Raw genomic sequence first — 56886 nt, 5'->3', positions numbered from 1 at the left:
ACGCCGACCTGGGCGCCCGCTTCCTGGAGATGGCCGACCGGGTGCGGTACCCGATCGGCGGGCTGTCGCGCGAGCAGGTGACGGAGATCCGGCGGATCAAGGCGCGGGTCGACAGCGAGCGGCTGCCGCGCGGCGCGGACCCGGCGACGCACACCAAGCTCGGTCGCGGCGGCCTCGCCGACGTGGAGTGGACCGTCCAACTGCTGCAACTGCGGCACGGGCACGACGTCGAGGCGCTGCGCACCACGCGTACCCTCCAAGCTCTTTCTGCCGCCGCCGACTCCGGCCTGCTGGAGTACGGCGACGCCACGGCCCTCGACGCCGGGTGGCGGATGGCGTCCCGGGTACGCAACGCGCTGACCCTCGTACGTGGACGGCCGGTCGACCAGTTGCCGCGCCACGGGGTCGACCTCGCCGGCGTGGTCGCGGTCCTGAACGATTCGGCAGTCGACGACCCGCAGGAGTTCCTCGACGAGTACCTGCGGACGGCGCGGCGGGCCCGCCAGGCGGTCGAACGGGTCTTCGATGCGGGTTAGGGCCGCCGTTACGGTCGCCGGCGTGGTCGCGTTGGTCCTGTCGATTCTGTACCTGCTCGCGCCGCCGATGGGCACCGACCTGTCGGCCCAGGTGGCCCGCGCCGGGTTCTTCGCCCGCCACGGCGCGGTGCCGATCGACTTCGGCTGGTACGGCGGGCAGAGCCAGTTCGGCTACAGCCTGCTCACTGCGCCGCTCGGTGCCGCTCTCGGTGTACGCGTGCTGGGCGCGCTCGCGGCCGTCGTCTCGGCGGTGGCCTTCGCGTACCTGCTCATCCGCTGGCACGCGCCCCGCCCGCTGCTCGGCGCCGTCCTCGGTGCGCTGGTCCTGGTGGCCAATCTGGTCAGTGGCCGGACGACCTTTGCGGTGGGTACGGCGTTCGGTCTGCTCGCCCTGTGCAGCGTCTCGGCGGCGCGCCCGGCTCGGATTGTCCGCCTGGTCGCGGCGGCGGTGCTGGCGGCGCTCGCCACCTGGGCGAGCCCGGTCGCCGGCCTGTTCGTCGGGCTGGCCGGTGGGGCGCTGCTGCTGGCACGGCTCAACCGTCGTCATGACGGCCGCTGGGGTATTGACGGCAACGTGGCGGAGAGCCTCGTGCTGTGCCTGGCGCCCGCGGTCGCGCTCCTGCCGATGGCGGTGCTGTTCGGCAACGGCGGCGTGCAGCCGTTCACCGCCGAGTCGATGCGCATCAACGTCGCGTTGACGGCGGTGGCGTTCCTGATGGTGCCGGCGCGGCACCGGACGCTCCGCTTCGGCGCGGTACTCACGGTCATCCTGCTGCTGGCGGCCTTCTACCTGCCGAGCCCCGTCGGATCGAACGCCTTGCGGCTGCCGATGCTGTTCGCGCTGCCGGTGGTGGCCGCCTTCGCCACGCTGAGGCGGCGGTGGCTCGCCGCCGCTCTGGTCGCGCTGGTCTGGTGGCAGTCCCCGGTCGTCATCGGGGACCTGGCCCGGGCGGGTTCGGCGCCGGCGCGTGCGGCGTTCTACCGTCCGCTGCTCGACGAGTTGGCCCGGCGGGGTCCGGTCGGGCGTATCGAGGTGGTGCCGCTGCGGGACCACTGGGAGGCCGCGTACGTCGCACCGCTGGTGCCGGTGGCCCGCGGCTGGGAGCGCCAGTCCGACGTCGAACGCAACCCGCTGTTCTACCGGGGCGCGCTCGACCCCGACGAGTACGGGCAGTGGTTGCGGCGCAACGCGGTCAGCTACGTGGCGCTGGCGCCCGACAGTGAGCCGGACACGTTCGGCCGCCAGGAAGCCGCCCTGGTGGCCACGGCGCCGCCCTATCTGCGCGAAGTGTGGCGGGATCGGGACTGGCGGCTGTACGCCGTGGACGGCGCGACGCCGCTGGTCGACTCGCCGGGGCGGCTGGTGGAGGCGTCGTCGGCGGGCGTGACGCTGACCACGGACGCCCCCGGTGACGTGCTCGTACGGGTGCGGTGGTCGCGCTGGCTGACCGTCGACGGTTCGGGTGCCTGTGTGTCCCCGGCCGCGGACGGATGGACGACGGTACGCGCCCCGGCAGCGGGCAGCTACCGCCTCTCCAGTGACCTGCGGCCGGGGCCGGTGTGCCAGCGAGTTTCATCGGGCTGACGTTCGGGAAAGAGAGCCGGGTCCAACCATCTTTGGGGAGGCCTGGATGTCGACCGACGCCATCGTGATTCTGAAGGAAGACCACAAGAAGATCCGCAAGCTGTTCCGGGACTTCGAGCAGTGCAGCAAGGGTGCTCGGGCCACGAGGGGAAAGATCGTCGATCAGATCCTCGAGGAGCTGACGATCCACACGTACCTCGAGAACGAGGTCATGTACCCGGCGGTCCGCAACCTGATGCCGGACCTGGAAGACGACGTGCTGGAGTCCTACGAGGAGCACCATGTCGCGGACCTGCTCTGCATGGAGCTCGCCGCGATGAGCCCCGAGGACGAGCACTTCGACGCGAAGACCACCGTCCTTATCGAGAACGTCACGCACCACATCGAGGAGGAGGAGCAGGAGTGGTTCCCGAAGGTCCGCGAGGGTGTGGGGCGTAAGGAGCTTCAGATGATCGGCGAGGCGATGATCGCCAAGCGCGACGAGGCGCCGCGCAAGCCGACGCAGCCGAGCGCGTTGAAGAAGGCCATCGACGCGGTGATCGCCTGATCCTGCTTGCCGTGATCCTGAAGGCTTTTCCGCGCTCTGACCCGGAAAAGTCTTCAGGATCATCGGTGTTCAGGGGCGCAGGGTCAGCGTGTGCTTCGCCTCGCGCTCGATGCTCGCGCGCTGCCAGCGCATCGGCAGCGTCCCGCCGGTACGCCACAGCTCGAACTGGTCGTCGTAGTGGGTGCTGAACGCGTGCCCCGACTGCCCCATCAGCTGCACCCAGCGGGATTCGTCCAGGTTGGACAGGTCGACGACCATCCGCATCGACGGCACCCAGTCGACCTCGTACCCCTCGCGGGCGTCCCAGCCGGTCGCGTTGACGATCGAACCGCCACCCGACGCCGCGGCCGGACCGACGTTGAACAGCCACTCGACCGGCGCGATCCCCGACGTGCCGAAGGACTGGTTGCGGACCGTGATCTGATGCAGCGCACCCCAGCGCCACCCGCTCGGATCGTCGCCGAGCCGGCCGGCCAGCTCATCACTCGCGTCGCGCATCGCGCTCGCGACGACCTCGTCCCGGGTCGTCGGCTTTCCGCCGGTCTTCCACCACGGCGACGCCGGATCAGTGATCAGCGTGCGGACCACCTCGAACCAGCGGTCCTCACCGTCGGGCCGGCGATCGGCCGGCAGTTCGTCGAAGAGCCGCGCCAACAGATTCCGCCAGACCGCGTTGTAGTACGCCGCGGCCGCCGAACTCCGGGCCTGCGCGCTGCCCGGCGTGCCGTCCGCGGGCTGCTGGAAGTCCCAGCCGCGCAGTAGGGCCCGTGCCTTCGCCGTCGCACCGGTCACCTTCGCGTCCAACAGCAGCGGTACGAGCGTGGGCGCCATCCCGTTGCGGCTGTCGACCTGCATGCGGGCGACGTCGGCGACGCTGATCTTCCCGGCGGCCGAGTCGAGCATCTCCTTGATGCGCTCGGCCCGGTACCCGTACGTCCAGTCGTTGGTCAGGAAGTGCGGGTACGACGGCCCGATGACGGCCTGGTTGGCGGTCACCACGTAGCCGGCCGCCGGGTTGTAGGCGCTGGGGAGTTCGTCGAACGGGAGGAAGCTCTTCCAGTCGTAGGACGAGTCCCAGCCGGGTGCGGGCCAGCGGCCGTCGCCCTTGCCGCGCACCGGGATCCGGCCCGGCGCCTGGTACCCGATGTTGCCGTCCACGTCGGCGTAGATCAGATTCTGCGCCGGCACCTCGAACTGCGCCGCCGCCTTCCGGAAGTCCGACCAGTTGCGGGCCGCGTTGAGCGTGAAGATCGCCTCCGCGGTGCGGCCCGGATCCAGCGCCGTCCAGCGCAGCGCGACGGCGTAACCGGGGCTCTGCTTCGTCGCTGTGTCGGACCGCGCACCCGAACCGGTGACCGGCGCTGCGGCGCCGATGCCGCGCAGTTCGGCGGAGGCGTCGGACAGCAGCGGGCCGTCCTTGCCCGTACGGATGGTGACCGTCACCGGCTTGCCGCCGGCCACCTTGATCGTTTCCTGGCGCTTGTCCAGGTCGCGCCATTGGCCGTCGACGAGGTACCGGTCACCGTCGACCTTCTCCAGGTACAGATCGGTGACGTCGGGGCCGAGGTTGGTGAAGCCCCACGCGACGCGGTCATTGTGGCCGATGACCACGCCGGGCAGGCCGGAGAAGCTGAATCCCTCGACGTTCAGGCCGCAGTCGCAGTGCAGCCCGATCTGGAACCAGATGGCGGGCATGCTGGGGCCGAGGTGCGGGTCGTTGGCGAGGATCGGCTTGCCGGTGGCGGTACGCGAGCCGGCGATCACCCAGGAGTTGGAGCCGATACCGGCGCCGTTCGTGCCGAGCAACGCCGGAAGGTTCTTGAGGTCGCGGCCGAGCGGCGTCAGCACGGCCGCGAGTGGGGCCTCGCTGAGCGCAGTGCCGCCGCCGGCGCCGGCGGCGGCACTGCTCGCCCCGGTCGCCGTGAACGTCCCGGCCGTGACGGACCCACCGGAGACGATCGGCGCGTTCCGGTCGAAGGGGTACGCCGGGTACAACTGCTCCACCTGCGTCCGGGAGAGCCCGGCACCGAGCAGCGCCGCCCGCTCGATCTCCTGGCCCATGTTGCCGCGTAGGTCCCACGCCATGGCCTTCAGCCAGGCCAGGCTGTCGATCGGGCTCCACTGTTCGATGCGGTACCCGCTGTTCTGCAGGCCCAGGACCGCGTACTCCAGGCTCGCCTGGCTGCCCTGGTGGTCGCGCAGCCAGGCGTTGACCCCGTCCGCGTACGCCGCGAGGTACCGGCGGGTGTCGGCCGACAGCAGGTTCCACTCCTGCTCCGCGACCCGTCGCCAGCCCATGGTGCGCAGGTAGCTGTCGGTCTGGACCTGGTCGGCACCGAACAGCTCGGCCAGCCGGCCGGCGGTGACGTGCCGGCGGAAGTCCATCTCCCAGAACCGCTCCTGCGCGTGGACGTAGCCCTGCGCGCGGTACAGGTCGTCGGCCGTGTGCGCGTACACCTGCGGGATGCCGTGGGCGTCGCGGTACACCGTGACCGGGCCGGACAGCCCGGTCAGCCGGGCCACGCCGTCGTACTGGGCAAAGGACCGGCGTACGGTCCACACGCCGACGCCGGCGAGCACCAGGGCGACGGCGAGCAGCCCGATCAGCGTCCCGACGAGTACGCGTAGCCAGCGGGGTCGTCGACGCGAAACATGTGCATCGTTCACATCGACGACTTTAGAGGTAAGGATGGTCGCGAGGTACCAGTCGTGGACCGCGCCCTATCCGCTGATGGACGAGCGAGTACCGGTACGCCCTGCTGCGCCGGGAGTGGCCCCGGCGCTGAAACGAAAAACCGGGCCCGCCGCGGTGGCGGGCCCGGTTTTCCAGGGTTGTCTCAGCAGTCGAAGTACATCGCGAACTCGTGCGGGGTCGGGCGCAGGCGCACCGGGTCCACCTCGTTCGTGCGCTTCCAGTCCACCCAGGTCGAGATCAGGTCGGACGTGAACACGCCGCCCTCGAGCAGGTAGTCGTGGTCGGCCTCGAGCCGGTCGAGCACCGCGTCGAGCGAGCCCGGCACCTGCTGCACGTTGGCGAACTCGTCCGGCGGCAGGTCGTACAGGTCCTTGTCGATCGGCTCCGGCGGCTCGATCTTGTTCTTGATGCCGTCCAGACCGGCCATCAGCATGGCCGAGAACGCCAGGTACGGGTTGGCCGACGGGTCCGGCACCCGGTACTCCACGCGCTTGGCCTTGGCGTTGGTCCCGGTCACCGGGATCCGGGTGCAGGCGGAGCGGTTGCGCTGCGAGTACACGAGGTTGACCGGCGCCTCGTAGCCGGGCACCAGCCGGCGGAACGAGTTGACCGACGGGTTGGTGAACGCCAGCAGCGACGGCGAGTGGTGCAGCAGGCCGCCGATGTACCAGCGAGCCATGTCCGACAGGCCGGCGTAGCCGGTCTCGTCGTAGAACAGCGGCTCGCCGCCCAGCCACAGGCTCTGGTGGGTGTGCATGCCGGAGCCGTTGTCACCGAACAGCGGCTTGGGCATGAACGTCACGGTCTTGCCGGCGGCCCAGGCCTCGTTCTTGATGATGTACTTGAACAGCTGCATCTGGTCCGCGGCCTGCAGCAGCGTCCCGAACCTGTAGTTGATCTCGCACTGGCCGCCGGTGCCGACCTCGTGGTGCGAGCGCTCGACGGTGAAGCCGGCGCCGATCAGCCGGCGGACCATCTGGTCGCGCAGGTCGGCGAGGTGGTCGACCGGCGGGACCGGGAAGTAGCCGCCCTTGAGGGCCGTCTTGTAACCGCGGTTGCCGCCCGGCTCCTCGCGTCCCGTGTTCCAGGAGCCCTCGATGGCGTCGATGTGGTAGAACGACTCGTTCACGGAGTTCGTCGCGTACCGGATCGAGTCGAAGACGTAGAACTCCGCCTCGGCACCGAAGTACGCCGTGTCGGCGATGCCGCTCGCGGCGAGGTACGCCTCGGCCTTCTTGGCGACGTTACGCGGGTCGCGGCTGTAGGCCTCGCGGGTGAACGGGTCGTGCACGAAGAAGTTCAGCGCGAGGGTCTTCTCGATCCGGAACGGGTCGATGAAGGCCGTGGTCACGTCGGGCAGGAGCATCATGTCCGACTCGTGGATCTCCTGGAATCCCCGGATCGACGAACCGTCGAAGGCCAGGCCCTCGGTGAAGATGCTGTCGTCGACCGACTCGACCGGCAGGTTGAAGTGCTGCATCACACCTGGCAGGTCGCAGAAGCGCACGTCGATGAAGCGGACGCTCTCATCCTTGAGATACCGCAGGAGTTCCTCGGAATTGGCGAACACACGTCCTCCAGACTCTTGTGTTTCTCGCGAAGCTAGTCGAGACGGTAGGGGGGCGGGATTGCTCTTGGATGTCTCGACTGTTTCCGTCATGTTTCCGCGTACGATCCGCGCTGTTGGCCACGTCACGTCTGCGGTTGTACGCGTCACGGCGGTGACGGGGTGCCGAGCGCGACCGCCGCCAGGGGCCGAATAGGGTGGTGCCCCGTGGCGGAACAGCAGAAACCGGAAGAGTCGGCGACCGTGACCGACAGTAACGCGCCTGTGGCGACTTGGCCCATTGCGGATCTCCGCCGCCGGTTCGGGGCGCTCATGATCGACTGGCTGTTGTGCCTGCTCGTCGCCCGGCTCCTGGGCCCGTTCCCGAACAACTGGGCGCCGTTCGTGCTGATCGTCGAGTACGCGTTCTTCATCGGCCTGTTCGGCCAGACGCCGGGCATGCGGCTGACGAAGGTTGCCGCCGTGTCCGTGACGGACGGGCGGCCCATCGGGATCCCACGTGCCTTCCTGCGCGGGGTGCTCCTGGCGGTGCTGGTGCCGGCGCTGATCATGGATCGTCAGCGGCGCGGCTGGCACGACCGGGCCGCCGGCTCGATCGTGATCGCGACGAAGCCGTCGGCCGCGGCCTGAATCCGGCTCGACACGGCCTCAGCCAGGAATATTTGGATCAGCGGCCCCGCATCGCCCGGAAGGCGCCCTTCGGCGGCCGCATGTTCTTGGGGACCTGGCCCTTGGGCATCTGCGGCCGGGCCTTCAGCGCCTTCAGCCGCTTGTCCAGGGCGTTGACGTCCTTGCCGTTGAGCGTGCGAGGCATTCGCATGAGGGTGTTGCGCAGCTTGGTCAGCGGCATCAGGCCCTCGTCGTCGCCGATGATGAAGTCACGCATCTCGGCGCTGCCGATCACCTTCGCCAGGCGCCGCTTCTCCTGGCCCAGCAGCTGACGCACCCGCTGCGGGTTGCCCTCGCCGATCAGGATGATGCCGGGGCGGCCGATCACCAGGTGCACCATGTCGAACTGGCCCGTGTACTGCACCGCCTGGGTCACCCGCCAGTCGCCGCGCATGTTCTCGATCAGGGCGGCGGCGGCGCCGGGCTGGCCCTCCATCTCGGTCATCATCGCCGCGTTGGAGCGCAGGTTGAGCACGATCATCACGGCGAGCACGGCGATGACGAAGCCGAGCGGGAGCCAGGTCCAGCCCGCGCCCAGGGCCACCGCGATACCGGCGACCGCGAGCGGCACGATCAGCGCGATCAGGACAAGAGGTACGAAAAGCTTGTCCCGTTTCGCGGTGAACGAGAACACCATGCCGATCTGCTTGAGCCGATCGCGGAACTTAACTTTCTGGGGGGCGGTGGCCATGGGCCTGAGTCTAGTGTGCCCGGTCACCGGGCCTTTCCCGGTGCCGCGTCACCGCCCGACCGCACGCCTGATCGCACGACTGATCGCGGAGACCTTTCCGTACGGAGGGCGGAAAAGTCTCCAGGATCATGAGAGGAAGGCGCTTCGAGCGTCGATCGCCTGCTGGTAGAGCCGCCCCGCGCGGTACGACGAGCGGACCAGCGGGCCGGACATGACGCCGGCGAAGCCGATCGACTCGGCCTCCTCGCGCAGCTCGACGAACTCCTCGGGCTTCACCCAGCGCTCCACCGGGTGGTGGCGGGGCGTCGGACGCAGGTACTGCGTGATCGTGATCAGCTCGCAGCCGGCCTCGTGCAGGTCCCGTAGCGCCTGCGACACCTCGTCGCGCTCCTCGCCCAGGCCGAGGATCAGGTTGGACTTGGTGACCAGCCCGGCCGCGCGGGCCTGCCGGATGACGTCGAGGGAGCGCTCGTAGCGGAACGCCGGCCGGATCCGCTTGAAGATCCGCGGTACGGTCTCGACGTTGTGCGCGAGTACCTCGGGCCCCGAGCCGAACACCTCGGCCAGCTGCTCCGGCTCGGCGTTGAAGTCGGGGACGAGCAACTCGACGCCGCACCCGGGCACGAGCCCGTGGATCTGGCGGACGGTCTCCGCGTACAGCCACGCGCCACCGTCGGGCAGGTCGTCACGCGCGACGCCGGTGATCGTGGCGTACCGCAGGCCCATGGTCTTGACCGACTCGGCCACCCGTCGGGGCTCGTCGGCGTCGAACTCGGCCGGCTTGCCGGTGTCGATCTGGCAGAAGTCGCAGCGGCGGGTGCACTGGTCACCGCCGATGAGGAAGGTCGCTTCGCGGTCTTCCCAGCATTCGTAGATGTTGGGGCAGCCGGCCTCCTGGCAGACCGTGTGCAGCCCCTCGCGGCTGACCAGCCCGCGCAGCTGGGTGTACTCCGGACCCATCTTGGCTTTGACCTTGATCCACGGCGGCTTGCGCTCGATGGGGGTCTCGGCGTTGCGGGCCTCGATGCGGAGCATCCGGCGGCCCTCGGGCTGGACAATCGTCACCCGGTCAGCGTACGCCGACGGGCACTCTCAACGACGGGAGCGCGACGAGCGTCACGAATTGACCGATCGCTTTGGAGCGCGGCCCCGGTACGACTGTGACCAAGGTGACGGCTCACGCCATGATCGTCGGCAGGTGCCTCTCGACGATGGGGAGCACCTCGGCGATCGTCACGTCGCGGCCCAGCTCGGCGGAGAGCGACGTGACGCCGGCGTCGCGGATGCCGCAGGGCACGAAGTTGTCGAACGCGCTCATGTCGCAGTCGCAGTTGATGGAGAAGCCGTGCATGGTCGCGCCGCGGGCGACCCGGATGCCGATCGCGGCGACCTTGCGGTCCGGGCCCCGGTCGTCGGCCGGCACCCAGACGCCGCTGCGGCCCTCGACCCGCGTCGTCTTCAGGCCCAGCTCGGTGCAGACGTCAATGATCATCTGCTCGACGCGGCGCACGTACGCCACGACGTCGACCGGGTCCGGCAGCTTGACGATCGGGTACCCGACGAGCTGGCCGGGGCCGTGCCAGGTGATCTTGCCGCCCCGGTCGACGTCGACGACCGGGGTGCCGTCCATCGGCCGGTCCCACGCCTCGGTGCGCTTGCCGGCGGTGTACACGCTCGGGTGCTCCAGCAGCAGCACCGTGTCCGGCTCGGTGCCCGCCACCACCGCGTCGTGCAGGCGGCGCTGCTCGTCCCAGGCGGTTACGTAGTCGATGAGGCCGGCATGCACCGTACGCACGGTGCCAAGGTTCGCACTGGTCACGTCGATGAGCGTAGCGCTCCCGGCTCGCTACTCGCGTGTATCCATGTGAGCCCCGGTGTCATCCGGGGTACCGGGTCGCCGGTACCCTCTCGGCAATCTGACAGTGCGTGCCACTTTGTGATCACGGGGAGGCGGAGCGGTCATGACGGTCGGCAATCAGGGTGGGACTCCGACGGCGGTGCGGCGACGGCTGCGCTGGCTGCTGCCGGCGCTCGGCATTATCGCGTTTTTGCTGGTCGGAGGCCCGCTCGGCAGCCTCGCCGGCAAGGTCGCCGAGGTGCAGAAGAACGACAGCGCCGAGTACCTGCCGGCCAGCTCCGAGGCCACGAAGGTGCAGGAGCTGGCGAAACGGTTCGTCGGCCGGGAGAGTCTGCCGGCGATCATCGTCTACAGCCGGCCGTCCGGCCTCACCCCCGCCGATCGGCAGAAGATCGCGGCCGATGTACGGGCGATCAGCGATCGCCTCGGCGACAAGCTGGCCGGGCCGCCGCTCGGGCCGATCCCGTCGGCCGACCGGCAGGCGTCCCAGGTCGTCGTGCAGTTCGCCGGCTCGGACCCGCAGAAGCTCAAGGCCGACATCAAATGGATCCGCGACCGGGCCGGCGACACCCCCGGGCTGCGCGGGCACGTCGGCGGACCGGCCGGCATCCTGGCCGACCTGATGAAGGTGTTCGACGCGATCAACGGCATGCTGCTGCTCGCCACGGCCGGAATCGTGCTCTTCATCCTCGTCGTGGTGTACCGCAGCCCGATCCTGCCGCTCGCGGTGCTCGGCGTCGTGGGCGTGTCCCTGGGCATGTCCAACGGACTGGTGTACCTGCTGGCAAAAAATGACATTCTGACCGTGTCGGGGCAGACGCAGGCGATCCTCGACGTCCTGGTCATCGGCGCCGGAACCGACTACGCGCTGCTGATGGTCTCCCGGTTCCGTGAGGAACTGCGCCGGCACTCCTCCCGCTACGACGCGATCCGCACGGCCTGGCGCGCCTCGGTCGAGCCGATCGTCGCGAGCGCAGCCACCGTCATCCTCGGCCTGCTGTGCATGCTCGTCTCCGACCTCAAGTCCAACCAGGGGCTGGGCCCGGTCGCCGCGATCGGCATCGCCTGCGCCCTGGTCTGCATGCTCTTCCTGCTGCCGGCCGTCCTCGCACTGTGCGGACGGGTCGCGTTCTGGCCGTTCCTGCCGCGCTTCGGCTCCCGCCCGGTCGAGGAGCACGGCGTCTGGGCGCGGATCGCCCGGCTGGTCGGCGCGCGCCCCCGCCTCGTGTGGGTGGCGACGGCGCTGATCCTCGGCCTCTTCGCAGTCGGCCTGTTCCGGCTGGAGACCAACGGCATCCCGCAGACCGAGCAGTTCATCGGCAACCCCGACTCCAAGGTGGCCCAGACCGACATCGGCCGGCACTTCCCCGCCGGGGCCGGCAGCCCCGCCATCGTGGTCGCGCGCGCCGACAAGCTGCCGGAGGTGGTGAGCGCGGCGCAGGGCGTACCGGGCGTGGCGCAGGCGGTCCCGTACGCCCCGGTTCCCCCGCCGGCGGCGACCCCGCCGATCGCCACCCCGCTGCCGAAGATCGTGGACGGACTGGTCCGGGTCGACGTCACCCTGGCCGTACCCGCGGACTCGCCGCAGGCAGACGACGTCATCCGGGCGCTGCGGGCGAAACTGCACGCGCTGCCCGGCGCGGACGCGCAGGTCGGCGGGTTCACTGCGATCAACCTGGACGTGCAGACCACGGCGCAGCGCGACCGGAAGGTGATCATCCCGCTCGTCCTGGCGGTGGTGTTCGTCGTGCTCATGCTGCTGCTGCGGGCCGTCGTCGCCCCGCTGCTGCTGATCGTGACGGTGATCCTGTCGTTCTTCGCCACGCTCGGCGTCTCCGGCGTCGTGTTCCGCGACCTGTGGGGCTTCGCCGGGGCGGACTCGTCGTTCCCGCTGTTCGCGTTCGTGTTCCTGGTCGCGCTCGGGGTGGACTACAACATCTTCCTGATGACCCGGGTACGCGAGGAGGTCGGCCGGCGCGGCCACCGCACCGGCACGCTCGCCGGCCTGTCCGTGACCGGTGGCGTCATCACCTCGGCGGGCGTGGTGCTCGCGGCGACGTTCGCGGCGCTGTCGGTACTGCCCCTCGTGTTCGTCGCCGAGATCGCGTTCACCGTGGCGTTCGGCGTGCTGCTCGACACCCTGGTGGTGCGGTCCCTGCTGGTGCCGGCGCTCACGGTCGACGCCGGCCGGGTGGTCTGGTGGCCCGGAAAGCTGCGCCGGCAGGCGGACCCGGAGGGCGCCGGGGAGCGGCAACCCGAACTGGTGCCTTAGCGGACCTGCCAGAGCCAGACGTCGTCCACCCGGGTCGGCTCGCCGAACAGCTCGGTCAGTAGCTCCAGGAGCAGGCCGTGCCGGCGGTTCCAACGGTTGCCGTACCCGCCGTCGGGCAGCACGATCACGTTGCCGCCCCAGTACTGCAGGTCGGAACGCGCCTCGGCCTGCATGACCGGGCTGATCGCCAACGGCCGGTCACCCCTCAGCGCGGCCTCCGACAGCATCGTCTGCATCCACCGCGGCGGCGGCCCGATGCGGCCCCGGCCGTTCGAGTCCGGCCCGAGGAAGAAGCCGGCCGGGACGCGGAACGTCTCGCCGTCGCCGCCCGCCAGCACCGCCGCCTGCCAGCGCTGACCGTCGGGGAGCCAGTCTGACGGCAGCGGCGCCGGGATCAGCGTCTCGCCCGGCCGCACGTACTCCCGCCAGTGCCCGGAGCTGATGAAGTGCGGCACCGGTGACCGGTCCATGGTCAGCAGCGGCGCCGGCACGACCGGCAGGAGGCCCATCGCTACCGCGGCGGCGACCAGGCGGCGGTGCTTGAGCCGCGGCAGCCGGTCGAGGCTCAGGGCGAGCAGCACGCCGGCGATCGCGGTGACGATGAGCGCGAACCGTCCGGGGAGCGCCGAGTCGAACAGCGGCGCATGCTGCAGCAGCTTGTACGGCAGCGGGACGCCGGTGCGGTGGTGATTGAACTTGAGCACCGGGCCCAGCGACAGCACCGCGAACAGCAGCGCGCTGGCGACGAGGGCCCGGGCCAGGGCGCGCCGGGCGGCGCCACGGGTCAGGCGCAGCGCCAGCACGGCCGCCCCGATCAGCAGCAACAGCCCGGGTACGCCGAAGAAGCTGTTCTCCTCGGTCGGGTTGGGGGCCAGCCGCCCGGCCAGCCCGAGCACCCCGGCGAGCGACCGGCGCGGGAACGCCCCGTACGCCATCAGGTCCTCGCTGTGGGTGACCTGGTTGAACCCGGTCCCGTGGTAGCTGCCGGGGCCGGCGAACATCATCCAGATCGGGTACGCCAGGAGCACGCCCGCGGTGACCGCCGTGGTGGCGAGCCCCTTGGCGAAGGCGACGATGTGCTCACGCGGCTCGCGGTAGCCGGCGACCAGCAGGAAGCCCAGCAGTACGCCGCAGGCCAGCGCGGCGAAGAACAGCGTCTCCGCGCCCAGCGAGAACTGCACCGCGACCAGCACACCGAGGATCAACCCGTTGCGTACGGCGCGTCCGGGCCGGCGCAGTTCCAGCACGCGCCAGATGATCAGCGGTACGAGGTACCCCGAGGCGAAGTTGACGTGCGCGTTGGCGTGCGAGACGAGCCCCGGCGCGAAGCCGCAGAACAGCCCGCCGACGATCGCGGCGGCCGGGGTGCGCACGAGCTTGCGCGACAGCAGCAGGTACCACGCGACCGGGGTGGCGGCGACGCCGAACGTCAGCGCGACGGTGAACGTGACCGACGGGCCCAACAGCAGCGTCACCGGGGCGAGCACCCACCCCAGTACGGTCACCGCGGTGTTGACGGCGAGGTTGACGCCGCCGGGCGCGTTGAGCAGGTCGGTCCAGAGCGGGTTGTGGCCGCCCCGCAGCGTGTCCGCCGCGTAGGCGAGCAGCCACTCGAAGAGCGCCTGGTCGCTGGCGTTGATGGTGATGGCCCGGCGGTCGGGGTGGACCCACAGACCGCCAAGGAGCCAGGCGGCGCCGACCAAAGCCAGCGCCACCATGAGCGCGTCGGCGCGTCGGCGGCTACGTCGATCAGCTACCGGCTTGTCGCGGGTCCCCGCCTGTGCGGTGCCGTCGATCGTCCCGGCGCTCTGCTGCGTCACTGACACTCGGGGCAGCGTATCAACGCTTCCCGTGCGAGCCGTGGTTGCGCCCGTCAATCGGCATGGTCGACCGCCCAACGCAGCGCGGACGTCACGTCGCGGTACCGGAAGTCGAAGCCGGCCTTCGTCAGTACGCCGGGGAGTACCCGTTGACTCGCGAGGGCCTCGTCGGCGAACTCGCCGAGCGCGACCCGCAGCGCGAGGGGCGGTACGGGTACGAGCGCCGGCCGGCGCAGTTGGCGGGCCAGCGCGCGGGTGAACGCGGCGTTGGTCACCGGATTCGGGCCGGTGAGGTTGACCGGCCCGGCCACCTCTGGCCGGTTCAGGAGGAACCGCACCGCGGCCAGCCAGTCCGGCAGCGAGATCCACGGCAGGTACTGGTCGCCGCTGCCCAGCTTGCCGCCGGCGCCCAGCCGGAAGATCGGCACGAGCGGCTTCAGGAGGCCGCCGTCGCTGTCGAGGGGCAGTCCGGTACGCAGATGCACCACCCGTACGCCGGCGGCCTCCGCCGGGGCTGTGGCGGCCTCCCAGTCGCGGCAGAGGTCGGCCAGGAAACCCGTGCCGGCCGGGGCCCGCTCGTCGATCGCCCGGTCGCCGGTGTCGCCGTAGAACCCGACGGCCGAGGAGTTGAGGAGGGCCGTCGAGCCGCCGGTGGCGGCGATGGCCCGGGCGAGGGTCGCCGTGGTGTCGATCCGGCTGTCGTGCAGTTCACGCTTGTACGCCGGGGTCCAGCGCTTGCCGCCGACGTTCGCGCCGGCGAGGTTGACGACGACGTCGGCTTCGGTGATCGCGGCTTCGTCGACGCGCCCCCGACCGGGGTCCCAGCGCGTCTCGTCGCCGGCCCGCGGTTCACGGCGTACCAGCCGGCGGACCTTGTGGCCGTCCTCGTGCAGGAAACGGACCAGCCGGCTGCCGAGGAACCCGGAAGAACCCGCGATGAGGATCCGCATGACGTCTCCTCTCAGTTCATGGAAAGGGTCCGGGCACCATAGGTGCCCGGACCCTCCGTGATCATGCTGGCGTCACGCCAGGCCGAGCTCCGACTCGAAGTTGCCGCCCTCGAGCCGCTCCTTGATCGTCGTCAGGAACCGGGCCGCGTCGGCGCCGTCGACCTGACGGTGGTCGTAGGAGAGCGCCAGGTAGACCATCGAGCGCGGCACGATGACCTCGCCCAGCTCCGGGTCGGTGACGACGACGGCCCGCTTGACGACGGAGCCGGTGCCGAGGATGCCGACCTGCGGCTGGTTGATGATCGGCGTGTCGAACAGCGCGCCCCGGCTGCCGGTGTTGGTCAGCGTGAACGTGCCTGCGGACAGGTCGTCCGGGGTGAGCTTGTTGGTACGGGCGCGTTCGGCCAGGTCGGCGATGCGCTTGGCCAGCCCGGCCAGGTTGAGGTCACCGGCGTCGTGGATCACCGGAACCATCAGGCCCTTCTCGGTGTCCACCGCGATGCCCAGGTGCTCGCCGTCGTGGTACGTGACGGTGCCCGCCTCCAGGTCGATCGAGGCGTTCACGTTGGGGTGGACCCGCAGTGCCTCGACCGCCGCGAGCGCGAAGAACGGAAGGAACGACAGCTTCACGCCGTGCGTCTGCTCGAACTGCGCCTTCGCCTGCTGGCGCAGCTTGGCGATCCGGGTGACGTCGACCTCGACGACGGTCGTGAGCTGGGCGGAGATCTGCAGCGACTCGACCATCCGCTGCGCCGTGATCTTCCGGATCCGGGTCAGCTTCTCGGTGCGGCCACGCAGCGGGCTCGGCTGCGGCTTCACGTACGGGGCCGACGGCGCCGCGGTCCGAGCCGGTGCCGCCGCCGGAGCGGGCTTGGCCGCCGCCCGCTGGCGCTCGGCGGCGTCGAGCACGTCCTGCTTGCGGATGCGCCCGCCGACACCGGTGCCGGTCAGGCTCGACAGGTCCACGCCGTGCTCGCTGGCGAGGCGGCGGACCAGCGGGGTCACGTACCCAGCGAAGTCGTCGACCGCCTGCGCGGTGCCGGCCTGCGGGCCGGTCCCGTTGCCGCTCGCCTGGGCGGGCGCCGCCGCGGGGGCCGCCGCCGCTGCCGGGGCCGGCTGCTGGGCCGGCTGCTGGGCCGGAGCGGTCTGCTGCGCCGGGGCAGCCTGCGCGCCACCGGCCGCGCCGATGACCGCCAGTTCGGCACCGACCGCCACGGTCTCGTCCTCGGGCACCTTGATCTCGAGCAGCGTGCCGCTCGCCGGCGCCGGGATCTCCGTGTCGACCTTGTCGGTCGAGACCTCCAGCAGCGGCTCGTCCGCCTCGACGGTGTCGCCGACGGACTTGAGCCAGCGGGTGACGGTGCCCTCGGTGACCGACTCGCCGAGCGCCGGCATGGTCACGGAGGTCGTCGGCCCGCCGGCTGCGCCGTTGGGCGACTGCCCACCGCTGGCCTGCGGCTGGCTCGCTGCGGCGCGGCTCGCGTCGGGGGCCGGCGCCTCGGGCTCCGACTCCTCGGCCGCGGTCGTGGTCGGCTGGACCGGCTCGGGCCGCGTCTCGGCCTGTCCGGTGCCGGCCGGCGCGCTGTCGCCGACCGACTCGCCGTCGCCGGCGATGATCGCCAGCTCGCTACCGACCTCGGCGGTCTCGTCCTCGCGGACCACGATCCGAGCGAGAACGCCGGCCGCGGGGGCGGGGATCTCGGTGTCCACCTTGTCGGTGGAGACCTCGAGCAGGGGCTCGTCGGCCTCCACCCGGTCACCCTCCTGCTTCAACCAGCGGGTAATGGTGCCCTCGGTGACGCTTTCGCCGAGCCGCGGCATGGTGACCGATACCGGCATTTCACAAACTCCTCATGTGTAGCTGGTGTCGCCAGCTTTTCACGTCGTCAATAGCTACTGGGTGGTAAGGGTTCTTGATCACCCGTGGACGTGCAGCGGCTTGCCCGCGAGCGCCAGGTGGGCCTCGCCGAGCGCCTCGCTCTGGCTCGGGTGCGAGTGGATGAGCTGGGCGACCTCCGCGGGGAACGCCTCCCAGTTGTAGATCAGCTGCGCCTCGCCGATCAGCTCGCTCACCCGGCTGCCGACCAGGTGCAGGCCGACGACCGGCCCCTCGGGGGCCCGGACGAGCTTCACGAAGCCCGCGGTCTTGAGGATCTGGCTCTTGCCGTTGCCGGCCAGGTCGTAGGTGACCGTCTCCACCTTGTCGCCGTACTTCTCGCGCGCCTTGGCCTCGCTCAGGCCCATCGACGCGACCTCCGGCTCGGTGTAGGTCACCCGCGGGATGCCGCTCTCGTCGATGACCGGCGGGTTCTGGCCCGCGATCTCCTCGGCGACGAAGATGCCCTGCTGGAAGCCGCGGTGGGCCAGCTGGAGACCGGGGACGATGTCGCCCACGGCGTACACGTTCGGCAGGTTGGTGCGCAGGCGCTCGTCGGTGAGCACGAAGCCGCGGTCCATCCGGACGCCCTGCTCCTCGTACCCGATGTTGGCCGTGACCGGCCCGCGGCCGACGGCGACCAGCAGCAGCTCGGCCTCGATCGTCTCGCCGCCCTGGATCGTGACCTTGATGCCGGAATCGGTCTTCTCGACCTTCTCGAACGGCTTGCCGACCTTGAAGGCGATGCCGCGCTTGCGGAAGGCCCGCTCCAGCGCCTTCGAGCTCTGCTCGTCCTCGGCCGCGACGAGCCGGGGCAGCGCCTCGACGATCGTGACGTCGACGCCGAAGGACTTCCATGCGCTCGCGAACTCGCAGCCGATCACTCCGCCGCCCAGGATCACGGCCGAGGCGGGCACGTGGTCGAGCGTCAGGGCGTGCTCGGAGGTGATGACCCGCTCGCCGTCGATCTCCAGCCCCGGAAGGGACTTCGAGTACGAGCCGGTGGCGAGGACGATGTTGCGGCCGACGTAGCGCTGGCCGTTGACCTCGACGGCGTTGGGCGCGACCAGCCGGCCCGCGCCCTCCACGTACGTGATCTTGCGGGACTTGATCAGCCCCTGCAGGCCCTTGTAGAGCCGGCTGATGACGCCGTCCTTGTAGGAGTTGACGGCCTTCATGTCGATGCCGTTGAACGTGGCCTGCACGCCGAACTGCTCCGCCTCGCGGGTGGCGTCGGCGACCTCACCCGCGTGCAGCAGAGCCTTGGTGGGGATGCAGCCGCGGTGCAGGCAGGTACCGCCGACCTTGTCCTTCTCGATGAGCACGACGGACAGGTCGAGCTCCGCGGCGCGCAGCGCGGTGGCGTAACCACCGCTGCCGCCCCCGAGGATTACTACGTCGTAACCGGCGTTCGGGTCGCTCACGTGTTGTCTCCCTGGCGGTGCACGGCCGGTCACGGGCGGCCGGCGCTATTCATAATCCTCGGACATCTTGTCACTGTCTGAAGGGATCTGGGGAATGAGGTGCCCTACGACACGCTGATCCGGCGTACCCTTTGCGCACACTCGGCCTGACGCGGAGCGCGCCAAACGGGGAGGGGATGGTCGGTGGCATTATTTCGCCGGCGCCGGAAGGCGGGCGTCGCCGGTTCGGCGGCGGCCAGCAAAGCTGACCTCGAGCATCTGGAGCAGTTCGTGCGCAGCCGGCGCGGTGTCGAAGCGCTGATCGAGCCGCGCACGACGGTCACGGAAACGACCGTCATCCTCATCGCCCATGACGGTGAGTGGACCCGTCGGCGCATCGGCAGTCCGGACGAGGCGCGCCGGTTCGGTTTCCGGCTGGGAATTCCCGTATACGACGTCGCGTTGGTCGGATACCCGCAACGTATGCGCGATTACAACGCGCGACGTAAGCGGGCCGAAGCCGGCTGATTTATCCCTTTCGTTCTTGAGAATTGCGTCGCCAATGCCTGCGGTTGAGTGCGCTACCCAATGGGTTCGGCCGTTTCGTAGCGCACTCGCCACCGGCGTGACAGCTCAGCCGTTCGCGGCCACGTCCTCGATCAGCGCGGTCAGCGTCCGCACCGGCACCCCGGTGCCGCCCTTCGTCCAGTACCCGAACGGCTCACCCGAGTGGTACGCGGGACCGGCGATGTCCAGGTGCGCCCACGGCAGGCCGGACGGGACGAACTCGGACAGGAACGCGCCACCCTGCAGCATGTGACCGGCACGGTCCATCCCGGCGTTGACCTGCGAGATGTCGGCCACCTCGGACTCCATGCCCTTACGCACGTCGTCCGGGATCGGCATCGGCCACGCGGGCTCGCCGACCTCGTCGCCGATCTTCTTGAGCCGGTCCATGAACGCGGCGTCGCCCATGAGGCCGGCGACGCGCTTGCCCAGGGCCACCACCTGACCGCCGGTGAGCGTCGACGTCTCGACCAGGTAGTCGGGGTTGTCCTCGCCGGCGCGCACGATCGCGTCAGCCAGCACCATCCGGCCCTCGGCGTCGGTGTTGAGCACCTCGACGTGCTTGCCGCCGTACATGCGCACCACGTCACCGGGGCGGTACGCCGATCCGGACGGCATGTTCTCCGCGAGGGCCGCGTACCCGGTCACGGCCACGTTCGGCGTGAGCGCCGCGATGGCGAGCATGGTGGCGGCCACTGCGGCGGCGCCGGCCATGTCCGACTTCATCTCCCACATGCCCTGCGCCGGCTTGATGGACACGCCACCGCTGTCGAACGTGATCCCCTTGCCGACGAGCGCGACGTGCCGCGCCGGCGAGCCCTCCGGCCGGTACGACAGGCGGACCAGCCGCGGCGGGGCCTCCGAGCCCTGGCCGACGGCGAGGATGCCGCCGTACCCGGCCTCCTTGAGCGCCGTCTCGTCGAGCACCTCGACCTGAAGGCCGGCCTTGGTAGCCGCCTCGGCGATCGCGTCCGCGAAGTCCGGCGGCCGCAGGTCGTTCGGGGCGCAGTTGACCCAGTCGCGGGCCCGGCAGACCGCCGACGTCACCGCCACGACCCGGGCCAGCTCGACCGTCATCGTCTCGTCACCGGCGTCGGGTACGTGCACGCTCACCGCGTCCACCGGATCGCGCCGGCCGGGCGCCGGCTTCGTCTTGTACGCGGCGAACCGGTAGCTGCCCAGCAGCGCGCCCTCGGCGATCGCCCGCAGCGCGTGGACGGCGTCGGCGCCGCCCGGGTCGTCGGAGAGCGGGAGGCTCAGCGCCACGTTGGTGGCGCCGGCAAGAGCCCGTACGGCCGAACCGGCGGCCCGGCGCAGGATCTCCGCCGCCGGTGCCGCGCCGGTCGGCTCAGGGCCGAGCCCGACCGCTACGACCAGGGGCGCCGTCACCGCACCCAGGCTGGCCAGCTTCGTGACCTCACCGGGCGCGCCGGCTGCGCCGAGCAGGGACAGCGTCTCGCTGAGGCGGCCGTCGAACGCGGCGGTGATGCTCTCCGCCCCGGATGCGAGGAGCAGTGGCGGCTGGCCGGCCACGGGTTCGGCGACGCTGTGCACGCCGATGACGACCGCGTCGACGCGCAGCTCAGCAGGATCGGTGTCCACCAGGTTGAGCGAGGTCACAGGTTCTCCGTCCGCTGGGATAAAGCACGTTAGGCGCCGATGCTAGGCGACGATCACGGGCGGCGGGGACGAACCCCCAGGTCCGACGCGATAGGTTGCCACCCATGAGCGAAGCCTTGCTGCGTCCGGTGCTCTACCCACGTCACGCCGAGCTAGGCGCGAAGTTCGCCGCCTTTGGCGGCTGGGAGATGCCGCTTGAGTACGCGGGCGGCGGTGTGCTCAAGGAGCACACGGCGGTCCGCGAGGGCGTCGGGGTGTTCGACGTGTCCCACCTCGGCAAGGCGACGGTGCGCGGGCCGGGCGCGGCCGGCTTCGTCAACGCGTGCCTCACCGGCGACCTGGGCCGGATCGAGCCCGGTCAGGCGCAGTACACGCTGTGCTGCGACGACGCCACCGGCGGGGTGGTCGACGACCTGATCGCCTACCTCAACGCCGACGACGACGTGTTCCTGATCCCGAACGCGGCCAACACCGCCGAGGTCGTCCGCCGGCTGGCCGAGGCCGCGCCGCCGGGGGTCGAGGTCACCAACCGGCACGCCGACTACGCGGTCCTCGCGGTGCAGGGCCCCCGCTCGGCCGACGTGCTGACCGCGATGGGGCTGCCGACCGACCACCCGTACATGAGCTTCGCGGTCTCCGGCGACGTCATCGTCTGCCGCACCGGCTACACCGGCGAGCACGGGTACGAGCTGGTGGCCCCGGTCGACCAGGCCACCGAGCTGTGGGACGCGATCATGGCCGCCGGTCAGGAGCACGGCATCCGCGCCTGTGGGCTGGCCGCCCGGGACACGCTGCGCACCGAGATGGGTTACCCGCTGCACGGCCAGGACCTGTCGCTGGAGATCACGCCGGTGCAGGCCCGTGCCGGCTGGGCGGTCGGCTGGGCCAAGCCCCGGTTCTGGGGCCGCGAGGCGCTGCTGGCCGAGAAAGAGGCCGGCCCGCGCCGGGTGCTGTGGGGGCTGGAATCACTCGATCGGGGCATCCCCCGCGCCCACATGGCGGTGCTCCGCGGCGACGAGACCGTCGGCGAGATCACCAGCGGTACCTTCTCGCCCACGCGCCGGGTCGGTATCGCCCTCGCCCTCCTCGACACGGCCGCCGGGCTCGGTGCGGGCAGCGAGGTCGAGGTCGACGTGCGTGGCCGGAGCTCGCGGATGAAGGTCGTCAAGCCGCCGTTCGTGCGGCCCGGCGTCCGTTAGTCCGTCAGGACAGGGCCAGCCCCACATAGGCGACCGACACCCCGACCTCGACGACCGCGCCGAACACGTCGCCGGTGACGCCACCGATCCGGCGCACGACGTGGCGTACCAGCAGGGCGGTGGCGAGCAGCGCGACGGCGACGGCGACCGGCCCCTGCGCGGGCAGGCCCGGCACCGCGGGCAGCGCCAGCACGGCGACGAAGACCAGGCCCACGACCGCGGAGAACCAGCCGACCGTACCCGCGACCATGGCGCCGAGGCCGTCCGGGCGCGCCGCCGGGACACCCCGCCGGCAGGTCCAGGTGACGGCCAGGCGCCCCGCCGCGGTCGCCGCCGCGATCCCGGCGAGCGCCGCGGGCCACGGCCGGCTCAGCACGGCGGCCGCACACGTGGCCTGCAGCAGCAGCACGAGGACGATCGCCGCCACCCCGAACGGGCCGACGTCCGGCTTCTTCATGATCTCTAACGTGCCGGTGGCGTCCCGGTACGAGCCGAGCCCGTCGACCGTGTCGGCGAGCCCGTCGACGTGCAGTCCACGGGTGAGTAGCACCCCGAGGCCGACCGTGACGACGCCCGCGACCAGGGCCGGGGTGCCCAGCCAGCGCAGCCCCAGGCCGGCGCCGCCGAGGACGACTCCCAGCGCCGCGCCGACGAGCGGGGCGAGCGACATCGCGACGGCGGCCGTGGCCCGGTCGACGCGCCCGCCGCGGACCGGCGCCACCGTGAACGTGGTCAGCGCCAGTCGCAGCCCGGCAGCGGCCGCCCGGCGCTCGCGCTCGGCGCCGGCGACAGGGTCCCGCTCGGCGCCGGCGGCAGGGTCAGACACCGGGCGCGGTGGGTAGCGCCGCCGCGCCGGGCGCGGTGGGTAGCGTCGCCGCGAGCGTGAGCGCCGAGCGCAGCGTCGGCAGCGCCGCGAGCGCAGCCGCGCCTTCGCCGAGCCCCAGCTTGAGATCCAGGACCGGGGAGAGGCCAAGCACGTCCGCGCCGAGCCGTACGCCCGGGTGACCGCCGGTGTCGGGCAGCAGGATCCAGTGCCGGGTCTGCGCGCCGAAGTCCCGCGCGACGAGCGCGGCCGCGATGCCCACCGGGCCGTCGAGCAGCACCGGCGTACGCCGGGAGACGGCGCCCAGCAGCATGCCGGTCGCCACGGCGTGGTCGGGGCCGCCGAGCGCGGCGAGGATCGTGCGCGGGTCCCGGGCGTGCGGGCGTACGCGGTGCAGCGCGTCGCGTACCGCCGCGCACCGGCGCATCCACGCCAGGTCGTCGATCCGGCCGTCCGCGGTGAACACGCGGCCGAGCAGCGCGGCCGCTTCGCCGTTCGCGGTCAGGGCGATCACCGCGGCGGCCACGGCGTCGGCGCCCGCCCCGCCGGAGCCGATCACTATCAGGTCGGTGCCGGCGTCCACCGCGCTTTCGGCGAGCTGCCAGCCGTACCGCAGCGCCGCGTCGACCTCGGCGTCCGACATCGCGTCGGCCTCCTCGACCGCGGCAGCGCCACCGACCCGGACGGTCTGCACCCCTACCCCCGCGGCGCCGGCGAGCAGCGCCCACACGCCCTCGCCGCGCTCGACCGCCTCCAGGCGGCGGGCGGACTCGGCGGGGGAGTCGCCGGCGGCGACGCCGCCGGCATGGTCGGCGTGCAGCAGGAACATCTGCACGGTCTGCCAGGGCCGGGGGATCTCCTGCCGCTGGGTGCCCGCGGCGAACGTGACGACCGGGGCGAGTGCGCCCAGCCCCGCACCCGGAACGTCGAGCCTGGCCAGCCGCTCGCCGGCCGCGGCGGAAGAGGGCTCGTCGGGCATCGGCAGGTACATGCCGACAGCGATGGGTTGTGCCGCTTCGCCGGCTTCCACTACGGGCAATGTCGCCGTCTCTGCCCCGGCCCAGGTGGCCGGCGCCGGCGTCGCGACCTGCGCGCTCGCGTCCGCGACGCCGGCTGCCGGGCTGATGGCCGGGTGGGTGACCGGCGTGAACGCGGGCGCGGCAGCGGCGGCGGCGCCGCGCGGATCGGTGCCCTTGAGCCAGGTGGGCTGGCCCGCGACGACGAACGCCACCCCGTCGCACGCTGCGGCCACCGCCTTGTTGACTTCGCCGATGGCGTCGGCGAAGAGCCGGCCGGCCGCCGTCGGCGGGACGACCGAGAGCCCGACCTCGGGGCTCACGAGTACGAGCAGGCTCGCGGAGCAGTCGCGGACGGCGGCGGCGAGCGACGTGGCGGGCTGGTGCCCGAGGGCTTCGGGTGCCTCGTCGCTCCACGCCCCGGCGGCGTCCAGGCTGGCGGTGAGCCAGCCGCCCAGGTCGTCGACGAGCAGCGCCTCGTCCGGCTTCGCCTCGGCGAGCAGCGTGATCAGGCGGTCCGGGTCGGAGCCGATCTCCTCCGTCGCCCATCCGGCCGGGCGGCGCGTGCGGTGTGCCTCGACCCTCGCCGTCCACCCCGGATCGTCGCCGCTGGCGCCGGCGGTCGCCACGTACCGGACGGTGCCGGTGCCCGATACCAGATTCTCGGCAAGCTCGGACTTGCCCGAACGGATCCCGCCGAGGACGAGGAAACGCCTGGCCGACTGCTCTGACATGCCCCGTACCCTATGGCGCGGGGTTGAGCGGTTGGTGCCCGGCGTCCGAACTTCGTGCCAGAGGTCGTTAGGCTGACTGCGGGGTCGATGGGGAAGGGGTGCACGAGATGGCGTGGACGTGGCGGTACGAGGACGCCCAAGGGCGGCCTGTTGATGGGCCGCACGAGGCGTTTTCCAGCCAGTCCGACGCCGAGTCCTGGCTCGGGCAGTCCTGGCGCGACCTGCTCGCCGCCGGTGCGGTCACGGCGAGCCTGGTCGAGGAGGACCGGGTGGAGTACCGGATGAGCCTCCTGCCGCGGGAGGAGTGAGGTGCTCGGCAGCCAGCGCCGGCCGTACGAGGCGAGCCGCGCGCAGTTCCGACCCAGCCCGATCTTCCTCGGTCTCGTCGCCCTGATGGCGGTCAGTGGCTGGCTGGCCTGGACAGATCTGGGCAACGCCCGGCTCAACGTGTTCCTGTTCGTGGTCGCGGGTTGGCTCGTGTCCCTGTGCCTGCACGAGTACGCGCACGCCATCACCGCTTTCCACGGCGGCGACCAGATGGTGGCCCACCGGGGCTATCTGACGCTCAATCCGCTCAAGTACACGCACCCGTTCCTGTCGTTCGTGATCCCGCTCGTCTTCGTCCTGCTCGGCGGCATCGGCCTGCCGGGCGGCGCGGTCTGGGTCGACCGGCACTCGATCCGCAGCCGGCGCTGGGACAGCCTCATCAGCTTCGCCGGCCCGGCCACCAACCTGCTGTTCACGATCGTGCTCGTGCTGCCGTTCGCGGTCGGCGTCGACACCGCCGCGCACGAGACGTTCTGGGCAGCGGTGGCGTTCCTGGCATTCCTCCAGCTCACTGCGGCGGTGCTCAACTTCGTGCCGATCCCCGGCGTCGACGGGGGCAACCTGATCGAGCCGTGGCTCAACCCGCAGTGGCGGCGGGCGTTCCAGCAGATCGCGCCGTACGGCATGCTGATCCTGATCGTCCTGCTGTGGACGCCGCGCATCAATGCGCTCTTCTTCAAGTTCGTCTTTTTCCTGGCCGACCTGCTCGGCATGCACTTCGGCGCGCTGCAGAACGGCTTCTACCTCTTCCCACATCTGAATATCTGACCTGCTGCCAGCGAGGTACATCTGTTCCGCCGCCGGCGAGGTGGGTCCCGACTACGGGACAATCCGTCATTGTTAGTGTTCACCCCTCGAAGCACATGTCCGAGGAGTGAACACCGTGACCGAGCCACCTCCCGTGGACAGCGAACTGGCGACCCGGTTGCGGCTCGCGGTCGGCCGCCTGGCCCGCCGGATCCGGCTGGCCACCAACGACATTCCGCCGCTGCAACTGTCGGCGCTGGCGACCCTGGAACAGCACGGCCCGCTGCGCTCCGGGGAACTCGCCGCCCGCGAGGCGGTGACCGCCCCGACCATGACTCGGGTGCTCGCATCGCTCGCTGACCGCGGTCTGATCACGCGGGAACCCGACCCGACCGACGCCCGCTCGGTACGCGTGTCGCTGTCACCTGCCGGCGTCGAGGCGCTCGTACGGATCAGGTCGGAGCGTACGGCGCTGCTGGTCGCCCGGGTCGCCCGGTTGACCGAGGAGCAGCGGGTGGCGCTCGTCGCGGCGCTTCCCGCGCTGGAAGCGCTGGTCGAAGAGGACTGCTGACGTAACGGGGGTGTCCGGGTGGCCCGGACACCCCCGTTTTCGGCGTTACGGGCGCTGCAGCGGGCTCTCGGTCTTGGCGGGGTCCCGTTCGACGATCGGGTCCAGCGCCTCATCGATCGCCTTCAGCAGGTCCGCGTCGAGCTTGACGCCGGCCGCCTTGACGTTGTCCTCGAGCTGCTCGGGGCGGGTGGCGCCGACGATCGCCGACGACACGTTCGGGTTCTGCAGCACCCACGCGATCGCCAGCTGGGCCATGGTGAGGCCGGCCTGCTCGGCGAGCGGCTTGAGCTGCTGTACCCGGGTCAGCACGTCGTCTTCCATGAACCGCGCGATCATCGCGGCGCCCGACTTCTCGTCGGTGGCCCGGGAGCCGGCCGGCGCGGGCTGGCCGGGCAGGTACTTGCCGGTCAGGACACCCTGCGCCATCGGCGACCATACGATCTGGCCGATGCCCAGCTCCTCACACGTGGGCACGACCTCGCTCTCGATGACCCGCCACAGCATCGAGTACTGCGGCTGGCTGGAGACGAGCTGGATCTTCAGCTCGCGGGCCAGCGCGTGCGCCTCGCGGATCTGCGAGGCCTTCCACTCGGAGACACCGATGTAGTGCGCCTTGCCGGAGTGCACGATGTCGGCGAAGGCCTCCATCGTCTCTTCCAGCGGGGTTGCGTAGTCGTACCGGTGGGCCTGGTACAGGTCCACGTAGTCGGTCTGTAGCCGCCGCAGGGAGCCGTTGATGGACTCCATGATGTGCTTGCGGGACAGGCCGCGGTCGTTGCGGCCGTTGCCGGTCGGCCAGTACGCCTTTGTGAAGATTTCGAGGCTCTCCCGGCGCTGGCCGGCGAGGGCCCGACCGAGGACCTCCTCCGCGCGGGTGCCAGCGTAGACGTCGGCCGTGTCGAAGGTGGTGATGCCCAGGTCGAGGGCGGCGCGTACGCACGCGGTCGCTTGCTCCTCTTCGACCTGAGAGCCGTGGGTGATCCAGTTGCCGTACGAGATTTCACTGATGAGCATGCCTGAACGGCCAAGGTGACGGAACTCCATGACCTTGACCCTAGCGCTGTCCAGTAAGGAGCGCCCGGGCCGGCGGTTAGTACCGTGACAGTTCCAACCGGACCGGGGCTACTCCTGAATCTTCCACGGTTGAAAATGCCTCAGCGTGGACTGTCGACCTTGGCCGGATCCCGCTCGATGACCCGCCACAGCATCGAGTACTGCGGCTGGCTGGAGACGAGCTGGATCTTCAGCTCGCGGGCCAGCGCGTGCCCGGCGCGGATCTGCGAGGCCCGCCACTCCGAGACGCCCAGGTAGTGCGCCTTGCCGGCATGGATGATGTCGGCGAAGGCCTCCATCGTCTCGTCCAGCGGGGTGTGCTCGTCGTAGCGGTGGGCCTGGTAGAGGTCTACGTAGTCGGTCTTCAGGCGGCGCAGGGAGCCGTCGATGGACTCCATGATGTGCTTGCGGGACAGGCCGCGGTCGTTGCGGCCGGGACCGGTCGGCCAGTACACCTTCGTCAGGATCTCCAGGCCCTCCCGGCGCTCGCCTTCGAGCGCGTGGCCCAGCACCGCCTCGGCGCGGGTGTCGGCGTACGCGTCGGCCGTGTCGAAGGTGGTGATGCCCAGGTCGAGGGCGGCGCGCACGCAGGAGAGCGCCCGTTCCTCCTCGATCTGCGAGCCGTGGGTGATCCAGTTGCCGTACGAGATCGTACTGACCTGCACTCCGGAGCGGCCGAGGTGTCGGAACTCCATAATCCCGACCGTAGCGCGCTTACAAGATCGGTCGAGCGTCGCTGAGCAGGCGGTCGAGCTGGTCGGTGACGTCTGTCCGGCTGGCGAACCGCGTCTCCAGCAGCCGGCGGCCACGGCGGTCCAGCGCGCCCCAGCGCTGGGCCGGATCCGTGATCAAGAAGGCGACGGGATGGATCACCACGACCGGATGGACCGGCGGCACGATCAGCCGGCCGGTGCGGTCCACCACGCCCCGGTAGTGCCCGAGCGCGACGATGGCGAGGCCCTCGTCGCTGAAGCCGTCGATGTACCGCCCGTCGTGCAGCGCCGTGACGAAGCCGTCGTAGCGCAGCGGCACGACGATCCGGCCGGTGCTGTCGACCGCGCCCCAGCGCCCGCCGCGGCGTACCGGCGCCAGCCCGCGTCGGAACGGCCGCACGTCGTCGTAGCCGGTCGGAATGAGGACGGCGTTGGCCTTGTCGACCGCGATCCAGCCGTGCGCGCCGTCCCGGGATACCCAGGCGATGCCGTCGGAGAAGTTGCCGACGCCCAGGTACCCGGCGGTGTGGTCGATCTGCAGCTCCCCGCTCTCGTCGATCAGCTCCCAGAAGCGGGAGCCCGGTCGCTGCACCCACGCGACGCCGTCCCGGAAGGGCTGCACGTCAGTGAAGCGTGGCGGGATCCGCAGCACGCCGAGGTCGTCGGCGAAGCCCCAGCGCCGGGTGTGTTCGTCGAACTCCGCCGTCAGGGCCGTTCGGGCACCGACGATCTCGTCGCGCGAACGCGGGTACGGGCCCCAGTCGCTCTCGGCCACCCGCCGGAACACCGCGTCCAGGGCCAGCTCGGTCTGCGCGATGAGGTCGGGGTCCTCCTCGCCGCGCAGTTCGAGGGCCTTCTCGAAATGGTTGCACGCCTCGATGAACCGGCCCTGGTCATAAGCGCATTTACCGGTCTGCTGGTAGATCGCCGCGCGCAGGCGGTCGGGCAGTTCGGTGGAGTTGGCGAGCACGAACAGCCGGTCGGCCGCGGCGTGCTCGCCGCGCCATTGCAGCACGTGCGCGAGCCGGGCCTGTGCGATCGCGATCCGCCGCAGCTCACCGGTCGCCTCCGCGTGGGTGAGCGCGAGCTCGCCGTCGGCGAGGGCCTCGTCGAGGTCGCCGAGGATCCGCGAGACCACCGCGCGCAGGCTGAGCAGCCGCGCGCGACGTCCGTTGTCCTCGACGCGAGCGAGTTTCGCGGTGAGTAGCCGCCGGACCTCGATGAGCTCGTCGATCTCGGCTACGTCGACGATCTCCCGGAGCGTGTCCGGGTCGAACCGCCATCGGAGCTCCGCGAGGATGCCCTCGGCGTCCGGGCCGGACGGCGCGGACGCCGTCGCGCCGTTGCCGTCCGTGCCGGATTGCCGGAGTACGGGCAGCGCCCCGCTCTCCGGGTCGCCACTTGTGGAGGGTGGGCCGGAGACGGGTGGTGCCGAGACGGGTGGTGCCGAGACGGGTGGTGCCGAGACGGGTGGTGCCGAGACGGGTGGTGCCGAGACGGGTGGTGCCGAGACGGGCGGGCCGGAGACCGGTGGCGCCGACACCGGCGGTGCGGCCGGCGGCGGGGACAGGGGAGTGCCGGGGCGTAGGGGCCCGTACCCGGGCCGGGGCGCGGGCGAGGCGCCGCGGGGTGGGCCGGGTGGCGGCGGGTACGCGGGGCGGGCGGGTTGCCGGAACTGCGGGGGCGGAGGGCCGGGGTGCCCGGGGTGCCCGGGTGGCACGGCGGCGGGGCGCGGCGGCGTAGGTGGCCGCTCCGGCCTGCGGTGTGGCGGCAGCGGGGTGGGGGAGTCGCCGAGGTCGGGGTTGCGCCGGTTGCCGGGCTTGGTGCGGGCCCAGGGCATGGTGGGCAGGGACGCCCAGGTAGGCGCGGCGGTTCCCGGCTCTTCGTCCGGGTGCACGTCGCTCACCCTCAGATCCCCTCGCCCCAAAGAGAAGTCACCCGCGCTGGGAATTGACCAGCGTCCCAAGGCTGGTCCGGAGTACATTCTGGCGCGGTCGCGGAAGGAGGGTACGACTTGAGACCCGTCACCGCTACCGTGGCGCGCCCCGATATGACCACATTACGCATGTACGCCGCAGTAGCAGCCGCTGAATTCCGTCGATATGCCACGTATCGACAGGCGATGGTTGCCGCAATGTTCACCAACTCCGTTTTCGGGTTCCTCCGCTGTTTCGTCCTGCTGGCCGTCGCGGGCGGCGCCGCGGGCGGGGCGGCGGCGGGCTACCCGCGCGACCGGCTGGCGACGTACGTGTGGATCGGACAGGGGCTGCTCGGCACGGTCAACATCTGGAGCCCACCGGAGCTTGCCGAGCGCATCCGCACCGGTGACGTCGTGGCCGACCTGCTGCGCCCGGTCAACCCGGTCATGGCGTACCTCGCCGCCGACCTCGGGCGCTTCGGCTACGCGGCGGTGACCCGCCTGGTGATCCCGATCGCGGTCGGGGCCGTCGCGTTCGACCTCTACGCGCCGGCCCACCCGGTCACGTACCCGCTGTTCGTCGGATCGGTCCTATGCGCGACCGTGGTCTGTTTCGCCTGCCGGTACCTGGTCAACGCGACCGCGTACTGGCTGCTCGACTCGCGAGGCCCGCAGATCGGCTGGGTCGCCGTCTCGTCAGCACTGTCCGGGATGGCCTTTCCGCTGGCGTTCCTGCCGGCGCCGCTGACGACCGCGCTCTACCTGGCGACCCCGTTGCCGTACCTGATCCAGGTGCCCGCCGACGTGCTCGTGGAGCGGCATCCACCAGCGACGATGGCCGCGATGGTCGCCGGACAGGTGGCGTGGGCGGCCGTGATGCTGGCCGCGGCCCGGCTGGTCCAGCGCCGGGCCGAGCGCCGGGTGGTGATCCAGGGTGGCTGACGGGACCCTCGCGATCTACCGGCGGCTGGTGGCGGCGCAGGTGCGCAGCCAGGCGCAGTACCGGGCGTCGTTCCTGGTCGAGCTTTGCGGCACCGTCCTGTTCGCCAGTGTCGACGTGCTCGCCGTCCTGGTCGTGTTCCGGGTGGCCCGCAGCGTCGGCGGGTTCGAGTTCCGCGCGGTGTTCCTGATGGCGGCGCTGTCGACCTGCGCCTTCGCGCTGGCCGATCTGACCGTGGGCAGCATCGAGCGCATCCGGGCGTACGTGCGCACCGGCCTGCTCGACGCGGTCCTGGTCCGGCCGCTCGGTGCGCTGCCGCAGTTGCTCGCCGCGGACGTGGCGCCGAAGCGGGTCGGCCGGGTGCTGTTCGGCATCGGCCTGGTGGGCGTCGCGGCGCACACCGCCCGGCTGGACCTGACTCCGGCCCGGTGGCTGTTGTTGCTGGTGACCCCGGTTGCCGGCGCCGTGCTGTTCGGCGCGATCTTCGTGGCGAGCGCGACCGTCGCGTTCTGGTGGATCGACTCGGGGGAGTTCGCGGCCGCCCTGACGTACGGCGGGCGGGACCTCACCTCGTACCCGATGACCGTCTACGGCGGGCTGTTCCGCCGCGTCTTCGCGTACGGTCTCGGTTTCGCCTTCGTGGGTTACTACCCGGCGCTGGCGCTGCTCGGCCGGCGCGATCCGCTCGGCCTGCCGGCCGTCACCGGTTGGCTGGGGCCGGTGGTCGCGCTCGGCGCGGCCGGCGTGGCGGCATCGGCGTGGAAGGTCGCCATCAGGCACTACCGGAGCACCGGGTCATGACCGTCATCGACGTGCGGGGTCTGCGCAAAGACTTCACGGTACGGGTGAAGGCCGGCCGGTTCCGGCGCGAGGCGCGCACCGTGGCGGCGGTCGACGGCGTGGACCTGGCCGTCGAGGCCGGTGAGATGCTCGGCTACATCGGCCCCAACGGTGCCGGGAAGTCCACGACGCTCAAGATGCTGACCGGGGTGCTGTACCCGTCGGCCGGCCACGTCCGGGTGTGCGGGCTGGAGCCGGTGCCGCGGCGCACCCGGCTCGCCCGGCGCATCGGCGTGGTCTTCGGCCAGCGCTCCCAGCTTTGGTGGGACCTACCGCTCCGCGAGTCGTTCGAGTTGCTGCGGCACGTGTACCGGGTCCCGGCGACCGATCACCGGACCCGGCTGAAGTGGTACCGCGACCTGCTCGACCTCGACGCCTTCGCCGACCTCCCGGTGCGGCAGCTGTCGCTCGGCCAGCGCATGCGCGGCGAGCTGACGGCGGCGCTGCTGCACGGCCCGGAGGTGCTGTTCCTCGACGAGCCCACGATCGGCCTGGACGTGGTGAGTAAGCAGGCCGTCCGGGGCTTCCTGGCCGACCTGCGCGACGCGGGGGACACGACCGTCGTGCTGACCACGCACGACCTCGCCGACATCGAGCGGCTGTGCCGGCGCCTCGTCGTGATCGACCACGGTCGGGTCGTCCACGACGGGACGCTCGAGCGGCTGCACGAGCGGTACGGGTCGCGTCGGCGGGTGGTGGTCGACCTAGACGAGCCGCTCGCCACCCCGGTCGACCTACCCGGCGCCACCGTGGAGTCGGTGAGCGCGGACGGGCTGCGGATCAGCTACGCCCTGGACAGCGCGACGGCCGGCGCCCTCGTCGCCCGGCTCGCGGCCGTCGCGTCGCTCCGTGACATCTCGGTCGTGGAGCCGGACATCGAGGACGTCGTGGCGCGGCTGTACCGCGCCTAGGCCCAGGCGCCGATGCTGCAGCGCCTAGACCTTGGCGCCGATCTTCACCCGCGGCTTCGGGATGCGCATCCGTCGGTAGCTCAGCGCGCGCATGAACGCGTACATGTACAGGCCGCCCAGCCGCTGGTCCGTCTTTGGGAAGCGGTCCCGTACGAGGCGCTTGATCTTGCGGGAGATGAGGAAGCTGTCGACGACGACGGCCAGACCCAGCAGCATCCAGACGATGTTCCCGGCGAGGACGACCTCTGCCGGAAGCGCCTTCACCATCGAGATCAGCAGCAGGACGAACGCGAAGCTGAAGAACCAGGTGCCGGCGTTGAACCGGGAGTCCACGATGTCGCGGACCAGCGCCCGCTCCGGGCCCCGGTCGCGCGCCGTCAGGTGGCGCTCGTCGCCGGACATCATGCCGGCGCGCTGCTCGGCCCGGGCCGCCCGCTGCTTCTCCCGCGCCCGCCGCATCGCCTCCTTGCGGTCGGCCGGCGGGGCCTCCCGCACGGTGCCCGCGCGCGGACGCTTCGGCGTGGCCTTGCCGAGCTCCTGCTTGCTCGGCGTGTACCCCTTACGTTGGGGCGCGGTGGCCTCGGCCGCGGAAGCCTCGGTTAGGGCATCCTCGACCAGGTCGGCTGACTTACGGCGAAAGAGCGACGGCACGCGGTGAAGGGTATCCGACGTGGCAAGTCACGTCCCACCTGCGGACGGTCAGGGGCGTTCGACGTGCGCGCCGAGCGCGGCGAGCTTGTTCTCGAAGTCCTCGTACCCGCGGTTGATCAGGTTGACCCCGTAGACCCGGGATGTGCCCTCGGCGGCCAGCGCAGCGATCAGGTGGCTGAATCCGGCCCGCAGGTCGGGGATCACCAGGTCCGCCGCGTGCAGCTTGCTCGGGCCGGCGATCACCGCCGAGTGCATGAAGTTGCGCCGCCCGAAGCGGCAGGGCGTTCCGCCCAGGCACTCCCGGTACGTCTGGATCGTCGCGCCCATGCTGTTCAGCGCCTTGGTGTAGCCCAGTCGCCGCTCGTACACCGTCTCGTGCACGATCGACAGCCCGCGGGCCTGGGTCAGCGCCACCACCATCGGCTGCTGCCAATCGGTCATGAAGCCGGGGTGCACGTCGGTCTCGAGCGCCACCGCGCGTAGCTCGCCGCCCGGGTGCCAGAACCGGATGCCGCCGCCCACCGGTGCGTCGTCGACCTCGAAGGCGCCGCCGACCGACAGGTACGTGTTGAGGAACGTCATCATGTCGGCCTGGCGCGCGCCCTCGACGAACACGTCGCCCTTTGTGGCCAGCGCCGCGGCGGCCCAGCTCGCGGCCTCGATGCGGTCGGGGATCGGGCGGTGCACGTACCCACCGAGGCGCTTGACGCCCTCGATCTCGATGACCCGGTCGGTGTGGACCTTGATGATCGCGCCCATCTTCTGCAGCACGCAGATGAGGTCGATGATCTCCGGCTCGATGGCGGCGTTGCTCAGTTCGGTCACGCCCTCGGCCCGCACGGCGGTCAGGAGGATCTGCTCGGTGGCACCTACGCTCGGGTACGGCAGCGACAGCTTGGTGCCGTGCAGGCCGTTGGGCGCGGTGATCTCCATCCCGGACGCGGTCTTGTCGACGATCGCGCCGAACTCGCGCAGCGCCTTCAGGTGGAAGTCGATGGGCCGACCGCCGATGTTGCAGCCGCCCAGGTCGGGGATGAACGCGTGGCCGAGCCGGTGCAGCAGCGGACCGCACAGCAGGATCGGAATCCGGCTGGAACCGGCGTGCACGTTGATCTCGTCGGCGTCGGCCTCGCCCGCGTCGGTCGGGTCGAGGACCATCTCGCCGTCCGCGCCGTCGGTGACCCGTACGCCGTGCAACTCCATCAGGCCGCGCACGATCTCGACGTCGCTGATGGCCGGCACGTTGAAAAGACGGCTCGGTGAATCGCCCAGCAGCGCGGCGACCATCGCCTTCGACACGAGGTTCTTGGCCCCCCGGACCCGGGTCTTTCCGTGTAGCGGCGTGCCGCCGTGCACGACGAGGACGTCGTTCAACGCAAACCTCCGGGGCTGCAGCGAGCGTGGGGGGAAGGACTCGGAAAGATCACGGTCCGATCTCGCCCCGGCAGCATAGCCCCGCCGGCCCCCATCCAGCGATCAGCGGAGTACCCAGGAGGGATATAAATCGAAACACCTCGAACTGCATGAGGCGTAGCGTGAGCGTATGCGGCCGGAAGGTGACCGCCGATCCGCCGCGCAGTGGATGCTCGGCGCAGGGTGAGGGCTACGGCAGGGCGAGCATCTGGTCGAGCGCGGCCCGGGCGTAATGCGCCGTCTCGGCATCGACTGTGATCTCGTTCACCACCCGGCCGGCGACCAGTTCCTCCAGTGCCCAGACCAGGTGCGGCAGATCGATGCGGTTCATGGTCGAGCAGTAGCAGACCGTCCGGTCCAGGAAGGTGATCTGCTTGTCGGGGTGGGCGTTGGCCAGCCGCCGCACCAGGTTCAGCTCGGTGCCGACCGCCCAGGCCGACCCGGCGGGCGCGGCTTCGATCATCTTGATGATGTACTCGGTCGATCCCACGTAATCGGCGGCCGTCACCACCTCGTGCCGGCACTCGGGGTGGACCAGCACGTTGACGCCGGGGATCCGCTCGCGCACCTCGGTCACGCAGTCGAGGGTGAACCGCCCGTGCACCGAGCAGTGCCCCCGCCACAGGATCATCTTCGCGTCGCGCAGTTGCTGTGCGGTCAGCCCGCCGCCCGGCTTGTGCGGGTCGTAGAGCACGCAGTCGTCGAGCGTCAGGCCCATCTGCAGCACGGCGGTATTGCGCCCCAGGTGCTGGTCGGGCAGGAAGAGCACCTTCTCGCCGCGCTCGAACGCCCAGCGCAGCGCCCGCTCGGCGTTGGACGAGGTGCACACCACGCCCTTGTTGCGACCGACGAACCCCTTGATGTCGGCCGACGAGTTCATGTACGTGATCGGCACCGTGCGGCCGGCGATGTCCAGATCGAGCAGGGTGTCCCAGGCCTCTTCGACCTGCCCCAGCGCGGCCATGTCCGCCATCGAGCAGCCGGCCGCCAGATCGGGCAGCACCACCCGCTGAGTGTCGGAGGTGAGGATGTCGGCGCTCTCCGCCATGAAGTGCACGCCGCAGAAGACGATGTACTCGGCCTGCGGCCGGGCTGCGGCCTCCTTCGCCAGCTTGAACGAGTCGCCCGTCACGTCGGCGAACTCGATCACCTCGTCGCGCTGGTAGTGGTGGCCGAGGACGAACAGCCGGTCGCCGAGCGCCGCCTTCGCCGCCGCCGCACGGGCGACGAGGTCCGGGTCGCTGGGCGCGGGCAGTTCGCCCGGGCAGTCCACCCCTCGCTCGCTGGCCAGGTCGGAGCCCCGACCGAGCAGGAGAAGAGCGGTCGCGGTCGACGAAGGTTCAGCCCAGGTCACGCGATCAATACTTGCACGTCGTGTAGGTGCCGGCGCGCGTGCACCCGGCGCTTATGCGGACGGCGTACCGACCCACCCCGGTGACCTGGCAGACTCCCTGCTCATGCGGGTACTGGTCGGTCCGGACAAGTTCGCCGGCACGCTGTCGGCGGCCGAGGCTGCCGCGGCCGTGGTCGAAGGCTGGCGGGAGGTCGCGCCCGACGACGAGATCACCGTACGGCCGCTGTCCGACGGCGGCCCGGGCTTCTTGGATTCACTCAGCCTGGACTCCCTCAGCCTGGATGGCGCGCGCCGGATCCCGGTCGACACCTACGACCCGCTCGGCCGCCCGGTCGCCGGCGCGGTGCTGCTCGACGGCGAGACCGCCTACGTCGAGAGCGCCCAGGCGTGCGGCCTGCACCTGCTCGCGCCGGCCGAGCGCGATCCGCGGGTCACCACCTCGTACGGCCTCGGTCCGCTCATCAGCGCGGCGGTGGAGCACGGCGCCCGGGATGTCGTCGTCGGCCTCGGCGGCTCCGCGACCAACGACGCCGGAGCGGGCATGCTCGCCGCGCTCGACGCCGCGCCGCTCGACGCGGGCGGGTACGCGCTGCCCTACGGCGGCGCGGCGCTCGTGGCCTGTGCCCGGCTCGGCGGCGTCCCCCGCCTGCGGGGTGTCCGCCTGGTCGCGGCCACCGACGTCGACAACCCGCTCACCGGCCTGCACGGGGCCAGTTCGGTGTTCGGGCCGCAGAAGGGCGCCAGCCGCGCCGACGTCCTCGAACTCGACGCCGCCCTGGCGAAGTTCGCCGAGGTCCTGGAGCGTGACCTGCCCGGCTGCCCGCCCGGCCTCGCGGACGCACCCGGCGCCGGTGCCGCGGGTGGGCTCGGCGCGGCCATCCTGGCGCTGGGCGGGCGCTGCGAGTCCGGAATCGGGCTGGTCCGGCGGCTGTCCCGGCTCGACGAGGTGCTGGACGCCGTCGACGTGGTGATCACGGGCGAGGGCTCGTTCGACCACCAGTCGCTGCGCGGGAAGGTGATCTCGGGGGTCGCCGAGGCGGCCCGCGACCGGGGGCTACCGTGCGTAGTGCTCGCCGGCCGGATCAGCGCCGGGCGTCGGGAGGCGGCCAGGATCGGCGTGACGGCCGCGCACTCCCTGGAGGAGCACTTCGGGTCGGTGGAGGAGGCGATGAGCCGGCCGGCCGAGGGGCTTCGGGCGCTCGGGGCCCGGGCCGCCCGGCAGTGGAGCCGGTGACCCGCAGCACAGCGGCCCCGGCGGTGAGCTGAGCAGATGGGGCCAAGTGGCGACGTGTGCCACAATGGGAATGCTCTCCGGGGTGGCTGTTGTTGCCCCCGGGTGAACCGTATAAGCCAGCGCAGGGAGCACATACCGTGACCGCTTCGCAGACCGAATCAGTGAAGGCCAACCCGGCCGGCGTCGTCCTGAGCGACGTTGCCGCGCAGAAGGTCAAGGCTCTGATCGAGCAGGAGGGCCGCGACGACCTGCGGCTGCGCGTCGCCGTGCAGCCCGGTGGCTGCTCGGGCCTTCGCTACCAGCTCTTCTTCGACGAGCGCTCGCTCGACGGTGACGCCGTCACCGAGTACGACGGCTTCGGGGTCGTCGTCGACCGGATGAGCGTGCCCTACCTGACCGGCGCCACGATCGACTTCGCCGACCGGATCGACGCACAGGGCTTCACCATCGACAACCCCAACGCGCAGGGCTCCTGCGCCTGTGGTGACTCGTTCCACTAAGGTCGCAGCACCTACCTGAAGACGGCCGTGCCACCTCAAGGCACGGCCGTCTTTGATTTGCGTCGATAGGCTGGCCCGCGCGGGCGCTCCACTGGAGAAGACACCTCGAGGTTGACATGAAGATAGCTGTGGCGGGTTCGATCGCGACCGATCACCTTATGCACTTCCCGGGCCGGTTCGCCGAGCAGTTGCTGCCGGACCAGCTCCACAAGGTGTCGCTGTCGTTCCTCGTCGACGACCTCGTCGTGCGCCGTGGCGGGGTAGCGGCCAACATCGCGTTCGGCATGGCGCAGTTGGGCCTGCGGCCGGTCCTGGTCGGCGCGGTCGGCGCCGACTTCGCCGACTACCGTTCCTGGCTGGAGCGCCACGGCGTCGACTGTGACTCGGTGTACGTCAGTGAGGTCGCGCACACCGCCCGCTTCGTGTGCACCACCGACGAGGACATGTGCCAGATCGCCTCGTTCTACGCGGGCGCGATGGCCGAGGCGCGCAACATCGAACTGCAGCCGATCGCCGACCGGCTCGGCGGCATCGACCTGGTCCTCATCGGTGCCGACGATCCCGAGGCGATGGTCCGCCACACGGAGGAGTGCCGCGAGCGGGGGTACGCGTTCGCGGCCGACCCGTCCCAGCAGCTGGCCCGGATGTCGGGCGAGGAGGCGCGCACCCTCATCGAAGGCGCGGCGTACCTGCTCACCAACGACTACGAGAAGGAACTGCTGGAGACCAAGACCGGCCTGTCCGATGCCGAGATCCTCGACCGGGTCGGTGTCTGCGTGACCACGCTGGGCAAGCACGGCGTACGCATCACCGGGCGAGACATGGAGCCGGTGCACGTGCCGGTCGCGCGCGAGACCCAGGCGTACGACCCGACCGGCGTCGGCGACGGCTTCCGCGCCGGGTTCTTCGCCGGCCTGTCCTGGGGGCTGTCGCTGGAGCGGTCGGCCCAGATCGGCTCCCTGCTCGCGACGCTGGTGCTGGAGACCATCGGGACCCAGGAGTACACCGTGCGCGGCGACGACTTCGTCAAGCGGCTCGCGGATTCGTACGGCCACGAGGTGGCTGACGATGTTCGCGCCCAGCTATCTCTGCTAGGCCGGTAGGGGTAGCGGGAGTAGTCTCGCCTGGTGCCTTTCGAAGTGACCGGCCTGATCGTGGCCGCCGTAGTCCTCCTGGCGGCGACGGCGTTCGGGCTCGTGAAACGCGCTCGGGACGGCAAACTGCGGCAGCCCTCGCGGTCGGAGGACCGCGAGGTGCTCGCCCGGTTGGGCGTCGACGGCGCCACCCCGGTGACACTGCTGCAGTTCTCGTCCGCGTTCTGCGCCCCGTGCCGGGCCACCCGGGCCATCTGTGCCAGGGTGGCAGCCGAGACGGAGGGCGTACGCCATATCGAGGTGGACGCGGAGTCCCATCTGGACGAGGTCCGGGCACTCGGGATAATGCGGACGCCCACACTACTGATCGTGGATGCGGCCGGCCGGGTGGTACGCCGGGCCGCCGGCCAGCCACCCACCAGGGCGCACTTGTTGGCTGCCGTCAGCGAGGCTCTGACATCCGGGAGTAAGACAGTCGGGAGTAACCGGTAATGCTCGACCCGCGCGGCCCCCGCTTCGCCGCGATCATCACGTCCGTGGTCCTTGTTGTGGTGCTCATCACCGGTAGTGGATGGCTCGCGCTCGCGCAGGCCGTGGTGTTCGCCGTCGGTGCCGCGAACATCCGATACGCGCCGTACGCGTGGATCTACCGGAAGTTCGTGGCGCGCCACCTTGGCCCACCCCCGCCCGTCCGGGAGCCCTCCGAGCCGGTGCGCTTCGCCCAGGGCGTCGGCTTCGCCTTCATGACCGTCGGCACCGCCGGCTACCTCGCGGGCGCCCCGGTCGTCGGTCTGATCGCGACGGCGCTGGCTCTCGCGGCTGCTTTCCTCAACGCGGCCTTCGGCTTCTGCCTGGGCTGTGAGATGTACCTCCTGCTCAAGCGCGTGCGGGCGGCGCTCCCGACCAGGTGAGTCGTGGCTAGATGAGCCGCCGGACGTCATAGCCGGACCCGTTCGCGCCGACGTACTCCTGGCCCCGCATCCGACACCACGCCGGGATGTCGACCGCGGCGGCCGGGTCGTCGGCCAGGACCCGCAGCACCGCCCCGACGGGAAGCTCGGGCAGGCGGCGGGCCAGTTCGATGACGGGCAGCGGGCACCGCAGCCCCCGGCAGTCGAGGATCTCTGGATCGCTCACAGCCCGCTCACCCCCGCCTGGGCGCGTAGCTCGGCCACAACGCCGGGCAGCACCGCGAGGAACCGGTCGACCTCCTCGGACGTCGTCTCCCGGTGCAGCGAGATCCGTACGTTGCCGTGCGAGAGCACTCCCATCGCCTCCAGGACGTGGCTGGGGCGCAGCGTCGACGCGGTGCACGACGAGCCGGACGACACCGCGAAGCCCTGCCGGTCCAGGGCGTGCAGCAGAGCCTCCCCGTCGACGTACAGACACGAGAACGTCACCAGGTGCGGCAGCCGGTTGACCGGGTCCCCGACGACCTCGACGTCGGGGACGGTCGCGGCCACGGTCGTACGTACCCGTTCGACCAGCGGCGCCAGCCGGGCGGCCGCCGCTGTCGCTGTGTTCTGCACCGCTCGTAGCGACGCCGCCGCCGCGACCACGGCCGGCAGGTTGGGCGGCTGGGCGGTCGGGCGAGGGTCGAGCCAGCGGGTCCCCTTGCGGACGACCAGTACGCCCACGCCGGGCGGGCCGCCCCACTTGTGCGCGCTCGCCGACAGCAGCGACCAGCCGGACGGCAGCTGTCCCCACCCCGCCGACTGGGCCGCGTCCACGTACAGCGGGACGCCAGCGTCCGCGCACAGCGCCGCCGCCTCGTCCACCGGCTGGACCGTGCCGACCTCGTGGTTGGCGCTCATCAGTGCGGCCAGCGCCACACCCGGCGCTTTCACGGCCGTGGAGAAAGCGTCGAGGTCCACCCGACCGAGCCGGTCCACCGGTACGGACTCGCCTGCTGCTGCCTGCAGCACCGCGGAGTGCTCGACGGCGGAGTGGACGAAAGTCACACCAAACCGGCGGCGACCAGCCAGCCCGCCGCGTACGGCAAGGGCCGCCGCCTCTGTACCGTTGGCGCAGAAGTGCAGCTCGTCGTCGCGTACTCCGAGGGACTCGGCCATCGAGCCCCTCGCCGCGTCGAGGAGCTGCCGCGCCCGACGGGCTTGCGAGTAAAGCTTGCCCGGGTCAAGCCAGCCGTCGTCGAGTGCGGCGATCAGCGCTTGGCGGGCCACTGGGTGTAACGGCGCGGCGGCCGCCGCGTCAAAGTAGGTGGACACAAGTCCAGGGTAGGGACACGGTGACCCCCTGCCGGGTGGGCCGGTCGTGGTCGAGTAATCTGCGACCGTCGGTTACGCCTTCCGGGCGGCAAACGTCCGGATCGTCGGAGCGGACCGGCGAGCGGGGTTGCGGCCTTGGCTAAGGAGGCAAGTGCAGGTGTTCGCAAGGGGTTCGGGCGCGAGTTCCGCGCGGGCGCGTAGCCGCCGAGGGTGGGTCGGCACGCGCGTCGTCGGTCTCGGTGTTACTGCGCTCGCCGCCGTTATGGCGCTCTCCGGCTGCTCGCTCGGTCAGGTCGGCTCGGCGTTCAAGGGCTTCGGCTGGCCGGAGTACGGCGTTTCGGACCAGTCGCACCGGATGTACGACCTGTGGGTCGGCTCCGTCATCGCCGCGCTGGTCGTCGGTATCCTGGTGTGGGGCCTCATCTTCTGGTGCGTGATCCGCTACCGCAAGCGCGGCGAGGAGCTGCCGCTGCAGACGCGGTTCAACCTGCCGATCGAGCTGCTCTACACGATCGTGCCGTTCCTGGTCATCGCCGTGCTGTTCTACTACACGGCGACCACGCAGACCTACGTGGACAAGATCAGCAAGAACCCGGACGTCAAGGTCGAGGTCGTCGCGTTCAAGTGGAACTGGCAGTTCCGCTACCTGGACGACAATGCGAAGGGTGCCGACGGGCAGGCGCTCGACACCACCGGCACCAGCGACTACATCCCCGTGCTGGTCGTGCCGACCAACAAGAACGTCCTGCTCTATGAGACCTCGAAGGATGTCATCCACTCCTTCTGGGTGCCGGACCTGCTGTTCAAGCGGGACGTGTTCCCCGGCAACGTGGTCAACAAGTTCCAGGTGACCGTCCAGAAGGAAGGCGCCTACGTCGGCCGCTGTGCTGAGCTGTGCGGTGCCTACCACTCGATGATGAACTTCGAGCTGCGCGCGGTGTCGCCGGACAAGTACGACCGCTTCATCGCAGCGCGTAAGCAGGGTATGAGCACGCCGGACGCGCTCCAGAGCATCGGCGAGGCGCCGTTCGCGACGTCGACGCACCCGTTCAACACCGACCCGACCAAGCGCTCAGCGAGCTGACGGCGGACAAGGACGCAACATGAAGAGCGAGTTCAAGCTTTTCGCCGTGATCGCCGGCTTCCTCTTCGGGATGTGCGCGGTCTACGGCTGGTGGACCTGGCAGGACAGCGACCCCCACCGGGTCGAGTGGATCGGCACGGTCGCCCTGGTCCTGTCCGGCCTGCTGTGCACGATGTGCGGTGGCTACTTCTGGTTCATCTCCCGCCGGATCGACCTGCGGCCCGAAGACCGGGCCGACGCGGAGATCGACGAAGGCGCGGGCGAGGTCGGCTTCTTCAGCCCCGGTAGCTACTGGCCCTTCGGCCTGGCCCTGGCGGCCTCGCTGGCCGGCCTCGGCATGGTGTACTGGGCGCCCTGGCTCATCGCCGTGGGCATGATCGCCGTGATCCTGACGACCGGTGGCCTGCTCTTCGAGTACTACACGGGCTCGCGCCGCAGCGCGGAGCACTGAGTCTCACAGCCTCACAAGCGACAAACGCCGCAGCGCCCTCCTGAAGGAGGGCGCTGCGGCGTTTTTGGTGCTTACCCCCGACCGGCGCGCTCCGGGCGCGCGGTACCTGTCGGCGGCTGCAGCGGTGGCTGACGCAGAGAACTCAGGCGCCGAGAACCCGAACGGCATGGGGGCGGAGAAATCGAACGGCGAGAGACGCCCTCTGTGCGCCGTTACGGCGTTTCCAGGCGAAGGTTTACCCCCCGTATAGGGCCCGGTCTAACCGGGCCGTTTCCGGGGAATGTAGGTCCACCGCCCAATCGGGCGGCAGCTCTGCGGGCCGCGCGTCAGGCGGCCCGCGGTGACGTCGCTACGGGCCGCCGCTCCAGGCGTACCGGTGGGAAGGACGCGATGAGCAGCGCGTCGCCGCATCCGGTGCAGACCCACTCGTCGCAGTCGGCGTCGTGGCCGTCCCGGCACGGCGGCTGCTCGAACACACATACCGTCGCGCAGTGGCTGCAGTAGAGCTCGAGGAATCGCACCGCCGGCACCTCCCGTTCACCTCACCCGCGACCATGCCACGGCTGCGGGCCGCGGCGGTGGAGGTGGAGGTCGCTCGGCGTGTCGAGTCCGAGCCGGCACACAAATCCGAGCAGGCACACAAAAGGGAGGGGCGCCCGCCGGATGTCCGGCGGGCGCCCCTCCCTTGGTTGAGCGCGGATCAGTGCTTGCCGCTGCCGATCCCTTCGCGGGACGGTGCCGGCGACACCGGCGCCTCCGCGGGAAGGGTCCGCTGGGCCGCCTCCTCGACCGGGAAGAAGAAGCCCTTCACCGTCGGCACGAGCGCGCCGATGCGGTTCATCTTCTTCGGTACGACCCAGCCGGCGTACGGCAGCTCGGTCGGGTGGCCGTGCGCATCCACCGGCGACAGTGGCTGGTGCACCTCGACGAAGGCGCCGTTGGGCAGCCGCTTGATGATGCCGGTCTCCATGCCGTGCGCGAGAACCTCCCGGTCGTGCTGCTGGAGACCCAGGCAGATCCGGTAGGTCACCCAGTACGCGAGCGGCGGGAGGAGCAGCAGGCCGATACGGCCGGCCCACGTCATCGCGTTCAGGCTGATGTGGAACTTCTCCGCGAGCACGTCGTTGGCGCCCGAGATCATCAGCACGAAGTAGAACGCCAGCGCCATCGCGCCCAGGGACGTCCGGGTGGGTACGTCACGCGGACGCTGCAGCAGGTGGTGCGACTGCTTGCTCTTGAACTTCCGCGCCTCGATGAAGGGGTAGAAGAGCGGCAGCATCGTCAGCACGCCCGGCAGGAAGACCGTCGGCCAGAACAGCGGCGGCAGCGTGTAGTGGTGCCCCGGCCACAGCGGGAAGCGGGCCTCCCACGGCGGCATCAGACGGGTCGAGCCGTCCAGGAACATGACGTACCAGTCGGGCTGGCTCGCCGCGGAGACGACCGCCGCCTTGTACGGGCCGAACAGCCAGACCGGGTTGATCTGGAAGAGGCCGCCGAGCAGCGCGATGACACCGAACACGACCATGAAGAACGCGCCACCCTTGGCCGCGAAGCCCGGGAACATGCGCACACCGACGACGTTGTCGTTGGAGCGCCCCGGACCCGGCCACTGCGTGTGCTTCTGCTTGACCAGTAGGCCCATGTGCGCGGCGATCAGGCCGAGCAGGATGGCCGGCACGAGCAGCACGTGCGCGATGTAGAGCCGACCGAGGATCACGGTGCCCGGGAACTCCCCGCCGAACAGCGAGGTCGCCACCCAAGTACCCACCACGGGGATCGACAGCATGATCGCGTGCGCGATGCGCAGACCGGTGCCGGAGAGCGCGTCGTCCGGCAGGGAGTAGCCGGCGAAGCCCTCGACGAAGCCCAGCCAGAACAGCAGCACACCGATGACCCAGTTGAGCTCACGCGGCTTGCGGAACGCGCCGGTGAAGAACACCCGGAGCATGTGCACCACGATCGAGGCCATGAACAGCAGCGCCGCCCAGTGGTGCATCTGCCGCATGATCAGGCCGCCCCGGACCTCGAACGACAGCTGCAGGCTCGACTCGTACGCCCGGGACATCTCGATGCCGTTGAGCGGCGTGTACGGGCCGTTGTAGTGGACCTCCTCCATGGAGGGGTCGAACCAGAGGGTCAGGAACGTACCGGTCAGCAGCAGGACGATGAACGAGTAGAGCGCGATCTCGCCCAGCAGGAAGGACCAGTGGTCGGGGAAGACCTTGTTGAACAGGCGCCGCAGCGGGGCGGATACCTGTAGTCGGTCGTCGATCTCGCCGCCGGCCTTGGCCGGCAGCGCCGCTACGTCAAATTTCCGTCGCTTCATGGGCGCTCCCAGAACCCGGGCCCGATCGGAACCCTGAAATCAGACTTGGCCACGAAGACGCCGTCCTCGACGCTCAGCGGCAGCATTGGCAGCCGGCGGGTGGCCGGGCCGAAGACCGGCCGGGCGTTGTCGGTGATGTGGAACTGCGACTGGTGGCACGGGCACAGCAGCCGGTTGGTCTGCTGCTCGTAGAGGCTTGCCGGGCAGCCGGCGTGGGTGCAGATCTTCGAGTACGCGACGAAGTTGCCCCAGATCGCCCCGCCGTCCTCGGCGTTGACCGCGACGTTCTTGAGGTTGGCCCGCAGCTCGCTGGCGTCCTTTTCCCGCAGGTGGATCAGCAGGACCGGCGAGTCGGCGTGCTCGTTGCTCGCACCGTGCGGCACGCCCGGGTAGACGGTCATCTGGCCACCGACGCTGACGTCCTCGGGGCGGACCGCGCTGCCGTCCTCGCGGGTCAGCTTCACCTTGTGGCCGTCCGCCGGCTTCCAGGCGGTCTCGAACAGGATGTGGTCCGGCTTCTTGATCAGGCCACCGACCAGCGGCGCGGCCGCGGCGACGCCGAGCGGCGCCGCACCGACCAGGAGCGCGCCCTTCAGCAGCGGGCGGCGCTTGATGCCGGTCTCGTCGACCATGTTCAGGATGGTCGCGCCGGTCAGGGCCCGCTCCGCCTGGTCCGCCACGTCGTGGCGCTCCTGGATCGACACCTCTTCCGGCAGCAGCTTCTTGGCCCAGGTGACGATGGCGATGCCGAGCAGGAACAGCGACCCGCCGAGCGTGATGCCCAGCACCGGGTTGTAGAGCTTGTCGAGCCCGTTGCCCGGCTCGTACTTCCACGGCCACCAGATGTAGGCGACCACGAAGCCCAGACCGAGGAGGCCGGAGAGCACGAGCATGAACGCGATCGTCCGCTCGACGCGCTTCTCGGCGCGGGTGCCGGGCACCGGGAACCGGGGGGCGTAGTGGACGATCTCAACGCCGTCCCGCCGCGCACCCTCTTTGACCAGGTCAAATCGGGTTAGCGAAGGATCTTTCACGTCGAAGTCGACGTCAGTGTGGGTACTCATGACTTTCCTGCAATCCACAGCGTGACGAACAGGATGGACACCATGCCGACCAGGAAGATCACCAGGCCCTCGGGGACCGGGCCGTAGCGGCCGAGACCGAAGCCGCCCGGGTCCTTGTCCTGCTTCTGGAACTGGACGTACGCGATGATGTCGCGCTTCTCCTGCGGCGTCAGCTGGTTGTCGCCGAACACCGGCATGTTCTGCGGGCCGGTCAGCATCGCCGCGTAGAGCTGGCGGTCGGTGGTCGGCTCCAGGCTCGGCGCGAACTTACCGGACGAGAGCGCGCCACCGTTGGTGCTGAACGCGTGGCACGAGGCGCAGTTGACGCGGAACAGCTCACCGCCCTTAGCGACGTCGCCGCCCTCGCGGAGGTTGTCACCCGACGGCAGCTGCGGGCCGCCACCCAGCTCCTGGACGTAGGCGCCCATCTGCTGGGCCTGTTCGGTGGTGAACATCGGCTGCTTGCGCTCGACCTGTGCCTGCTGCGGGCGGGCGGCGGGCATCCGGCCGGTCTCCACCTGGAACTCCACCGCAGCGGAGCCGACGCCGATCAGGCTCGGGCCGCGGCCCTGGACGCCCTGGGCGTTCGGGCCGTGGCACGTGGCGCAGCTCTGGTCGTACAGGCGCTTGCCCAGCTGTGCGGCCTCGGTCAGCTTGGGGGTGTCCTCAGCCTGGCTGCCGGGCGCGAAGGCGGTGTAGATGCCCCCGACGATGGCGAGCGCGGTGACCAGCCGTAGACCCGCGAAGACGCGGCGACGCAGGCGGCTTCTCCGCACCGGACTGGCGAGAAGCCTGCCGCGTCGGGCCTCGCGTGGCGGACCGGCAGCGCCGGCCGAATCGTCGAAAGTCATGTCCTCAACCTTTGTCATCAGGTACTTCGTCTGAAGCCACGCCGACCGGATGTGAAATTTGGACCGTTCGCGTCACTTCAGCAGGTAGATCATGCTGAACAGCGCGACCCACACCAGATCGACGAAGTGCCAGTAGTACGACACGACGATCGCCGAGGTGGCCTGTGCAGGGGTGAAACGCCCCATGGTGGTGCGGATCATAAAGAAGATGAAGGCGACCAAGCCGCCGGTCACGTGCAGACCGTGGAAGCCGGTGGTCAGGTAGAACATCGACCCGAAACCGTCGGCATTGATCTTGACGCCCTCTTCGACCAGTACGCGGTACTCATTCGCCTGGCCGAGCACGAACACCAGGCCCATGGCGAAGGTGAGGGCGAACCACCGGCGCAGTGCGTGCACGTTGCCGCGCTCGGCGGCGAACACACCGAACTGGCAGGTCACCGACGACAACACGAGGATCGTCGTGAAGGTGACGGCGTACGGCAGGTTCAGGTGTGGAGTGTGTTCCTTCCACAGGCCCGGCGCCGCCGCCCGGATGGAGAAGTACATCGCGAACAGCGCCGCGAAGAACATGAGCTCACTGGAGAGCCACACGATCGTCCCGACGCTGACCATGTTGGGCCTGGTCAGCGAATGGATCTGACTCTTAGAGATGGCTGGGGCAGCAGTCACGCGGCCATTATTGCCTCTGGGTAGAGCCGCTACGCGTCGGGGTCGCCGCATTCGTGCGTGTCGCCACCTTCGTGGGCGGTCCATACCGCTCCTGGGCGCTGCGGGCGGCGCCGGATAGCCTCTTGTCCGTGCAGTATCCAGGCCCTGCGGTCGCCATTCTCGCGCACGGTGGGGGCGATGAGCCCCTTCCGCCCGCGCAGGCTGGCACCCTGCTCCAGCTAGACCTCAACCCGTTGCTCGTGGTTTCCCTGCTGGCCGTCGCCATCGCGTACCTGTACGCGGTGTGGCGACTGGAGCGGCGTGGCGACCGGTGGCCGGTGCTCCGGACGGCCTCGTTCGTCGTCCTGGGCCTCGGTGGTATTGCGTCCGTCACACTGACCGGCGTCGGCACGTACGACACCACCCTGCTGTCGGTCCACATGGTGCAGCACATGGTGCTGTCCATGATCGCGCCGATCTTCCTCGCGCTCGGTGCGCCGGTGACGCTCGCGCTGCGCACCCTTCCGGCCGGTGCCCGCCGGGTCCTGCTGGCGGTGCTGCACAGCCGGGTGGCCAAGATCTGGACCTACCCGCTGTTCGCGTACGGGCTGTTCGTGGTCACCCCGTTCATCCTGTACTTCACCAGCCTGTACGAGCTGGCCATGCGCCACACCTGGGTCCACGAGCTGACCCACGTGCACTTCATCGCGGTCGGCTGCCTGTTCTTTTGGCCGCTGGTCGGGATCGACCCGCTGCCCGGACGCTGGCCGTACACGGGCCGGGCCATGCTGATGTTCCTGTCCACGCCGTTCCATACGGTGCTTGGACTGACGGTGATGCAGAGCACCACGCTGCTCGGCGGCGACTGGTACCCCTCGCTCGGCCTGGGCTGGGTGGACCCCTTCGTCGACCAGCGGGTGGCCGGCGGCATCCTGTGGGCCGGTGGTGAGGTCGTCAGCGTCACGATGCTCGGCGTGCTCGTGGCGCAGTGGATGCGGCACGCCGAGCGCGAGGCCCGCCGGGAGGACCGGCGGCTCGACCGGCAGGAGGTGGCGGAGACCGCCCGGCCCGCGGCGGAGGCGACGGACGCTGCCGGCGTGCCGGCGGAGGACGGCTCGCCGGAGATGCTGGCCGCCCCTTGGTGGGAGCAGCAGGGCGGGTACGATCCCCACGGCAGTCGAGACACTCAGGGAGCCAGCAGGCGATGACCGAGAGTAGCTACACGGTTCTGCTCTACAGCGACGACCCGCAGGTGCGGGAGCGGATGCGGCTGGCCATCGGCACCCGGCCGGCCAAGGACCTGACGGTGGAGTTCGTGGAGTCGTCCACGTACGCGGAGACCGTCCGGGTCATCGACGACCAGGACGTCCACCTGGTTGTGCTCGATGGCGAGGCCAGCCCGGCGGGCGGCATCGGCATCGCGCGCCAGCTCAAGGACGAACTGTCCGACGCGCCGCCGACCTGCGTGGTGATCGCCCGGGCAGCCGACCGCTGGCTCGCCGCGTACGCGAAGGTCGACGCGACCCTCGTGCACCCGCTCGACCCGGTGCTCACCGGACGTGCCGTCGCCGACCTGCTGCGTGGACGCGCAGTCGTGACCAGCTGACGTCATGACCGAGCGAAGTTGGCGGACTCTGCTCGCGGCGCTGCTGCGGGCCGAAGAGCTGTCCACTCAAGACACCGCCTGGGCCATGGGCGAGATCATGGCCGGCAGCGCCACCCCGGCGCAGATCTCGGCGTTCGCGGTCGCGCTGCGCGCCAAGGGGGAGACGCCGGCGGAGATCACCGGGCTGGTCGAGGCCATGCTCGGCAACGCCGCGCGGGTGGACCTGCCCGCCGATCTCCGTGCGTCCGCTGTCGACATCGTCGGCACCGGTGGAGACGGCGCGCACACCGTCAACATCTCCACGATGGCCTCGATCGTCGTGGCCGCTGCCGGGGTGCCGATCATCAAGCACGGCAACCGGGCAGCCACGTCGAAGTGCGGGGCGGCCGACCTGCTGGAGGAGTTCGGCATCGCGCTCGACCTCGGCCCGGCCGAGGTGGCCAAGTGCGTCACCGAGGTGGGGATCGGCTTCTGCTTCGCCGCGCGGTTCCACCCCGGCATGCGGCACGCCGCAGCCCCGCGCCGCGAGGTGGGCGTACCCACATTCTTCAACTTCCTGGGGCCGATGACCAACCCGGCACAGCCAGCGAACGCCGCAGTGGGCTGCGCCGACCCGCGGATGGCCGGCGTCATGGCCGAGGTGTTCGCGCGCCGCGGCGATTCGGTGCTCGTGATGCGCGGTGAGGACGGGCTCGACGAGTTCACCACCACCGGACCGACCCGGATCTGGGCGGTCCGGGACGGCCACGTGACCGAAACGGTCGTCGACGCCGCCGATCTCGGCGTGGCCCGCTCTCGGCCGGAGGACCTACGCGGCGGCGAAGCCCCGTACAACGCCCAGGTGGCGCGCGCCCTGTTCGCCGGCAAGACCGGCCCGGTACGCGACGCGGTGCTGGTCAACGCGGCCGCTGCGCTGGTCGCACAGGGCGGCTGGGGCGATGACCTGACCGCTTCCCTGCGCGCGGCCATGGGCCGGGCGGCCGCGGCGATCGACTCGGGCGCCGCCGCCGACCTGATGCGGCGCTGGATCGCCGCGGCGCAGAGCGCGTAGACCGCGCCGTTCACTACCGGCGCGCCGCGCTGAGTGCTCAGACGCGTGCCGCGCTGAGTGCTCAGACGCGTGCCGCGAAGGCGGCCACCCGCGCCGCGAGCGGCGCGGCCGCGCGTACCCAGGTGAAGTGGTTGAGCGGGGCGCTGGCTTCGGCGACCGGGTAGTGCACCCGCTCGATCGGCGCGGCCGACAGCTTGGCGCACAGGTGGTCCATGGTGGACGGAGGCGTGTGCCGGTCACCGTCGACGCTGATGGCGAGGACGGGGGTCCGCACGGTCGCCAGCGCCGCCTCCACGTCGGCCCCGTCCAGCCGGGGGAAGCGCCCGTACCTGGCCGTGTAGGCCCAGTCCCGGATCACGCCGCGCGCCTGCCGCCCTCCGAAGCTCCAGCCCGGCCAGACCCGGAGCAGCGCGGAGGTGGCCGCGATTCCCTGGGTGTACGGCAGGACGGCCAGTCCGTGCCCACGGGGATAAGCTCGCCAGTACGGCGTACCCGACGCGACCAGCACGAGGCCGGCGATATCGGACGGCTGGTGGGTGGCCAGGTACAGCGAGCAGATATGCCCGCCGAGTGAGTGGCCCAACAGGAGGGTCTGCCGCCCGTCCAGGCGCTCCTTGAGCGCCTCCTGCACGGCGGCGACGTCGGCGACCAGGTCCGCGTAGCCGTACGTCGAGGCGCGGCTCGGTATGGGCGTGCTGGCGCCCGTGCCGCGCAGGTCCGCCACGACGACGGAGAGCCCGGCTGCGCCCAGTTGGTTGGCGAACCGCCGGTAGTACCCGGCCGGCACCCCCATCGCCGGCCAGATCACGACCGCCGGGCCAGCCGTGTCCGGATAGAGGTGCAGCCCGATGCGGTCGCTGTCCCGGTCGACGTACTCCTGTGCGTAATCCACGGCGGAAAGCATAGATCTACTGATCAGTAACTTTTCGGCTGATCCGATATGGTCCGTCGATGCGACCTTCCGACCTCTCGCTGCCGCGCGTGCCCGGGACTCCCACCCTTAGCTCCGACGGTGCCAGCGCGGTCGTGTCCGTACGGCGAATCGACCTCGACGCGGACGACTACACCAGCCAGTTGTGGCTGGTACCCACCGACGGCTCCGGCCCTGCGCGGCAGGTCACCCATGGCTGGCGCGACAGTGGCCCGGCGATCTCTCCGGACGGGCGGTGGCTGGCGTTCATCCGGGCGGTACGCGAGGAGCCCGCCCGCGACGCCGACCCGAGAACGGCAAAGGCGGGTAAGCCGCAACTGTGGGTGATGCCGCTCGCCGGCGGTGAGGCGCGCCGGCTCACCGACCACCCGCTCGGCGTGGACCGGGCGCCGGGGTGGAGCCCAGACTCGACTCGGCTGGTGTACACCGCGCGGGTGCCGGCCGACGGGCGGTACGGCACCGTCCCGAGCCGCGGCGCCGAGCAGGAGCCGCCCCGGCGCATCACCGGATTCTGGTACCGCCTCGACGGGGTCGGCTTCACCTTCGACCGGCGTCGCCACGTGTTCGTGGTGGACGCTCTGGCCGAGGCGGCGAAGCCGGCCCAGGTCACCGAGGGGGATTTCGATCATGGTGAGCCGGCCTGGAGCCCGGACGGTGAACTGCTGACGTTCACGGCGGCCCGCCATGACAGCCACGACGACGACCTCTTCACCGATCTCTGGGTCAGCCGGCCGGACGGCAGCGGCCTGCGCGGGCTCACCGCCGGCGGCTTCGGAGTGAGCCAGCCTCGGTTCTCCCCGGACGGCGCGACGGTCTTCTTCGTCGGTGTGGAGACCGACGGCCGCCATGCCGTCTGCCGCAACGACATGCTCTGGTCGGTCCCGGTGGCCGGCTGTGCCCCGAAGGCGCTGACCGATCCGAGCCGGCACGGCCTGACCGCGGTGGAAGGGGAGATCGCCGTCGTGCCCGACGGGGTGCTGGTCCTGAACGAGAACCGGGGCTCCGTGGAGTTGCTGCGGATCGGGTACGCCGGCGGCGAACCGGAGGTGCTGGTCGGCGGCGAGCGGCAGGTCCTGGGCGTGGCTTCCGCGGGCGGCACGACGGTCGTGACGCTGGCCGACCCGACGACGTGGGGTGAGCTGGCCGTGGTCGTACCGGGTGGGGAGCCTCGGCGCATCACCGACTGGAACGCCGGCTACGGCCCCATCTTCGCGCAAGAGGAGATCAACGCGACCGCGCCGGACGGGTACCCGGTGCACGGCTGGGTCGTCCGGCCCGAGGGCGACGGCCCGCACCCCGCCCTGCTGATGATCCACGGCGGCCCGTTCACCCAGTACGGCTGGCGGCTGTTCGACGAGGCCCAGGTGTACGCCGGGGCCGGGTACGCGGTCGTGATGGGCAACCCGCGCGGCTCCAGCGGGTATGGCGAGGCGCACGGCCGGGCCGTGATCGGCGACGTCGGCGAGGTCAGCGCGCGGGACCTGCTGGCCCTGCTGGACACCGCGTTGAAGGCGCCCGACCTGGACGCCTCCCGGGTCGGCGTGCTCGGCGGGTCGCACGGCGGGTTCATGGCCACGTGGATGGCCGCGCACCACGGGGACCGGTTCTCCGCGGCGATCAGCGAGCGGGCCGTGAACGCCATCGACAGCTTCGCCGGCTCGTCGGACATCGGCTGGTTCTTCGGCGAGGACCTGTACGGCCCGGACCCGGCCGAGTGGGACCGGCAGAGCCCGCTCAGCCACGCTGACCGCATCGACCTCCCGATGCTGATCATCCACTCCGAGCACGACTGGCGCTGCCCGGTCGAGCAGGCGCAGCGGCTGTACGTCGCGCTCAAGCTGCGCGGCGTACCGGTGGAGCTGCTGCTCTTCCCCGGTGAGGGGCACGAGCTGTCCCGTTCCGGCCTGCCCTCGCACCGGGTGGCGCGCTTCGCGGCGATCCTGGAGTGGTGGCGCCGCTGGCTGTGACCGTCGGCCGGGGAGACCGGCGCGACCCGCGGGTCAGTCGGTCTCCTCGAAGCCGATCGCGAAGGTCTCCTCGAGGTCGTGCTTCGAGTACGCCCGGAAGGCGATGTGCGACTCGGTGTTGATCACGCCGGGCACCTTGGAGATCCGGCCCGCGATCACCTCGGCGATCTGGTCGAACTCGCGGACCCGGACGATCGCGATCAGGTCGACGTTGCCCGCGACGGAGTAGACCTCGCTCACGCCCGGCAGGTCTGCCAGAGACTGCGCGACCTCCGGGATGGAGTCGGTGTCGCAGTCGATGAGGACGATGGCGTTGATCACCGTGGGCTCCTTTGCGCGGGTTGGGCGGAACCTCCACATGCTACGGCGCGGCCGCGACGGTCAGATCACGACCGACCCGTACGGCGTCGACGAGGTGCTCGTCCGGTCCGACGTACCCGCCGGGCCACACCACGCCGCGGGTGACCCGGCCCTCGACCCGCGCACCGGCGCCGACCACCGCCTGGACGAGCTGCCCGGTGATGTTCGCCGTGGCGTCGACCAGGCTGCTGGCACCCGCGGCGTGCAGGTTGGCGGCCAGGTAGTCGACGGGCGTGCCGGTGTCGAGGAACAGCCCGGCGTACTCCACCACCGTCAGCGCTCCGGCGGCCTCGGCCGGGCGCCAGACCGTACGGACCAGATCGCTCGGTGCTGCCGCCAACGAAAGCACCATCGACCAGGGCAGCAGCGACAGGCCGGCGAACCGGTACGGGCCGAACTCGCGCTCGGCGTCCCCGGCGGGTACGCCGAGCAGCCGTACGGTCTCGCCATCCCACCCGTCGAGCAGAGATTCCACGTCGGGGCCCGGCGGCGCTGACCCGGCCAGGTAGGCGTCCGCGTTGGCGACCAGCACGCCTCGCCCGTCGATCCAGTTCCGCAGGTTGCCGATGCCGCCCGACGTGCCGAGGGGCGCACCGGGTTCGACCGACAGGTGGGCCCGGTCCCCGACGTGTGACACCACCTGCTCACCGAGGTAGCAGGCGTTCACCGCCACCTGCGCCGGGCCGGAGAGCCCGAGGCCGGCCAGCCGGGCGAGGGCCCGGTCGAGCAGGGGCACGTTGCCGACCGGGCAGAGCGCCTTCGGCCGTACTTCGGTCAACGGGCGCAGTCGGCGCCCCTCGCCCGCGGCCAGGACCACCGCGCAGACCTCAGTCATCTTCGGGGCGGCCGGCCAGTGGGCCGATTCCGTAGTGGGCGAGCAGGCGGGCGGTCGGCCCGGTCAGTCGCGGTAGCGCGTCGAGCGGGTGCCAGGCCGCTTCGTGCACCTCGGCCTCGTCGACGGTAAACGGCTGGTCCGCCGGTACCGACGCCTCGAAGACCATGTCGACCCAGCGGCCTGAAGAGTGGACGATCGCGTTGGGTACGCCGGGGCGCAGGTCTGCCGGGTCGACCCGGATCCCGGTCTCCTCGGCGAGTTCGCGTGCCGCGCCGACGACCGGCCGCTCACCCCGGTTGAGCAGGCCGCCGGGCAGCGACCAGCCCGGCCCCGGTGGTTGGCGCAGCAGCAGGATCCGCCCCGGCGACCGACCGTCGGCGGCCCGCACGATGGTGACCGCTCCGACGATGTAGTGCGCGGTGCCCATCCGGACCAGCCGGCGCCGCCACCGCAGCGGCAGCCGGTAGAACGCCCGGAACGCGGTCAGGCGCAGCGCCCGCAGCGCGGCGGGTCGGGGGGAAGCGGCCATTGCGCAAGGCTAATGGGTCGGTGGGGGAGTGTGGTGGTCGACCGAGGCGATCAGGCGGTCCACCACCTCCGGCGCTGACAGCTTGTGGTCGGCGACCGCTACGAGCAGCGTCTCCACGTCGGGGTAGCCGAGCTTGGCCGCGAGGCGGATCAGCGGCAGGTCACTGCCGAGCCCGCGGCCGCGCTGCCGCAGCGCCAGCCCGATCGCCAGCCGCCCGAGGCGTACCTTGTCGGAGATCGTGACCGCCAGCGGCTCGGAGTCGGCGAACCAGTCGGTGAGGTGCAGCCGGGCCTGCGGTGTCTTGACGAACTGCAGCCAGTCCCGCGACGGCCCGGGCGCCGGTGCCAGGTCGTCGACGTCGAACTCGTCGCGCTGACCCTCCCGGGTGATGATCTCCACGACGTCGCCGTCGTCGAGCTCGGACGACAGTGCGACCAGGCGCCCGTTGAGCCTCGCCGCGATACATCGGTCCCCGATGTCCTTACCCAGCGTGTACGCGAGGTCGACCGGCGTCGCCTCGGCCGGCAGCAGCACCGGCCGCCCGGTGGACGTGAACACGATGATCTGCGACTCGGCCAGGTCGCAGCGCAGCGACGCGAGGAACTGCGCCGGGTCGGTCGCGGCGCCTTCCCAGTCGAGCACCCGGCGCAGCCACGCCAGCTGCTCCTTCTTCGCACTGCCGGCGGATGCCGCGTCCTTCGAAAAGCGGAAGTTGGCGACGATGCCGTACTCGGCATCGCGGTGCATCGGGGCCGTCCGGATGAGCACCTCGAGCAGCTCGTCATCCGGCCCGAGCACGGTGGTGTGCAGCGAGCGGTACAGGTTGTTCTTCGGGGAGGCGATGAAGTCCTTGAACCGGCCGGGCACGGGGCGCCATCGACCGTGCATCGCGCCCAGCGCGGCGTAGCAGTCGGTGTCCGGCCCATGGACCACGATGACGATGCGCGGCAGGTCGTGCGGCTCGGGGTAGTTGCCGGCGACCGTGTCCTGCCAGATCGAGTACAGGTGGCGCGGGCGCGGGGAGACGGTCGCGTCCACCCGGACCCGGCTCAGCTCCACCTCCACCTCGGCGACGACCCGGCGCAGATACGACTCCCGGCCACGGCGGTACTTGAGGTAGTCGGCGATGAGGGCGTGACCGCTCGGGCTGAGCGCCTTGAGGACGCAGTCCTCCAGTTCGCGCTTGAGCGCCTGGATGCCCAGCCGGTCGCACAGCGGCACCAGGACGTCCCGAGTCGCGCGGGCGATGCGCGTCCGGGAGCCGGGGGAGCGGGCGTCGAGGGTACGCATGTTGTGCAGCCGGTCGGCGAGCTTGATGACGAGTACGCGCACGTCCCGGCCGGCCATGATGATCATCTTGCGGATGGTCTCCGCCTCGGCGGCGTCCCCGTAGAACACCTTGTCGAACTTGGTGACCCCGTCGACTAGCAGGGCGACCTCGGGCCCGAAGTCGTTTTCGAGGGCCTGCAGCGTGTAGCTGGTGTCCTCGACCGTGTCGTGGAGCAGGGCGGCGACGAGGGTGGTCGTGTCCATGCCGAGGTCGGCGAGGATCTCGGCGACCGCGAGCGGGTGGGTGATGTACGGGTCGCCGCTCTTGCGTGTCTGTCCCCGGTGCATCTGTTCGGCGATCGTGTACGCCCGGCGGAGCAGGTTGGCGTCGCCGCCTGGGTGGGCCGACCGATGTGAACGGACCAGGTCACTGATCGGATCGGGGGCGGTCGGCCACGGCAGCATCGACAGCAGTCGCTGGGTGAGGCCCGGTGTGGTCGGAGGGGTCGGCGTGGCCACGGCGGGGGCCGAGAAGGCGGGCTCGGGCGACCTGGTCTGCGTGGGGACAGGCCCCGGCTTCTTCGCCGGGGCGGCGGCCTTGGGTGGTGTGCTTCTGGTGGGCGTCTTCGCCTTCGGTTGGGCGCCACGCCTGGATGGGGCCGGTGTCCGGCCGGAACCGCCGCGTGGCCCTGGACGGCTTGCCACCGCCGGTCTGGGTTCGGGCGCGGACTTCCCCGCCGAGTTGTCCGGCCATTCACGGGTGGCGGCGGGCGCGTCGGCGCGCGTACCTCGGTCGCGGTCGAGTTCGTCCTCGGGTGCTGGGTTCGGGCGCGGCAGCGCGTCGTTCACGTGCGGCAACTCGTCGTTCGCGTATGGTAACTCGTCCCAGCCAACCGCCTCTGTGAGTGCGCCCGGCGCAGACTCCAGGCGCCCGCTGATCCCGGAAACGCCGGAATCCACTCGGACACCTCCTCTGACCGGGCTGGCCA

At 70.8% G+C, this 56886-nt stretch carries 53 protein-coding genes and 1 pseudogene (1 of these 54 only partly in view); 24 read left to right on the top strand and 30 right to left on the bottom strand.

Going from position 1 to position 56886, the window contains the following annotated elements:
- The 3 genes in view from HC028_RS02245 to HC028_RS02235 are tightly spaced (at most 46 nt apart) and all read left to right on the top strand, a layout consistent with a single transcriptional unit that may run on beyond the window.
- Positions 1-536 carry the final stretch of a bifunctional [glutamine synthetase] adenylyltransferase/[glutamine synthetase]-adenylyl-L-tyrosine phosphorylase gene (locus tag HC028_RS02245; protein ID WP_168071995.1) on the top strand. It extends 2413 nt beyond the left edge of the window, so only the last 536 of its 2949 coding nucleotides appear in the window; its start codon lies beyond the left edge, outside the window; the stop codon is at positions 534-536.
- Positions 537-558: 22 nt separating this feature from the next.
- Positions 559-2121 (top strand): hypothetical protein, encoded by a 1563-nt coding sequence (locus HC028_RS02240; RefSeq protein ID WP_420850150.1) that lies wholly within the window; start codon positions 559-561, stop codon positions 2119-2121.
- A 46-nt stretch (positions 2122-2167) separates the two neighbouring features.
- Entirely contained in the window at positions 2168-2668 is a 501-nt protein-coding gene (locus HC028_RS02235; protein WP_168071991.1) for a hemerythrin domain-containing protein, read from the top strand.
- A gap of 69 nt (positions 2669-2737) precedes the next feature.
- Here HC028_RS02235 and HC028_RS02230 read toward each other — a convergent pair whose 3' ends face one another.
- The gene (locus HC028_RS02230) at positions 2738-5335 is read right to left on the bottom strand and encodes a penicillin acylase family protein (RefSeq protein ID WP_373313842.1); all 2598 of its coding nucleotides are present in this window, start codon (positions 5333-5335) and stop codon (positions 2738-2740) included.
- Between the two features lie 170 nt (positions 5336-5505).
- On the bottom strand, positions 5506-6933 hold the full coding sequence (gene glnA / locus HC028_RS02225; RefSeq protein ID WP_168071989.1) for a type I glutamate--ammonia ligase: 1428 nt from the start codon (positions 6931-6933) through the stop codon (positions 5506-5508).
- 309 nt (positions 6934-7242) lie between these two features.
- Between glnA and HC028_RS02220 the strand changes: the two genes are divergently transcribed.
- A complete protein-coding gene (locus HC028_RS02220) occupies positions 7243-7560 on the top strand; it encodes an RDD family protein (RefSeq protein ID WP_168072293.1) in 318 nt (105 codons plus the stop codon).
- 37 nt (positions 7561-7597) lie between these two features.
- On the opposite strand, the gene HC028_RS02215 is transcribed toward HC028_RS02220, so the two are convergent.
- The 3 genes from HC028_RS02215 to lipB all read right to left on the bottom strand — a co-directional run bounded on the left by HC028_RS02215 (position 7598) and on the right by lipB (position 10109).
- Positions 7598-8290 carry a DUF4191 domain-containing protein gene (locus HC028_RS02215; protein WP_168071988.1) on the bottom strand — a complete coding sequence of 231 codons (693 nt, stop codon included), beginning with the start codon at positions 8288-8290 and terminating at the stop codon, positions 7598-7600.
- Between the two features lie 126 nt (positions 8291-8416).
- Positions 8417-9325: a lipoyl synthase gene (gene lipA / locus HC028_RS02210; protein WP_239075344.1), complete on the bottom strand. Its 909-nt coding sequence runs from the start codon at positions 9323-9325 to the stop codon at positions 8417-8419.
- A gap of 142 nt (positions 9326-9467) precedes the next feature.
- On the bottom strand, positions 9468-10109 hold the full coding sequence (gene lipB / locus HC028_RS02205; protein WP_373313841.1) for a lipoyl(octanoyl) transferase LipB: 642 nt from the start codon (positions 10107-10109) through the stop codon (positions 9468-9470).
- A gap of 142 nt (positions 10110-10251) precedes the next feature.
- Between lipB and HC028_RS02200 the strand changes: the two genes are divergently transcribed.
- Positions 10252-12420, top strand: a complete 2169-nt coding sequence (locus HC028_RS02200; RefSeq protein ID WP_168071986.1) for an MMPL family transporter — start codon at positions 10252-10254, stop codon at positions 12418-12420.
- Here the strand turns inward: HC028_RS02200 and HC028_RS02195 are convergent.
- From HC028_RS02195 to lpdA, 4 genes are all read right to left on the bottom strand, one after another.
- Positions 12417-14138: a DUF6311 domain-containing protein gene (locus tag HC028_RS02195; protein WP_205860976.1), complete on the bottom strand. Its 1722-nt coding sequence runs from the start codon at positions 14136-14138 to the stop codon at positions 12417-12419. The genes HC028_RS02200 and HC028_RS02195 overlap by 4 nt on opposite strands.
- Positions 14139-14293: 155 nt before the next feature.
- Positions 14294-15190 (bottom strand): TIGR01777 family oxidoreductase, encoded by an 897-nt coding sequence (locus HC028_RS02190; protein ID WP_168071985.1) that lies wholly within the window; start codon positions 15188-15190, stop codon positions 14294-14296.
- A 72-nt stretch (positions 15191-15262) separates the two neighbouring features.
- Positions 15263-17029, bottom strand: coding sequence for a 2-oxoglutarate dehydrogenase, E2 component, dihydrolipoamide succinyltransferase (gene sucB / locus HC028_RS02185; protein WP_168071984.1), 1767 nt, complete (start codon positions 17027-17029; stop codon positions 15263-15265).
- A gap of 78 nt (positions 17030-17107) precedes the next feature.
- Positions 17108-18490, bottom strand: coding sequence for a dihydrolipoyl dehydrogenase (lpdA, locus tag HC028_RS02180; protein ID WP_168071983.1), 1383 nt, complete (start codon positions 18488-18490; stop codon positions 17108-17110).
- A gap of 183 nt (positions 18491-18673) precedes the next feature.
- Between lpdA and HC028_RS27255 the strand changes: the two genes are divergently transcribed.
- Positions 18674-18997, top strand: a complete 324-nt coding sequence (locus tag HC028_RS27255; RefSeq protein ID WP_168071982.1) for a hypothetical protein — start codon at positions 18674-18676, stop codon at positions 18995-18997.
- A gap of 105 nt (positions 18998-19102) precedes the next feature.
- Here the strand turns inward: HC028_RS27255 and HC028_RS02170 are convergent, their stop codons facing one another.
- Positions 19103-20656 (bottom strand): leucyl aminopeptidase, encoded by a 1554-nt coding sequence (locus HC028_RS02170; RefSeq protein ID WP_203981172.1) that lies wholly within the window; start codon positions 20654-20656, stop codon positions 19103-19105.
- Positions 20657-20760: 104 nt separating this feature from the next.
- Between HC028_RS02170 and gcvT the strand changes: the two genes are divergently transcribed.
- Positions 20761-21855: a glycine cleavage system aminomethyltransferase GcvT gene (gene gcvT / locus HC028_RS02165; protein WP_168071981.1), complete on the top strand. Its 1095-nt coding sequence runs from the start codon at positions 20761-20763 to the stop codon at positions 21853-21855.
- A gap of 4 nt (positions 21856-21859) precedes the next feature.
- On the opposite strand, the gene HC028_RS02160 is transcribed toward gcvT, so the two are convergent.
- Positions 21860-22603, bottom strand: coding sequence for an adenosylcobinamide-GDP ribazoletransferase (locus HC028_RS02160; protein ID WP_205860974.1), 744 nt, complete (start codon positions 22601-22603; stop codon positions 21860-21862).
- Between the two features lie 70 nt (positions 22604-22673).
- Positions 22674-24428 carry a bifunctional adenosylcobinamide kinase/adenosylcobinamide-phosphate guanylyltransferase gene (locus HC028_RS02155; protein ID WP_168071979.1) on the bottom strand — a complete coding sequence of 585 codons (1755 nt, stop codon included), beginning with the start codon at positions 24426-24428 and terminating at the stop codon, positions 22674-22676.
- A gap of 107 nt (positions 24429-24535) precedes the next feature.
- On the opposite strand from HC028_RS02155, the gene HC028_RS02150 reads away from it, so the two are divergent.
- From HC028_RS02150 to HC028_RS02140, 3 genes are all read left to right on the top strand, one after another.
- Positions 24536-24736 (top strand): hypothetical protein, encoded by a 201-nt coding sequence (locus HC028_RS02150; RefSeq protein WP_168071978.1) that lies wholly within the window; start codon positions 24536-24538, stop codon positions 24734-24736.
- A gap of 1 nt (position 24737) precedes the next feature.
- Positions 24738-25523, top strand: a complete 786-nt coding sequence (locus HC028_RS02145) for a site-2 protease family protein (protein WP_168071977.1) — start codon at positions 24738-24740, stop codon at positions 25521-25523.
- Positions 25524-25638: 115 nt separating this feature from the next.
- Positions 25639-26073: a MarR family winged helix-turn-helix transcriptional regulator gene (locus HC028_RS02140; protein ID WP_203981171.1), complete on the top strand. Its 435-nt coding sequence runs from the start codon at positions 25639-25641 to the stop codon at positions 26071-26073.
- 45 nt (positions 26074-26118) lie between these two features.
- Here HC028_RS02140 and HC028_RS02135 read toward each other — a convergent pair whose 3' ends face one another.
- The 3 genes and pseudogenes from HC028_RS02135 to HC028_RS02125 all read right to left on the bottom strand — a co-directional run bounded on the left by HC028_RS02135 (position 26119) and on the right by HC028_RS02125 (position 29745).
- A complete protein-coding gene (locus HC028_RS02135) occupies positions 26119-27117 on the bottom strand; it encodes an aldo/keto reductase family protein (protein WP_168071975.1) in 999 nt (332 codons plus the stop codon).
- Between the two features lie 137 nt (positions 27118-27254).
- Positions 27255-27821 (bottom strand): annotated as a pseudogene (locus HC028_RS02130) (aldo/keto reductase); the annotation flags it as partial.
- A 19-nt stretch (positions 27822-27840) separates the two neighbouring features.
- A complete protein-coding gene (locus HC028_RS02125; RefSeq protein WP_338091263.1) occupies positions 27841-29745 on the bottom strand; it encodes a WG repeat-containing protein in 1905 nt (634 codons plus the stop codon).
- 228 nt (positions 29746-29973) lie between these two features.
- On the opposite strand from HC028_RS02125, the gene HC028_RS02120 reads away from it, so the two are divergent.
- From HC028_RS02120 to HC028_RS02110, 3 genes are read left to right on the top strand one after another with little or no spacing between them, the layout of a single operon-like run.
- The gene (locus HC028_RS02120; protein WP_239075334.1) at positions 29974-30699 is read left to right on the top strand and encodes an ABC transporter permease; all 726 of its coding nucleotides are present in this window, start codon (positions 29974-29976) and stop codon (positions 30697-30699) included.
- Positions 30692-31498 (top strand): ABC transporter permease, encoded by an 807-nt coding sequence (locus tag HC028_RS02115; RefSeq protein WP_168071973.1) that lies wholly within the window; start codon positions 30692-30694, stop codon positions 31496-31498. Before HC028_RS02120 ends, HC028_RS02115 begins: the two co-directional genes overlap by 8 nt.
- Entirely contained in the window at positions 31495-32448 is a 954-nt protein-coding gene (locus tag HC028_RS02110) for an ABC transporter ATP-binding protein (RefSeq protein ID WP_168071972.1), read from the top strand. The genes HC028_RS02115 and HC028_RS02110 overlap by 4 nt, the downstream gene beginning before the upstream one ends.
- A 24-nt stretch (positions 32449-32472) precedes the next feature.
- Here the strand turns inward: HC028_RS02110 and HC028_RS02105 are convergent, their stop codons facing one another.
- The 3 genes from HC028_RS02105 to nadA all read right to left on the bottom strand — a co-directional run bounded on the left by HC028_RS02105 (position 32473) and on the right by nadA (position 35866).
- A complete protein-coding gene (locus HC028_RS02105; protein ID WP_168071971.1) occupies positions 32473-33099 on the bottom strand; it encodes a DUF3043 domain-containing protein in 627 nt (208 codons plus the stop codon).
- A 48-nt stretch (positions 33100-33147) separates the two neighbouring features.
- On the bottom strand, positions 33148-34494 hold the full coding sequence (gene murA / locus HC028_RS02100; protein WP_168072282.1) for a UDP-N-acetylglucosamine 1-carboxyvinyltransferase: 1347 nt from the start codon (positions 34492-34494) through the stop codon (positions 33148-33150).
- A 208-nt stretch (positions 34495-34702) separates the two neighbouring features.
- Positions 34703-35866: a quinolinate synthase NadA gene (nadA, locus tag HC028_RS02095; RefSeq protein WP_373313839.1), complete on the bottom strand. Its 1164-nt coding sequence runs from the start codon at positions 35864-35866 to the stop codon at positions 34703-34705.
- Positions 35867-35969: 103 nt separating this feature from the next.
- Between nadA and HC028_RS02090 the strand changes: the two genes are divergently transcribed.
- The 5 genes from HC028_RS02090 (at position 35970) to HC028_RS02070 (ending at position 39605) form a co-directional block, all read left to right on the top strand.
- A complete protein-coding gene (locus HC028_RS02090; RefSeq protein ID WP_168071970.1) occupies positions 35970-37100 on the top strand; it encodes a glycerate kinase family protein in 1131 nt (376 codons plus the stop codon).
- Between the two features lie 137 nt (positions 37101-37237).
- On the top strand, positions 37238-37600 hold the full coding sequence (erpA, locus tag HC028_RS02085; protein WP_168071969.1) for an iron-sulfur cluster insertion protein ErpA: 363 nt from the start codon (positions 37238-37240) through the stop codon (positions 37598-37600).
- Positions 37601-37716: 116 nt separating this feature from the next.
- On the top strand, positions 37717-38703 hold the full coding sequence (locus HC028_RS02080) for a carbohydrate kinase family protein (protein ID WP_168071968.1): 987 nt from the start codon (positions 37717-37719) through the stop codon (positions 38701-38703).
- 24 nt (positions 38704-38727) lie between these two features.
- A complete protein-coding gene (locus HC028_RS02075; RefSeq protein ID WP_239075333.1) occupies positions 38728-39186 on the top strand; it encodes a TlpA family protein disulfide reductase in 459 nt (152 codons plus the stop codon).
- A complete protein-coding gene (locus tag HC028_RS02070; protein WP_168071967.1) occupies positions 39186-39605 on the top strand; it encodes a DUF4395 domain-containing protein in 420 nt (139 codons plus the stop codon). The genes HC028_RS02075 and HC028_RS02070 overlap by 1 nt, the downstream gene beginning before the upstream one ends.
- A 7-nt stretch (positions 39606-39612) precedes the next feature.
- Here the strand turns inward: HC028_RS02070 and HC028_RS02065 are convergent, their stop codons facing one another.
- Positions 39613-39831, bottom strand: a complete 219-nt coding sequence (locus tag HC028_RS02065; protein WP_168071966.1) for a sulfurtransferase TusA family protein — start codon at positions 39829-39831, stop codon at positions 39613-39615.
- Positions 39828-40922 carry a cysteine desulfurase family protein gene (locus HC028_RS02060; protein WP_168071965.1) on the bottom strand — a complete coding sequence of 365 codons (1095 nt, stop codon included), beginning with the start codon at positions 40920-40922 and terminating at the stop codon, positions 39828-39830. Before HC028_RS02060 ends, HC028_RS02065 begins: the two co-directional genes overlap by 4 nt.
- Positions 40923-41079: 157 nt before the next feature.
- Here HC028_RS02060 and ctaC point away from each other — a divergent pair, with 157 nt between their 5' ends.
- Together ctaC and HC028_RS02050 are read left to right on the top strand one after the other, a co-directional pair.
- Complete coding sequence (gene ctaC / locus HC028_RS02055) at positions 41080-42006, top strand: aa3-type cytochrome oxidase subunit II (RefSeq protein WP_444544136.1); 927 nt, start codon at positions 41080-41082, stop codon at positions 42004-42006.
- Positions 42007-42025: 19 nt separating this feature from the next.
- Positions 42026-42457, top strand: coding sequence for a cytochrome c oxidase subunit 4 (locus tag HC028_RS02050; RefSeq protein ID WP_168071964.1), 432 nt, complete (start codon positions 42026-42028; stop codon positions 42455-42457).
- 326 nt (positions 42458-42783) lie between these two features.
- On the opposite strand, the gene HC028_RS02045 is transcribed toward HC028_RS02050, so the two are convergent.
- The 5 genes from HC028_RS02045 to ctaE all read right to left on the bottom strand — a co-directional run bounded on the left by HC028_RS02045 (position 42784) and on the right by ctaE (position 47370).
- Positions 42784-42978: a hypothetical protein gene (locus HC028_RS02045; protein ID WP_168071963.1), complete on the bottom strand. Its 195-nt coding sequence runs from the start codon at positions 42976-42978 to the stop codon at positions 42784-42786.
- A gap of 179 nt (positions 42979-43157) precedes the next feature.
- The gene (qcrB, locus tag HC028_RS02040; protein ID WP_168071962.1) at positions 43158-44783 is read right to left on the bottom strand and encodes a cytochrome bc1 complex cytochrome b subunit; all 1626 of its coding nucleotides are present in this window, start codon (positions 44781-44783) and stop codon (positions 43158-43160) included.
- Positions 44780-45847, bottom strand: a complete 1068-nt coding sequence (gene qcrA, locus HC028_RS02035; RefSeq protein ID WP_168071961.1) for a cytochrome bc1 complex Rieske iron-sulfur subunit — start codon at positions 45845-45847, stop codon at positions 44780-44782. Before qcrA ends, qcrB begins: the two co-directional genes overlap by 4 nt.
- Positions 45844-46698, bottom strand: coding sequence for a cytochrome bc1 complex diheme cytochrome c subunit (qcrC, locus tag HC028_RS02030; RefSeq protein ID WP_168071960.1), 855 nt, complete (start codon positions 46696-46698; stop codon positions 45844-45846). The genes qcrA and qcrC overlap by 4 nt, the downstream gene beginning before the upstream one ends.
- A gap of 72 nt (positions 46699-46770) precedes the next feature.
- Positions 46771-47370 carry an aa3-type cytochrome oxidase subunit III gene (gene ctaE / locus HC028_RS02025; protein WP_203981170.1) on the bottom strand — a complete coding sequence of 200 codons (600 nt, stop codon included), beginning with the start codon at positions 47368-47370 and terminating at the stop codon, positions 46771-46773.
- A gap of 128 nt (positions 47371-47498) precedes the next feature.
- Here ctaE and HC028_RS02020 point away from each other — a divergent pair, with 128 nt between their 5' ends.
- From HC028_RS02020 to trpD, 3 genes are read left to right on the top strand one after another with little or no spacing between them, the layout of a single operon-like run.
- Positions 47499-48557: a cytochrome c oxidase assembly protein gene (locus HC028_RS02020; RefSeq protein ID WP_203981169.1), complete on the top strand. Its 1059-nt coding sequence runs from the start codon at positions 47499-47501 to the stop codon at positions 48555-48557.
- Entirely contained in the window at positions 48554-48955 is a 402-nt protein-coding gene (locus HC028_RS02015) for a hypothetical protein (protein WP_168071958.1), read from the top strand. The genes HC028_RS02020 and HC028_RS02015 overlap by 4 nt, the downstream gene beginning before the upstream one ends.
- A gap of 4 nt (positions 48956-48959) precedes the next feature.
- Complete coding sequence (trpD, locus tag HC028_RS02010; protein ID WP_168071957.1) at positions 48960-50006, top strand: anthranilate phosphoribosyltransferase; 1047 nt, start codon at positions 48960-48962, stop codon at positions 50004-50006.
- 61 nt (positions 50007-50067) lie between these two features.
- On the opposite strand, the gene HC028_RS02005 is transcribed toward trpD, so the two are convergent.
- Positions 50068-50910: an alpha/beta hydrolase family protein gene (locus HC028_RS02005; RefSeq protein ID WP_168071956.1), complete on the bottom strand. Its 843-nt coding sequence runs from the start codon at positions 50908-50910 to the stop codon at positions 50068-50070.
- Between the two features lie 47 nt (positions 50911-50957).
- Here HC028_RS02005 and HC028_RS02000 point away from each other — a divergent pair, with 47 nt between their 5' ends.
- Positions 50958-52904, top strand: a complete 1947-nt coding sequence (locus HC028_RS02000) for a S9 family peptidase (RefSeq protein WP_168071955.1) — start codon at positions 50958-50960, stop codon at positions 52902-52904.
- A gap of 33 nt (positions 52905-52937) precedes the next feature.
- Here the strand turns inward: HC028_RS02000 and HC028_RS01995 are convergent, their stop codons facing one another.
- Genes HC028_RS01995 through HC028_RS01980 form a run of 4 tightly spaced genes read right to left on the bottom strand, consistent with a single transcriptional unit; the run spans position 52938 to position 56416 of the window.
- Complete coding sequence (locus HC028_RS01995) at positions 52938-53225, bottom strand: Lrp/AsnC family transcriptional regulator (RefSeq protein WP_168071954.1); 288 nt, start codon at positions 53223-53225, stop codon at positions 52938-52940.
- Between the two features lie 40 nt (positions 53226-53265).
- Positions 53266-54099, bottom strand: a complete 834-nt coding sequence (locus HC028_RS01990; RefSeq protein WP_168071953.1) for an NTP transferase domain-containing protein — start codon at positions 54097-54099, stop codon at positions 53266-53268.
- Positions 54092-54628, bottom strand: coding sequence for an NUDIX hydrolase (locus tag HC028_RS01985; protein WP_168071952.1), 537 nt, complete (start codon positions 54626-54628; stop codon positions 54092-54094). The genes HC028_RS01990 and HC028_RS01985 overlap by 8 nt, the downstream gene beginning before the upstream one ends.
- Before the next feature lie 9 nt (positions 54629-54637).
- The gene (locus HC028_RS01980) at positions 54638-56416 is read right to left on the bottom strand and encodes a RelA/SpoT family protein (protein WP_239075332.1); all 1779 of its coding nucleotides are present in this window, start codon (positions 56414-56416) and stop codon (positions 54638-54640) included.
- Positions 56417-56886 lie beyond the last annotated feature (470 nt).

The sequence above is a fragment of the Planosporangium flavigriseum genome, from assembly GCF_011947225.1.
GTDB lineage: Bacteria > Actinomycetota > Actinomycetes > Mycobacteriales > Micromonosporaceae > Planosporangium > Planosporangium flavigriseum.
This window is presented reverse-complemented; position numbering and strand designations above follow the sequence as displayed.

Excerpts from the sequence above, each read along its gene's own strand:
- HC028_RS01990 (WP_168071953.1), bottom strand. The coding sequence starts at position 54,099 with ATGACTGAGGTCTGCGCGGTGGTCCTGGCCGCGGGCGAGGGGCGCCGA.
- HC028_RS02220 (WP_168072293.1), top strand. The coding sequence starts at position 7,243 with ATGATCGACTGGCTGTTGTGCCTGCTCGTCGCCCGGCTCCTGGGCCCG.
- HC028_RS02155 (WP_168071979.1), bottom strand. The coding sequence starts at position 24,428 with ATGTCAGAGCAGTCGGCCAGGCGTTTCCTCGTCCTCGGCGGGATCCGT.
- lipA (WP_239075344.1), bottom strand. The coding sequence starts at position 9,325 with ATGCTCCGCATCGAGGCCCGCAACGCCGAGACCCCCATCGAGCGCAAG.
- HC028_RS02215 (WP_168071988.1), bottom strand. The coding sequence starts at position 8,290 with ATGGCCACCGCCCCCCAGAAAGTTAAGTTCCGCGATCGGCTCAAGCAG.
- HC028_RS02195 (WP_205860976.1), bottom strand. The coding sequence starts at position 14,138 with ATGGTGGCGCTGGCTTTGGTCGGCGCCGCCTGGCTCCTTGGCGGTCTG.
- HC028_RS02135 (WP_168071975.1), bottom strand. The coding sequence starts at position 27,117 with ATGGAGTTCCGTCACCTTGGCCGTTCAGGCATGCTCATCAGTGAAATC.
- HC028_RS02005 (WP_168071956.1), bottom strand. The coding sequence starts at position 50,910 with ATGCTTTCCGCCGTGGATTACGCACAGGAGTACGTCGACCGGGACAGC.
- HC028_RS02090 (WP_168071970.1), top strand. The coding sequence starts at position 35,970 with ATGCGGGTACTGGTCGGTCCGGACAAGTTCGCCGGCACGCTGTCGGCG.
- HC028_RS02120 (WP_239075334.1), top strand. The coding sequence starts at position 29,974 with ATGTTCACCAACTCCGTTTTCGGGTTCCTCCGCTGTTTCGTCCTGCTG.
- gcvT (WP_168071981.1), top strand. The coding sequence starts at position 20,761 with ATGAGCGAAGCCTTGCTGCGTCCGGTGCTCTACCCACGTCACGCCGAG.
- HC028_RS01985 (WP_168071952.1), bottom strand. The coding sequence starts at position 54,628 with ATGGCCGCTTCCCCCCGACCCGCCGCGCTGCGGGCGCTGCGCCTGACC.
- HC028_RS02050 (WP_168071964.1), top strand. The coding sequence starts at position 42,026 with ATGAAGAGCGAGTTCAAGCTTTTCGCCGTGATCGCCGGCTTCCTCTTC.
- HC028_RS02200 (WP_168071986.1), top strand. The coding sequence starts at position 10,252 with ATGACGGTCGGCAATCAGGGTGGGACTCCGACGGCGGTGCGGCGACGG.
- qcrC (WP_168071960.1), bottom strand. The coding sequence starts at position 46,698 with ATGACTTTCGACGATTCGGCCGGCGCTGCCGGTCCGCCACGCGAGGCC.
- HC028_RS02150 (WP_168071978.1), top strand. The coding sequence starts at position 24,536 with ATGGCGTGGACGTGGCGGTACGAGGACGCCCAAGGGCGGCCTGTTGAT.
- qcrA (WP_168071961.1), bottom strand. The coding sequence starts at position 45,847 with ATGAGTACCCACACTGACGTCGACTTCGACGTGAAAGATCCTTCGCTA.
- sucB (WP_168071984.1), bottom strand. The coding sequence starts at position 17,029 with ATGCCGGTATCGGTCACCATGCCGCGGCTCGGCGAAAGCGTCACCGAG.
- HC028_RS02000 (WP_168071955.1), top strand. The coding sequence starts at position 50,958 with ATGCGACCTTCCGACCTCTCGCTGCCGCGCGTGCCCGGGACTCCCACC.
- HC028_RS02235 (WP_168071991.1), top strand. The coding sequence starts at position 2,168 with ATGTCGACCGACGCCATCGTGATTCTGAAGGAAGACCACAAGAAGATC.
- HC028_RS02080 (WP_168071968.1), top strand. The coding sequence starts at position 37,717 with ATGAAGATAGCTGTGGCGGGTTCGATCGCGACCGATCACCTTATGCAC.
- HC028_RS02015 (WP_168071958.1), top strand. The coding sequence starts at position 48,554 with ATGACCGAGAGTAGCTACACGGTTCTGCTCTACAGCGACGACCCGCAG.
- HC028_RS02110 (WP_168071972.1), top strand. The coding sequence starts at position 31,495 with ATGACCGTCATCGACGTGCGGGGTCTGCGCAAAGACTTCACGGTACGG.
- HC028_RS02190 (WP_168071985.1), bottom strand. The coding sequence starts at position 15,190 with ATGCGGATCCTCATCGCGGGTTCTTCCGGGTTCCTCGGCAGCCGGCTG.
- HC028_RS02070 (WP_168071967.1), top strand. The coding sequence starts at position 39,186 with ATGCTCGACCCGCGCGGCCCCCGCTTCGCCGCGATCATCACGTCCGTG.
- trpD (WP_168071957.1), top strand. The coding sequence starts at position 48,960 with ATGACCGAGCGAAGTTGGCGGACTCTGCTCGCGGCGCTGCTGCGGGCC.
- qcrB (WP_168071962.1), bottom strand. The coding sequence starts at position 44,783 with ATGAAGCGACGGAAATTTGACGTAGCGGCGCTGCCGGCCAAGGCCGGC.